General features: G+C 64.2%; 53 protein-coding genes and 2 tRNA genes (2 of these 55 only partly in view). 14 read left to right on the top strand and 41 right to left on the bottom strand.

Translation table 11 applies throughout. From position 1 onward, the window contains the following. The 5 genes from trmD to AC1D75_RS18615 all read right to left on the bottom strand — a co-directional run. Positions 1 to 555: the 5' portion of a tRNA (guanosine(37)-N1)-methyltransferase TrmD gene (gene trmD, locus AC1D75_RS18595; protein WP_495516776.1), read on the bottom strand. The gene continues 207 nt to the left of window position 1, outside the view; 555 of the gene's 762 nt are visible here — the first part of the coding sequence; it begins with the start codon at positions 553 to 555; the stop codon falls past the left edge of the window. Beyond that, entirely contained in the window at positions 552 to 1,076 is a 525-nt protein-coding gene (gene rimM, locus AC1D75_RS18600) for a ribosome maturation factor RimM (protein WP_495516777.1), read from the bottom strand. Before rimM ends, trmD begins: the two co-directional genes overlap by 4 nt. A gap of 14 nt (positions 1,077 to 1,090) precedes the next feature. Next, the gene (locus tag AC1D75_RS18605) at positions 1,091 to 1,333 is read right to left on the bottom strand and encodes an RNA-binding protein (RefSeq protein WP_482139001.1); all 243 of its coding nucleotides are present in this window, start codon (positions 1,331 to 1,333) and stop codon (positions 1,091 to 1,093) included. After that, positions 1,330 to 1,785 carry a 30S ribosomal protein S16 gene (rpsP, locus tag AC1D75_RS18610; RefSeq protein ID WP_495516778.1) on the bottom strand — a complete coding sequence of 152 codons (456 nt, stop codon included), beginning with the start codon at positions 1,783 to 1,785 and terminating at the stop codon, positions 1,330 to 1,332. The genes AC1D75_RS18605 and rpsP overlap by 4 nt, the downstream gene beginning before the upstream one ends. A gap of 156 nt (positions 1,786 to 1,941) precedes the next feature. After that, the gene (locus AC1D75_RS18615) at positions 1,942 to 2,901 is read right to left on the bottom strand and encodes an NAD(P)/FAD-dependent oxidoreductase (RefSeq protein WP_495516929.1); all 960 of its coding nucleotides are present in this window, start codon (positions 2,899 to 2,901) and stop codon (positions 1,942 to 1,944) included. A gap of 91 nt (positions 2,902 to 2,992) precedes the next feature. On the opposite strand from AC1D75_RS18615, the gene AC1D75_RS18620 reads away from it, so the two are divergent. Beyond that, entirely contained in the window at positions 2,993 to 3,565 is a 573-nt protein-coding gene (locus AC1D75_RS18620) for a helix-turn-helix domain-containing protein (protein ID WP_495516779.1), read from the top strand. A 7-nt stretch (positions 3,566 to 3,572) separates the two neighbouring features. On the opposite strand, the gene AC1D75_RS18625 is transcribed toward AC1D75_RS18620, so the two are convergent. The 6 genes from AC1D75_RS18625 to ftsY form a co-directional block, all read right to left on the bottom strand. Further along, entirely contained in the window at positions 3,573 to 4,649 is a 1,077-nt protein-coding gene (locus AC1D75_RS18625; protein ID WP_495516780.1) for an amidohydrolase family protein, read from the bottom strand. A gap of 14 nt (positions 4,650 to 4,663) precedes the next feature. After that, the gene (ffh, locus tag AC1D75_RS18630) at positions 4,664 to 6,250 is read right to left on the bottom strand and encodes a signal recognition particle protein (RefSeq protein ID WP_495516781.1); all 1,587 of its coding nucleotides are present in this window, start codon (positions 6,248 to 6,250) and stop codon (positions 4,664 to 4,666) included. A gap of 4 nt (positions 6,251 to 6,254) precedes the next feature. Then, complete coding sequence (locus tag AC1D75_RS18635; RefSeq protein WP_495516782.1) at positions 6,255 to 8,837, bottom strand: [protein-PII] uridylyltransferase; 2,583 nt, start codon at positions 8,835 to 8,837, stop codon at positions 6,255 to 6,257. Between the two features lie 4 nt (positions 8,838 to 8,841). Continuing rightward, positions 8,842 to 9,180: a P-II family nitrogen regulator gene (locus AC1D75_RS18640; RefSeq protein ID WP_495516783.1), complete on the bottom strand. Its 339-nt coding sequence runs from the start codon at positions 9,178 to 9,180 to the stop codon at positions 8,842 to 8,844. 50 nt (positions 9,181 to 9,230) lie between these two features. Beyond that, on the bottom strand, positions 9,231 to 10,577 hold the full coding sequence (locus AC1D75_RS18645) for an ammonium transporter (RefSeq protein ID WP_495516784.1): 1,347 nt from the start codon (positions 10,575 to 10,577) through the stop codon (positions 9,231 to 9,233). Positions 10,578 to 10,809: 232 nt separating this feature from the next. Then, a complete protein-coding gene (gene ftsY / locus AC1D75_RS18650; RefSeq protein ID WP_495516785.1) occupies positions 10,810 to 12,306 on the bottom strand; it encodes a signal recognition particle-docking protein FtsY in 1,497 nt (498 codons plus the stop codon). A gap of 153 nt (positions 12,307 to 12,459) precedes the next feature. Between ftsY and egtB the strand changes: the two genes are divergently transcribed. Together egtB and egtD are read left to right on the top strand one after the other, a co-directional pair. After that, on the top strand, positions 12,460 to 13,692 hold the full coding sequence (gene egtB, locus AC1D75_RS18655; RefSeq protein ID WP_495516786.1) for an ergothioneine biosynthesis protein EgtB: 1,233 nt from the start codon (positions 12,460 to 12,462) through the stop codon (positions 13,690 to 13,692). Next, the gene (egtD, locus tag AC1D75_RS18660) at positions 13,689 to 14,648 is read left to right on the top strand and encodes an L-histidine N(alpha)-methyltransferase (protein ID WP_495516787.1); all 960 of its coding nucleotides are present in this window, start codon (positions 13,689 to 13,691) and stop codon (positions 14,646 to 14,648) included. The genes egtB and egtD overlap by 4 nt, the downstream gene beginning before the upstream one ends. Here egtD and smc read toward each other — a convergent pair. The 10 genes from smc to rsmD all read right to left on the bottom strand — a co-directional run bounded on the left by smc (position 14,633) and on the right by rsmD (position 24,201). Then, positions 14,633 to 18,274 (bottom strand): chromosome segregation protein SMC, encoded by a 3,642-nt coding sequence (smc, locus tag AC1D75_RS18665; protein WP_495516788.1) that lies wholly within the window; start codon positions 18,272 to 18,274, stop codon positions 14,633 to 14,635. The two genes, egtD and smc, sit on opposite strands and share 16 nt — an antisense overlap. A gap of 17 nt (positions 18,275 to 18,291) precedes the next feature. Continuing rightward, entirely contained in the window at positions 18,292 to 18,582 is a 291-nt protein-coding gene (locus AC1D75_RS18670; protein ID WP_495516789.1) for an acylphosphatase, read from the bottom strand. Positions 18,583 to 18,613: 31 nt separating this feature from the next. Continuing rightward, positions 18,614 to 19,060, bottom strand: a complete 447-nt coding sequence (locus AC1D75_RS18675; protein ID WP_495516790.1) for an OsmC family protein — start codon at positions 19,058 to 19,060, stop codon at positions 18,614 to 18,616. Positions 19,061 to 19,173: 113 nt separating this feature from the next. Beyond that, entirely contained in the window at positions 19,174 to 19,818 is a 645-nt protein-coding gene (locus tag AC1D75_RS18680; RefSeq protein WP_495516791.1) for a nitroreductase family protein, read from the bottom strand. Between the two features lie 42 nt (positions 19,819 to 19,860). Next, positions 19,861 to 20,742: a bifunctional DNA-formamidopyrimidine glycosylase/DNA-(apurinic or apyrimidinic site) lyase gene (gene mutM / locus AC1D75_RS18685; protein WP_495516792.1), complete on the bottom strand. Its 882-nt coding sequence runs from the start codon at positions 20,740 to 20,742 to the stop codon at positions 19,861 to 19,863. Continuing rightward, entirely contained in the window at positions 20,735 to 21,469 is a 735-nt protein-coding gene (gene rnc, locus AC1D75_RS18690) for a ribonuclease III (RefSeq protein WP_495516793.1), read from the bottom strand. Before rnc ends, mutM begins: the two co-directional genes overlap by 8 nt. Beyond that, positions 21,466 to 21,957: a YceD family protein gene (locus AC1D75_RS18695; protein ID WP_495516794.1), complete on the bottom strand. Its 492-nt coding sequence runs from the start codon at positions 21,955 to 21,957 to the stop codon at positions 21,466 to 21,468. The genes rnc and AC1D75_RS18695 overlap by 4 nt, the downstream gene beginning before the upstream one ends. A 176-nt stretch (positions 21,958 to 22,133) precedes the next feature. Continuing rightward, on the bottom strand, positions 22,134 to 22,907 hold the full coding sequence (locus tag AC1D75_RS18700; RefSeq protein ID WP_495516795.1) for a DivIVA domain-containing protein: 774 nt from the start codon (positions 22,905 to 22,907) through the stop codon (positions 22,134 to 22,136). A 227-nt stretch (positions 22,908 to 23,134) separates the two neighbouring features. Further along, positions 23,135 to 23,617 carry a pantetheine-phosphate adenylyltransferase gene (gene coaD / locus AC1D75_RS18705; protein ID WP_495516796.1) on the bottom strand — a complete coding sequence of 161 codons (483 nt, stop codon included), beginning with the start codon at positions 23,615 to 23,617 and terminating at the stop codon, positions 23,135 to 23,137. Positions 23,618 to 23,652: 35 nt separating this feature from the next. Further along, positions 23,653 to 24,201, bottom strand: coding sequence for a 16S rRNA (guanine(966)-N(2))-methyltransferase RsmD (rsmD, locus tag AC1D75_RS18710; protein ID WP_495516797.1), 549 nt, complete (start codon positions 24,199 to 24,201; stop codon positions 23,653 to 23,655). A gap of 188 nt (positions 24,202 to 24,389) precedes the next feature. Between rsmD and ectA the strand changes: the two genes are divergently transcribed. From ectA to AC1D75_RS18730, 4 genes are all read left to right on the top strand, one after another. Beyond that, a complete protein-coding gene (gene ectA / locus AC1D75_RS18715) occupies positions 24,390 to 24,911 on the top strand; it encodes a diaminobutyrate acetyltransferase (RefSeq protein WP_495516798.1) in 522 nt (173 codons plus the stop codon). A gap of 192 nt (positions 24,912 to 25,103) precedes the next feature. Beyond that, a complete protein-coding gene (gene ectB, locus AC1D75_RS18720; protein ID WP_495516799.1) occupies positions 25,104 to 26,381 on the top strand; it encodes a diaminobutyrate--2-oxoglutarate transaminase in 1,278 nt (425 codons plus the stop codon). A 52-nt stretch (positions 26,382 to 26,433) separates the two neighbouring features. Continuing rightward, a complete protein-coding gene (locus AC1D75_RS18725) occupies positions 26,434 to 26,832 on the top strand; it encodes an ectoine synthase (RefSeq protein WP_495516800.1) in 399 nt (132 codons plus the stop codon). 227 nt (positions 26,833 to 27,059) lie between these two features. After that, on the top strand, positions 27,060 to 27,971 hold the full coding sequence (locus AC1D75_RS18730) for a Sir2 family NAD-dependent protein deacetylase (RefSeq protein WP_495516801.1): 912 nt from the start codon (positions 27,060 to 27,062) through the stop codon (positions 27,969 to 27,971). Here the strand turns inward: AC1D75_RS18730 and proB are convergent. From proB to mobA, 11 genes are all read right to left on the bottom strand, one after another. Next, positions 27,944 to 29,050, bottom strand: coding sequence for a glutamate 5-kinase (proB, locus tag AC1D75_RS18735; protein ID WP_495516930.1), 1,107 nt, complete (start codon positions 29,048 to 29,050; stop codon positions 27,944 to 27,946). The genes AC1D75_RS18730 and proB overlap by 28 nt on opposite strands. After that, complete coding sequence (gene obgE / locus AC1D75_RS18740) at positions 29,044 to 30,510, bottom strand: GTPase ObgE (RefSeq protein WP_495516802.1); 1,467 nt, start codon at positions 30,508 to 30,510, stop codon at positions 29,044 to 29,046. Before obgE ends, proB begins: the two co-directional genes overlap by 7 nt. A 103-nt stretch (positions 30,511 to 30,613) precedes the next feature. Next, positions 30,614 to 30,877, bottom strand: a complete 264-nt coding sequence (rpmA, locus tag AC1D75_RS18745) for a 50S ribosomal protein L27 (RefSeq protein WP_028463135.1) — start codon at positions 30,875 to 30,877, stop codon at positions 30,614 to 30,616. A gap of 33 nt (positions 30,878 to 30,910) precedes the next feature. Next, positions 30,911 to 31,222 carry a 50S ribosomal protein L21 gene (gene rplU, locus AC1D75_RS18750; RefSeq protein WP_482138947.1) on the bottom strand — a complete coding sequence of 104 codons (312 nt, stop codon included), beginning with the start codon at positions 31,220 to 31,222 and terminating at the stop codon, positions 30,911 to 30,913. A gap of 170 nt (positions 31,223 to 31,392) precedes the next feature. Beyond that, positions 31,393 to 34,836, bottom strand: coding sequence for a translation initiation factor IF-2 N-terminal domain-containing protein (locus tag AC1D75_RS18755; RefSeq protein ID WP_495516803.1), 3,444 nt, complete (start codon positions 34,834 to 34,836; stop codon positions 31,393 to 31,395). 343 nt (positions 34,837 to 35,179) lie between these two features. After that, positions 35,180 to 35,593 (bottom strand): nucleoside-diphosphate kinase, encoded by a 414-nt coding sequence (ndk, locus tag AC1D75_RS18760; RefSeq protein ID WP_495516804.1) that lies wholly within the window; start codon positions 35,591 to 35,593, stop codon positions 35,180 to 35,182. A 31-nt stretch (positions 35,594 to 35,624) separates the two neighbouring features. Further along, positions 35,625 to 36,020 carry a hypothetical protein gene (locus AC1D75_RS18765; protein WP_495516805.1) on the bottom strand — a complete coding sequence of 132 codons (396 nt, stop codon included), beginning with the start codon at positions 36,018 to 36,020 and terminating at the stop codon, positions 35,625 to 35,627. Positions 36,021 to 36,167: 147 nt separating this feature from the next. Further along, positions 36,168 to 36,599: a DUF4233 domain-containing protein gene (locus tag AC1D75_RS18770; protein ID WP_495516806.1), complete on the bottom strand. Its 432-nt coding sequence runs from the start codon at positions 36,597 to 36,599 to the stop codon at positions 36,168 to 36,170. Further along, positions 36,596 to 38,023: a bifunctional tetrahydrofolate synthase/dihydrofolate synthase gene (gene folC, locus AC1D75_RS18775; RefSeq protein ID WP_495516807.1), complete on the bottom strand. Its 1,428-nt coding sequence runs from the start codon at positions 38,021 to 38,023 to the stop codon at positions 36,596 to 36,598. The genes AC1D75_RS18770 and folC overlap by 4 nt, the downstream gene beginning before the upstream one ends. Then, positions 38,020 to 40,695, bottom strand: a complete 2,676-nt coding sequence (locus AC1D75_RS18780) for a valine--tRNA ligase (RefSeq protein ID WP_495516808.1) — start codon at positions 40,693 to 40,695, stop codon at positions 38,020 to 38,022. Before AC1D75_RS18780 ends, folC begins: the two co-directional genes overlap by 4 nt. 76 nt (positions 40,696 to 40,771) lie before the next feature. Next, positions 40,772 to 41,377 carry a molybdenum cofactor guanylyltransferase gene (gene mobA, locus AC1D75_RS18785; RefSeq protein ID WP_495516809.1) on the bottom strand — a complete coding sequence of 202 codons (606 nt, stop codon included), beginning with the start codon at positions 41,375 to 41,377 and terminating at the stop codon, positions 40,772 to 40,774. A gap of 67 nt (positions 41,378 to 41,444) precedes the next feature. Between mobA and AC1D75_RS18790 the strand changes: the two genes are divergently transcribed. Both AC1D75_RS18790 and fdhD read left to right on the top strand, forming a co-directional pair. Next, positions 41,445 to 43,742, top strand: a complete 2,298-nt coding sequence (locus AC1D75_RS18790; protein WP_495516810.1) for an FdhF/YdeP family oxidoreductase — start codon at positions 41,445 to 41,447, stop codon at positions 43,740 to 43,742. Then, the gene (fdhD, locus tag AC1D75_RS18795; protein WP_495516811.1) at positions 43,742 to 44,563 is read left to right on the top strand and encodes a formate dehydrogenase accessory sulfurtransferase FdhD; all 822 of its coding nucleotides are present in this window, start codon (positions 43,742 to 43,744) and stop codon (positions 44,561 to 44,563) included. Before AC1D75_RS18790 ends, fdhD begins: the two co-directional genes overlap by 1 nt. Before the next feature lie 13 nt (positions 44,564 to 44,576). Here fdhD and clpX read toward each other — a convergent pair whose 3' ends face one another. The 5 genes from clpX to AC1D75_RS18820 form a co-directional block, all read right to left on the bottom strand. Continuing rightward, on the bottom strand, positions 44,577 to 45,854 hold the full coding sequence (clpX, locus tag AC1D75_RS18800) for an ATP-dependent Clp protease ATP-binding subunit ClpX (protein WP_495516812.1): 1,278 nt from the start codon (positions 45,852 to 45,854) through the stop codon (positions 44,577 to 44,579). A gap of 189 nt (positions 45,855 to 46,043) precedes the next feature. Beyond that, positions 46,044 to 46,673, bottom strand: coding sequence for an ATP-dependent Clp protease proteolytic subunit (locus tag AC1D75_RS18805; RefSeq protein ID WP_482144759.1), 630 nt, complete (start codon positions 46,671 to 46,673; stop codon positions 46,044 to 46,046). Between the two features lie 73 nt (positions 46,674 to 46,746). Beyond that, complete coding sequence (locus tag AC1D75_RS18810) at positions 46,747 to 47,355, bottom strand: ATP-dependent Clp protease proteolytic subunit (protein WP_495516813.1); 609 nt, start codon at positions 47,353 to 47,355, stop codon at positions 46,747 to 46,749. A 162-nt stretch (positions 47,356 to 47,517) separates the two neighbouring features. Further along, positions 47,518 to 48,879, bottom strand: a complete 1,362-nt coding sequence (gene tig / locus AC1D75_RS18815; protein ID WP_495516814.1) for a trigger factor — start codon at positions 48,877 to 48,879, stop codon at positions 47,518 to 47,520. 32 nt (positions 48,880 to 48,911) lie between these two features. Beyond that, positions 48,912 to 48,985, bottom strand: a tRNA-Pro gene (locus AC1D75_RS18820). A 203-nt stretch (positions 48,986 to 49,188) separates the two neighbouring features. On the opposite strand from AC1D75_RS18820, the gene AC1D75_RS18825 reads away from it, so the two are divergent. The 4 genes from AC1D75_RS18825 to AC1D75_RS18840 all read left to right on the top strand — a co-directional run bounded on the left by AC1D75_RS18825 (position 49,189) and on the right by AC1D75_RS18840 (position 53,188). Then, positions 49,189 to 49,262, top strand: a tRNA-Gly gene (locus AC1D75_RS18825). 595 nt (positions 49,263 to 49,857) lie between these two features. Further along, entirely contained in the window at positions 49,858 to 51,018 is a 1,161-nt protein-coding gene (locus AC1D75_RS18830; RefSeq protein ID WP_495516815.1) for a lipase family protein, read from the top strand. Positions 51,019 to 51,070: 52 nt separating this feature from the next. Continuing rightward, positions 51,071 to 52,315: a lipase family protein gene (locus AC1D75_RS18835; RefSeq protein WP_495516816.1), complete on the top strand. Its 1,245-nt coding sequence runs from the start codon at positions 51,071 to 51,073 to the stop codon at positions 52,313 to 52,315. Between the two features lie 195 nt (positions 52,316 to 52,510). Next, the gene (locus AC1D75_RS18840; RefSeq protein ID WP_495516817.1) at positions 52,511 to 53,188 is read left to right on the top strand and encodes a L,D-transpeptidase; all 678 of its coding nucleotides are present in this window, start codon (positions 52,511 to 52,513) and stop codon (positions 53,186 to 53,188) included. 69 nt (positions 53,189 to 53,257) lie between these two features. On the opposite strand, the gene sthA is transcribed toward AC1D75_RS18840, so the two are convergent. The 4 genes from sthA to AC1D75_RS18860 form a co-directional block, all read right to left on the bottom strand. Then, positions 53,258 to 54,694, bottom strand: coding sequence for a Si-specific NAD(P)(+) transhydrogenase (gene sthA, locus AC1D75_RS18845; RefSeq protein ID WP_495516931.1), 1,437 nt, complete (start codon positions 54,692 to 54,694; stop codon positions 53,258 to 53,260). Positions 54,695 to 54,800: 106 nt separating this feature from the next. After that, positions 54,801 to 55,658 carry a PE-PPE domain-containing protein gene (locus AC1D75_RS18850; RefSeq protein WP_495516818.1) on the bottom strand — a complete coding sequence of 286 codons (858 nt, stop codon included), beginning with the start codon at positions 55,656 to 55,658 and terminating at the stop codon, positions 54,801 to 54,803. Between the two features lie 70 nt (positions 55,659 to 55,728). Next, positions 55,729 to 56,526 carry an Fpg/Nei family DNA glycosylase gene (locus AC1D75_RS18855; RefSeq protein ID WP_495516819.1) on the bottom strand — a complete coding sequence of 266 codons (798 nt, stop codon included), beginning with the start codon at positions 56,524 to 56,526 and terminating at the stop codon, positions 55,729 to 55,731. Positions 56,527 to 56,542: 16 nt separating this feature from the next. Then, positions 56,543 to 57,016, bottom strand: a complete 474-nt coding sequence (locus AC1D75_RS18860; RefSeq protein ID WP_495516820.1) for a ribose-5-phosphate isomerase — start codon at positions 57,014 to 57,016, stop codon at positions 56,543 to 56,545. A 92-nt stretch (positions 57,017 to 57,108) separates the two neighbouring features. Between AC1D75_RS18860 and AC1D75_RS18865 the strand changes: the two genes are divergently transcribed. Next, on the top strand, positions 57,109 to 57,671 hold the 5' portion of the coding sequence (locus tag AC1D75_RS18865; protein ID WP_495516821.1) for a M48 family metallopeptidase. 469 nt of this gene lie beyond the right edge of the window; only the first 563 of its 1,032 coding nucleotides appear in the window; its start codon is at positions 57,109 to 57,111; its stop codon lies beyond the right edge, outside the window.

Consider the following 57,671-nt stretch of genomic DNA (forward strand, 5'->3'; position numbering starts at 1 on the left):
GAATGAATCCTGCTGATGCGAGTTCGCATTGCCCAGAACCCCGTCGATGAGACGGACGGTGGCCTCCACCATGGCCATCACGGCCACCTCGCCACCGATGAGTACGAAGTCTCCGATCGAAACTTCTTGGACCCGAACACGTTTGGCTGCATCATCGATGACCCGTTGGTCGATGCCCTCGTAGCGGCCGCAGGCAAAGACGATATGCCGTTCTTTGCTCCAGGCGTGGGCCGTCGCCTGGGTGAACGGGACACCGGCCGGTGTCGGCACCACCAACAGGGCGTCATCCGGACAAACCTCGTCGAGGCAGGGACCCCACACCGTGGGTTTCATGACCATCCCGGGACCGCCACCATAGGGCGAATCATCGACGGCCCGATGCACGTCGTGGGTCCAGTCGCGGAGGTTGTATGTGTCGAGCGCGAGGATACCCCGGTCAATTGCCTTGCCGAGCAATGCCATTCGCATCGGCTCGAGGTACTCGGGGAAAATCGAGACGACGCCGATCCGAAGGGCCGGCTGTGACGTCTCCGCCGGTGAAGCCCCCTCGGTCACTCTGGATCCAGCAGGCCGTCAGGGGGGTCGATCTCGATGAGATCGGGACTCACCGTTGGGACGATCGCCGTCACGAACGGAATGAGGATTTCACGGCCGTCGGTCGTTGTGACCGACAGCAGATCGCCACCGGGCATGTGAAGAACGTCGGTGACAACACCGACATCGTCGCCGGACACGGTCCGGACCGGGGCTCCTTGGAGCTCATGATCATAGAACTCGTCGGGGTCGTCACCAGAGGAGACATCGTCGGTGTCGATGAGGAAGAGCGTCCCGCGCATGTCGGAGGCCGTGTCGCGGTCGGTGACCTCCGCCAGGGTCAGCAACAGCCGCCCGGAATGATTCCGGGCGGCCGTCACCGTGTAGTTGTTCTCGACAAACGTGTTCTTGCCGGTCGACTTGCGTCCACGAAGGACGCTGCCGACGGCAAAGCGTTCGCCGGGTTCATCGGTCCGGACGTCGACCACCAATTCACCGCGCACGCCGTGCGTTTTGGCTACGCGGCCGACAACCAGATCCATGTGTCTACTACCGATCAGCGATCGGTGTCGACGATGTCGACCCGCACACCCCGGCCACCGATACCGGTGACAAGCGTGCGCAACGCGGTGGCCGTACGACCGTTACGGCCGATGACCTTACCCAGATCCTCCGGGTTCACGTGAACCTCGACAAAACGTCCGCGCCGACCGGTGACGAGCTCAACGCGCACGTCATCCGGGAAGGCAACGATGCCGCGAACGAGATGTTCGACTGCGTCAGCGACAACGACACTCACTTGTCGGTTGCCTCAGAAGCGGGGGCCTCGGCTGCAGCCTCGTCGGCGCTGCTGTCGGCCTTCTTGGCGGCCTTCTTCTTCGGGGTGGTGGCCTCTGCAGCGGGTGCGTTGTCGGCAGCGGCGAGCGCGGCGTTGAACAGATCCACCTTCGACGGCTTCGGCTCGGCAACGCGCAGGGTGCCCTCGGCGCCCGGCAGGCCCTTGTGCTTCTGCCAGTCACCGGTGATCTTCAGGAGTGCGGCGACGGGCTCGGTCGGCTGTGCGCCGACTCCCAGCCAGTACTGCGCGCGCTCGGTGTCGATCTCGATGAGCGAAGGCTCTTCCTTAGGGTGGTACCGACCGATGGTCTCGATGGCCCGGCCGTTGCGGCGGGTACGCGAGTCGGCGACGACGATGCGGTACTGGGGATTGCGGATCTTGCCGAGGCGGGTGAGCTTGATCTTGACAGCCACGAGTTACTTCCTTCTATGGTCACATTGCAATTCAGCGACGTTTCGGAATTGAAACGCCCGGTTTTGCTGTTCGTGTGGTGTGACCGCCGGTCGGTGTTGAGCCGGGTCCGGCGAACCAGCTAGCCATTCTGCCAGAGTCGGGCCCCTGAACTGAAATCAAGCCGTCACCGACCGGCCCTCCCCGTCGCCGACAGCCAACCGGACTTCCTCCGCGATGAGGTCGGCGTTGATCTGGGCGCCGGCCATCGCTCCGGCGGCGGCCGCGGCGGACACCTGCGCCATCAGATTGGTGATGTTGCCTGCGGCCCAGACGCCCGGCACGGACGTCACACCGTTCTCGTCTGCCGGGATGTGCTCGCCGACACCCATCGGATGCTCCTGCGATTCGAGACCGAGGTCGTCGAGGAATCCTGCGCGGGCGACAAATCTCGGCGTCACCGTCAGTGCTTCCCGCTCGACGAACGTCCCGCCCGCGAGCCGGACGCCGGTGAGTTTGTCATCGCGTGACTCCACCGCGACCACCGCGCCTTCCACGACCTTGATCCCACGGGCCGACAGCGCGGCTGCATCCTCTCCGGACAAGCTCAGCGCGTCGTTGAGGAAAAGCGTCACGTCCCGACTCAACTGACGGAACATCTGCGCCTGATGGATCGCCCACGCGTTGACCGCGAGGACGCCGATCGCCTGGTCGCGCACCTCCCAGCCGTGGCAATACGGGCAGTGCAGCAGATCTTTGCCCCACCGCTCCCGCAACCCGGGGATGTCGGGCAATTCGTCGATCAATCCGGTGGTCAACAGCAGCCGGCGCGCGCGGACGGTCTGGCCGTCGGCAACGGTGACCGCAAATCCGGCATCGACGGTGCCGTCGACCTTGACGACCTCGCCGTCGGCCAGGTGGACGCCGTACCGGAGGACTTCCTCGCGGCCGATCCCGAGGAGCTCGGCCGGTGCAATTCCTTCCCTGGTGAGAAAGCCGTGCACCCCCGCGGCCGGCGCGTTGCGCGGAGCGCCGGAATCGATGACCAGGACCGATCGCCGGGACCTTCCCAGCATCAAAGCCCCGCTCAAGCCCGCGGCACCACCACCGACGACCACTACGTCGTATTCACTCTGCATCTGTTCAGTCATGTCCCCCACCCTGCGCTCCCCTCACGAATTCCGGCAAGTTTGTTTGCCATATCAGCAATTTTTGGCAGACTCTCCAGACATGGACGACGACTTGAACCAGGCCCTGACCGCGGTCGGCCCACGACTGCGTGCATTACGCCGCGACCGTGACATCACACTTGCCGACCTCTCCGCGACGACCGGCATCTCCGAGAGCACGCTGTCGCGGCTCGAATCCGGCGGCCGTAAACCCACACTCGAACTACTGCTGCCGTTGGCCAAGGCGTACTCGATCCCCCTCGATGAGCTCGTCGGCGCACCCCCGACCGGAGACCCGCGGATACATCTGCGGCCGATCAACCGCCACGGCCGGACATTCATCCCGCTCTCGCGACGTGCCGGGGGTGTCCAAGCGTTCAAACAGATCATTCCGCCACAGAACGTCCAGAACCCCGACCTCAAGACCCACGAGGGTTATGAGTGGTTGTACGTCCTGTCGGGACGAGTTCGCCTGATCCTCGGAGAACAGGATCTCGAGTTGGTGCCGGGCGAGGTGGTCGAGTTCGACACCCACGTACCCCACTGGATCGGCGCGATCGGGCCGGAACCCGCCGAAGTCCTCAACCTCTTCGGCGCACAGGGCGAGCGCGTCCACGTTCGGGCGCGCAGCTGAGCGCAGCTCAGATGACGTTGCCGCCACAGACGATGGTCTGTGGCGAACGCAGCACCGTCAGATCTGAGATCGGATCACCCGACAGCACAAGGACATCCGCGCGATCGCCCGCATCGAGGACACCGACTCCGAGCCAGCGGCGCGCCGAGCCGCAGGCAGCGTCGAGCGCCGCTCGCGCGCCCAGACCGATGTCGGCCAGCGCCACCACCTCGTCGACGATGCGACCGTGTTCGACGAATCCGCCCGCGTCGGTCCCGGCGTAGATGTCGACGCCGGCGGCGACCGCACTCGCAAATGTGGCCGGCGCATCGGCGTAGAGCTTGCGCATGTGTTTCTGGTACGCCGGGAAGCGATCGGCGCCGTCTGCGATCGACGGGAAGTTCTCCACCTGGATCATGGTGGGCACCAATCCGATCCGCTGCTCCGCCATCACCGCGATGAGTTCGTCGTTGAGGCCGGTGCCGTGTTCGATGCAGTCGATGCCGGCGCCGATCAGCCCGTACAACGCCTCGGTGCCGAAGACGTGTGCGGTCACCTTGGCACCACGATCGTGTGCAACAGAGATGGCGTCACGAAGCACGTCCTCCGGCCACAGCGGCGCCAGATCCCCGGTGTCGCGGTCGATCCAGTCCCCGACGAGCTTGACCCAGCCGTCCCCGGCCTCCACCTGCCTGGCCACCTCGGCGGGCAGATCGGTGACGTCGTCGAGGTCGACGCCGTAGTCACGCAGGTAACGCTTGGGACGGGCGATGTGCTTGCCCGCCCGGATGAACTGCGGGCATCTGGAATCGGCGTCGAGCGGATGCGTGTCCAGCGGCGATCCGACCTCACGGATGAGCGTCGCGCCGGCCCGGACATCCGCGTAGGCGAAAGCGCGGGCCTGCTCGATGGTCACGCCCAGCCCCGGTGCGATACCCACGTGATTGTGGGCATCCACCAGACCCGGCATGATCCAGCCACCATCGGTCACGGTGACCGCGCCCGGCAACGACTCGTACGAGATCACGCCGTCGGAAACCCAGAACTCGATCGGTTCCCCGGTCCCGACGGCGCGACCACGAAAGTGCAACCGCGACTGCACCATAGGTGTGATCCCGACTACTTCTTCTTGGGCCGCTGGAACTGGCTGACGTCGATACCATCGAGTCCCGGCGGCATCTGATCAAGGCCGGCCGGCATGTTCGACAGGTCAGGGAAGCCGGCAGGCATTCCACCGGGCATGCCGCCAGGGAATCCGCCCCGGACCTTCGGCGGGGTCGGTCCGCGACCGCCCTTCTTGCCCTTCTTGCCACCCTTTTTGCGATTCACCTTGCGGTTGGCGCCGGGCATACCCATGCGGCCTGCCATCTGCGACATCATCTTCCGCGCGTCGAAGAAGCGATCGACCAACTGGTTGACGTCACTGACCGTGACACCCGAACCGTTGGCGATGCGGGCCCGGCGAGATCCGTTGATGATCTTGGGGTTGTCGCGTTCGGCAGGCGTCATGCCACGAATGATGGCCTGCACCTTGTCGAGTTGTTTGTCGTCGACCTGAGAGAGCGCATCCTTCATCTGACCCGCACCGGGCAGCATGCCGAGCAGGTTCCCGATCGGGCCCATCTTGCGGATCATCAGCATCTGCTCGAGGAAGTCCTCGAGCGTCAGCTCACCCTGACTGATCTTGTTGGCCGCGTCCTCGGCCTGCTGCACGTCCCAGTGCTGCTCCGCCGACTCGATGAGGCTGAGCACGTCGCCCATACCGAGGATGCGGCTCGACATCCGGTCGGGATGGAAGACGTCGAAGTCTTCGAGCTTCTCGCCCGTCGACGCGAACATGATGGGACGTCCGGTCATCTCCCGGACCGACAGGGCGGCGCCACCGCGGGCGTCACCGTCGAGTTTGGTGAGCACCACACCGGTGAAGTCGACACCCTCGGCAAACGCCTCGGCGGTGGCGACGGCGTCTTGACCGATCATGGCGTCGAGGACGAACAGCACCTCATCGGGATTCACCGCATCGCGGATCCCCCTGGCCTGCCGCATCAATTCCTCGTCGATACCGAGGCGACCCGCGGTATCGATGATCACCACGTCGTGCAGCTTGGAAGTGGCTTCGGCGACACCGCCTTTGGCGACCTCGATCGGCTCGGCAAGACTCTCGGCGCCATCGTGACCCGAGACACCGAGCTCCCCGGTACCACCGATGTTCTGCCCCGGATGGGGTGCGTACACCGGCACACCGGCACGTTCACCGACGATCTGCAGCTGACTGACGGCGCCGGGGCGCTGGAGGTCGCAGGCCACGAGCATGGGCGTGTGCCCCTGCTTCTTGAGCCACGCGGCCAACTTCCCGGCGAGCGTCGTCTTACCGGCGCCCTGCAGACCCGCGAGCATGATCACGGTCGGCGGGGTCTTGGCGAACCGGATCCGTCGGGTCTCGCCACCGAGGATGCCGACAAGCTCCTCATTGACGATCTTGACGACCTGCTGCGCCGGATTGAGCGCCCCGGACACCTCGGCGCCCTTGGCCCGTTCCTTGATCCGGCTGATGAAGCCGCGGACAACGGGCAGCGCCACGTCTGCCTCGAGAAGCGCGAGACGGATCTCGCGACAGGTGCGATCGATATCGGCATCGGACAGCTTGCCCTTGCCGCGCAGATCGGTAAGGACACCGGCCAACCGGCCTGAGAGGGAGTCGAACATGCCCCTAGCCTATCGGGACACCGGATTTACCGGGTTTGTCGTCGTGCTCTCGGGGTGGCGCGGGTGGTGGTACCACTGCCAGGATCGCCTGTTCGAGCTGGTCACGGGCCTGTGAGCCGTCTCCGGGCAACCGGATACAGAACGAGTCGACCACCGATCCGCCCATCGTGGCGACCTTGGCCCAGGTGATGTTGGCGCCGTGACGCTCGAGAACATCGCTGACCCGGGCCAGCAGTCCGACCCGATCGCCGGCACGGAGTTCGAGGATGACACTGCTGTCGTCGTAGCCGTCGAACCAGATCACCTTCGGGGGTGCCTGTGCGAACAGCGCGGGCACCGCAGGCGACACGCTTCCGTCCGGAGGCGCCAGAGGCGCGCTGTCGCGTTCCTTGGCATCCAGTCGTGCGATCACATCGATCGCGCCTTCGACCGCCTGGATCAGTTGCTGGCGGAGCAATCCCACCTCGCCGGGATCGCCGAAGATCGGCGACACGAGGAACGTGTTGACCGCACTCCCGGCGTGCGTCTGCACGACCGCACTGAGCAACCGCAGACCCCGCAGCGACAGCACGCCTGCCATCCGGGACAACAAGCCCGGCTGCTCCGGCGCGATCATGGTCACGGAGAAGGTGTGCTGGTTGTCGGTGGACACCATCTCGACGCTGACCCCACCGGCCTCGGCGAGAGCGATCAGCTCTGGTGTCAGCGGATCAGGGGTGGACAGGTCGCCACCCTCCATCAGCCGCAGGCACCGCCTGACCAGTTCACCGATCAGCGATGCCTTCCAGTCACCCCAGACGCCCGGTCCGGTGGCCAGCGAGTCGGCCTCGGCCAGCGCCGCGAGCAGCTCCAGCAGGACCCGCGAGCCACCGAGCGTGTCGACAACGCTCTGCACCGTCGCCGGATCGTCGAGGTCGCGGCGGGTTGCCATCTCCGGCAGGAGCAGGTGGTAGCGCACCATCTTCGACAAGATCGCCACGTCCTCGGGCCACAACCCGAAGCGATTGCCCACCTGGTTGGCGAGTTCGGCACCGACAACGCTGTGATCGGCACCGCGCCCTTTGCCCAGATCGTGTATCAGGGCGCCCAGCACCAACAGGTCCGGTCGTGACACCCGCGTGGTCAAAGCGCTTGCGTTGGCCGCGGTCTCGACAAGATGCCGGTCGACGGTCCAGGTGTGGATGGGGTCTCGGGGCGGAAGGTCGCGCACCGCACCCCATTCCGGAATGAGCCGGCCCCACAGGCCGGTTCGGTCCAATGCCTCGATCGGCGCGATCATGTGTTCGCCGGATCCGAGCAGGACCAACAGATCGCTCAGAGCGTCCGCGGGCCAGGGTTCGCGCAGTTCCGGTGCAAAATCCGCCAGCCGGGCAAGTGTCGCTGCGGCCATCGGCAGTCCGGTCCGCGCCGACGCCGCCGCGACCCGGAGGATGAGTCCGGGGTCCTTGCTCGGGAACGCGTTTCGCGCCAGCGCCACTTCACCCTGGTGCTCGACAACGCCCTCGTCCAGCGGTCGCCGGATCGGAGATCTCCGCAGCTTCGACAATCCCTTGCGGGGCAAGGAGTTCGATGAGGTGCGCAAACCCACGTCGACGGCGTAGCTGATGGTGCGCGCACTGTCACTGATGGTGCGCGCCAACTCGAACCGATCGCCGATCCGTAGTGCGGCACCGATCTCGTCGGCGTCCTGCGCCCGTAGCTGTTCCCGTGGCCGACCGGTGATCCGGTGCAGTTCGGTACGAACGTCCAGCAAGCGCGTGTATGCCTGGCGCAGTCCACCACCGGGCGAATCCGGCCGCAGCGCGGCCATGCCGTCGGTCAGCTGCGCGATGGCCAACGCGTCGAGCATGTGCACATCACGCAGACCGCCGCGACCGTATTTCAGGTCGGGTTCGGCGCGGTGCGCGATGTCGCCACTGCGACGCCAACGGTCACGGGCCTGATCCACCAGACCGCCGAAGCGCGAACGGATGTCGGTACGCCACTGCTGGCGGACACCGCCGATCAGCAGCCGGGACAGGTCCTCGTCGCCTGCGATGTGCCGCGCCTCGAGAAGTCCCAGCGCCGCAGTCATGTCGGAGGCGGCAACCTGCAAGGCCTGCGACACCGTCCGGACACTGTGGTCGAGTTTGATGTGTGCGTCCCACAGCGGATACCAGATCTGATCGGCGACCTCGGCGACGACGGCGGGATCCATCTCGTCGTGCAGCAGGATCAGATCGAGATCGGAGTGGGGCAACAACTCTTGGCGCCCGAGTCCGCCGACCGCGACGATCGCAAACCCACTACCCGGTTTGATTCCGATCTCGGCGGCCTTGGTGGTGAGCCAGAAGTCGTGTAGGTCAACGAGCACCCGCCGCAGGGCGGGCGCATCGATGCGCTTGTTGCCGTCGGCGCGGGTGAGTAATTGTTTGCGTGCCGTGACAAGGTCTGTTGCCGCGGCAGGGGTCGCGTGAGACGGCTGCGGTCCTGCTTCCGAGGGTTCCTCGGAAGCAGGACCGCNNNNGGGGGGGGGGGGGGGGGGGTGTTTTTTTGTTGTTGGTTTTTCTGCGGAGACAGCCCCGCGACCGCCATTGAGAAATGGCACTGTCTTACAGGGCTTCGCTGCCGCGTTCTCCGGTACGCACCCTGATGACGGCTTCCACCGGGGACACCCAGACCTTGCCATCACCGATCTTGCCGGTGCGTGCAGCTTCGACGATCACATCGACAACCTTGTCCACTGCGGCGTCGTCGACAACGACCTCGACACGAACCTTGGGAACGAAGTCGACCGAGTACTCCGCACCGCGGTAGACCTCGGTGTGGCCCTTCTGGCGACCGTAACCCTGGACCTCGCTGACGGTCATACCGACAACGCCTGCTTGTTCCAGACCGGCCTTGACATCTTCGAGCGTGAACGGCTTCACGATCGCGGTAACTAGCTTCATTTGTTGTATCCCTCCATGAGGATCACTTAGCGAGATTGAGTTTGCAGGACTTAAGCGAAGTCATACGCGCTTTCGCGGTGATCCGTCTCATCGATACCAGTGTCCTCATCTTCGGTGGTGATCCGCCAGCCGAGTGGCTTGAGTGCGAACGCGATGATGGTGGTCATGACAGCGGTGAATGCGACTGCGACCAGTGCGATGACGATCTGGATGACCAGTTGCTTTCCGCCGCCACCGTAGAAGAGGCCGGTCTCGGAGGCCAGCAGGCCGATGCCGATGGTGCCCCACAGGCCGGCAACGAGGTGCACGCCGACGACGTCGAGCGAATCGTCGAAGCCGAGCTTGGTCTTGAGACCGACGGCAACAGCTGCGAGTGCACCGGCGATCACACCGAGGATCAGCGAACCGATCGGGGTCAGCGCGCCACAAGCCGGGGTGATGGCGACCAGACCGGCAACGATGCCCGATGCTGCGCCGACGCCGGTCGCGGACTTGTCGCGGATCTTCTCCACGACGAGCCAACCGATCAGACCGGCTGCGGTCGCGGCGGTGGTGTTGATCCAGACCAGGCCTGCCAGAGCGTCTGCGGTGCCTTCGGAACCGACGTTGAAGCCGAACCAACCGAACCACAGGATTGCCGCACCGAGCATGACGAACGGCACGTTGTGCGGGCGGTAGGCGGTGCGACCGAAGCCGACGCGCTTGCCGATGATCAGAGCAAGGACCAGACCCGCCATACCGGCATTGATATGGACAACCGTGCCGCCTGCGAAGTCGATCGGGGCAACCTTGGCAACGATGTCACCGTCGACGTCCTCCGTTCCGAAGATCCATGACGCGAAGCTGTCCTCGGCGTTCGAGAGCAGACCGCCGCCCCAGACCATGTGCGAGAGCGGGAAATACACGAGGGTGGCCCAGACGCCCGTGAAGACCAGCCATGTCGAGTACTTCACGCGCTCGGCGAGCGAACCCGAGATCAGCGCAACGGTGATCACCGCGAAGGTCAGCTGGAAGCCGGCCCAGACGATGGCTGGAACGTCTCCGAAGCCGCCGATGACATTCAACGTCTCGCCGTCGATGTCTTTGGTCTCCATCAGTTGATTGAGGCCGAAGAGCGAGAACGGGTTGTCGAAGATGCCCAGGATGTCATTGTCGCCGGTTGTCGACGACGAGAACGACATCGAGTAACCCCAGAGCACGTAGATCACGCTCACGACGCCGAGGGAGCCGAAGGACATCATCATCATGTTGATGATGGATTTCTGACGCGACAGGCCACCGTAGAAGAAGGCCAGCCCCGGTGTCATGAAGAGCACGAGTGCGGCGCTCGTCAGGACCCAGGCGGTCGCCCCGACGTCGTAGGGCGCAAACGCATCGTCTGGCAGTGCCAAAACCACTGTAAGAAACCTCCTAGAGTGCGCCGACGGCTCGGCGCCTTCAAAGAGATTGGCGGTCGAGGATTTCGTTTAGGGTCCTCTTAGGTTTCAGGCGTGTGAACCGCCACCCGATTCATGTTTCATCTATGTATACCGGCAGGAACTATGTTGATCAGAGTGCCGAACCGACGTTGATTTGTTGTGTGAGGCCGTCTCGAGTCGCGCGAACTCACACGATCTGAGCAGCGGCAGATCAGCCCAACAGAGCGTCGACGAACGCCTCCGGTTCGAACGGTGCAAGGTCATCGGCACCTTCTCCCAGACCCACCAGCTTCACCGGCACTCCGAGCTCGCGCTGCACATGGAAGACGATCCCGCCCTTGGCCGTGCCGTCCAATTTGGTCAGCACCACCCCGGTGATCGAGACGACTTCGGAGAATACCTTCGCCTGGGTCAGGCCGTTCTGTCCGGTGGTCGCATCAAGGACCAACAGCACCTCGTCGACGGCGGCCCGCTTCTCGACAACACGTTTGACCTTGCCAAGCTCGTCCATGAGTCCGGTTTTGGTGTGCAGCCGACCTGCGGTGTCGATCATCACCACGTCGACGCCTTCCTCGATGCCACGTGAGACGGCATCGAACGCGACCGCAGCGGGGTCTGCGCCTTCTTTACCGCGGACCACCTCGGCACCGACCCGCTCAGCCCAGGTTTGCAGCTGGTCCGCCGCGGCGGCTCGGAAGGTGTCGGCCGCTCCGAGCAACACCCGGCGGCCGTCGGCCACGAGAACGCGGGCCAGTTTGCCGGTGGTGGTTGTCTTGCCGGTGCCGTTGACACCGACCACGAGCAGGACGGACGGCTTGCCTGCATGCGGCAGTGCGCGGATCGAGCGGTCCAGGTTCGGTTCGATCTGTGCGATCAACACCTTGCGGAGCAGGGCCCGGACCTCTGCCGCCGAACGAACCGGCGCTTGGGCGAGTTCGGTACGCAACTGTTCGACGACTGCCATCGTCACCGATGTACCGAGGTCGGCCATCAGGAGCGTGTCCTCGATCTCTTCCCAGCTGTCCTCATCCAGGTCACCGGCACCGAGCAGGCCGAGCATGCTCTTGCCCAGTGCGTTCTGAGACCGCGACAGACGACCGCGGAGCAGGCCCAACCGGCCCGCGGTCGGGGCGATCTCGTCGAGCGCCGGCTCCACGACCTCTGGCTCGAGCTCAGGTTCCGGCGCCACGATCTCCGGTTCGAAGACCTCCGGTTCGACAACCTCCGGCTCGACAACCTCCGGCTCGACGATCTCAGGTTCGATGATCTTCGGCTCGACAACCTCAGGTGCCGGCGCGGCGGTCTCGGGCTGGGCGGTCTCAGGCTGCGCGGTCTCAGGCTCGGCGACCTCGGGTTCCGCTACCTCGGGTTCAGCTGTTTCCGGCTCGACGACCGGCGTCTGGGCAGCGGGCGGTTCGACGACCTCGGGCTCGGGCGCAACCTCTTTCGCAGGTGCACTCGGGACGTCCGGGGCCGGCGGTTCGGCAACCGACGTCCCGGACCCACCCTGGGTGAACGAGAAGCCCGAACCCGCCTGATAGCCGCCCGATTTGTCGACCTGCCTGGTGCCATCGGATCCGGTGATCTGATCTTCGCTGTCGCGCAGGGAGATTCGACGGCGACGAGAGACCACCAGGCCTCCGACCACCAGCGCCAACAGCAACACGGCAACTACAACAACGATCGCGATTACGGCACCTGAGTTCACCGGCCCAGTCTGCCAGAGGGGTTCAGAGCCGCACGTCCGGACACAGTTCAGGGAACGATGGCAACTGCACCGATGACCAGGATCTGGGCGTACGGTGATTGTCAGACCCTGCACCCATACTCGTTACGCCCTGACCACGACCAGGAGACGAACATGAGCATTTCGGTTGACCAGTCCGCTCTGACCACCAAGTTCCTCGACGTGCGCGGGCTCACCGACCGTCTCACCGCGGCACTCTCGCCCGAAGACCAGACACCTCAGTCGATGCCGGACGCCAGTCCGACCAAGTGGCACCGCGCGCACGTCAGCTGGTTCTTCGAGGAGTTCATACTCCGCGACCTCCCCGGATACACCGTCTACGACGAATCATTCCGCTATCTGTTCAACAGCTATTACGAGGCCGTCGGTGCCCGTCATCCCCGGCCGGAGCGAGGCCTGATCACCCGGCCCGGCGTCCTGGAGATCACCCGCTACCGCGAATACATCGACCGCGCCCTGACCGCTGCCCTCACCGAAGACCGACTCGATGACGCAGCGATCGCACTGGTGGAACTGGGCTGCAACCACGAGCAACAGCACCAAGAACTCGTGCTGATGGATATCAAGCATCTGCTCTCCACCCATCCGTTCGGCCCCGTGTACGTCGATCGGGCGTCTGAATCAACCGCATCGGCCCCTCCCCTGCGGTGGCAATCGATGGCCGGTGGGCTGGTCGAGATCGGCGCCGACGGTCGCGGGTTCAGCTACGACAACGAGGGTCCGCGCCATACCGTTTATCTGCACGATTACGAGATCGCCAACCGGCAGGTCACCAATGGTGAATGGCTCGAGTTCATGGCCGACGACGGCTACCGGCGCAGCGAGTTCTGGTTGTCCGACGGCTGGGCCCGTATCCAGGAGACCGGATGGACCGCACCGGGTTACTGGAGCAACGACGACGGGACCTGGACCACGTTCACGCTGTCCGGCCGTCGCCCGCTGGTGTTCGACGAACCGGTTGCGCACGTCTCCTTTTACGAGGCCGACGCGTACGCACGTTGGGCCGGTGCCCGCCTTGCGACGGAGTTCGAGTGGGAGAACGCCGCGGCCCTCACCGGCGGGCGCCGCGGCGGGCTGCTCGATCCGAGGCGATGTCACCCTTCGATCGCCACGGAGGCGATGGTCGGCGACGTGTGGGAATGGACGTCGAGTGCCTATCTCCCCTATCCGGGGTTTGTCCCGGCCAACGGCGCAGTCGGTGAATACAACGGCAAGTTCATGAGTGATCAGCACGTCCTACGCGGCGCAAGCGCTCTGACCCCGCGCGGCCATGAGCGGATCTCGTACCGCAATTTCTTCCCGGCACCCTCTCGATGGGTCCTCAGCGGCCTGCGGCTGGCCCGATGACCGGGTCGAACACGTCGGTGAATCCGGATCTGGTCGCCGACGCGGTGGTCGGCCTGTGGCAGGACCCGCCGGTCCTTCCGGCCAAGTGGTTGTACGACAAGCGCGGCAGCGAGCTGTTCGACGAGATCACGCGCCTGCCGGAGTACTACCCCACCCGACGGGAGACCGAGATCCTGCGAGCCCACAGCGTCGACATCACCCGGCAGTCGGGTGCCCGCACCATGATCGAACTCGGCTCCGGGACGTCGGAAAAGACCCGATTGTTGTTGCAGGCGTTCACCGATCGAGGCGGGGCGTTCACCTATGTGCCGCTCGATGTGAGCATCGAGATGCTCACCTCGGCTTCTGAGCAGTTGGCTGCGGAGTTCCCGGCCATTTCAGTCGAACCGCTCCATGCCGATTTCGGGGATCCGGCGCTGTCTCTGGCGCACCATGCCGGCCCGCGGATGGCGATCTTCCTGGGCGGCACCATCGGCAACCTCTACACCCGCGAGCGCGCCGACTTCTTTCGGCGGATCTCCGGGGCGTTGCGCCCCGGGGACTTTTTCCTGCTCGGCGCCGACCTGATCAAGGATCCCGGCCGACTCATCGCCGCATACGACGATCGCGCAGGCGTGACAGCCGATTTCAATCGCAACGTGATCGAGGTGTTGCGGACCGGACTGGCGGCCCGGGGCCTGTACGCGGACGACTTCGATCACATCGCGAGGTGGAACCCTGCCGAACACCGGATCGAGATGTGGCTGCGCGCCCGCCGCGACGTATCGGCCGAGTTCGGGACCATCGAACGTAGCTGGGAACTACCCAAGGGTGCCGAGATCCTCACCGAGATCAGCACCAAGTTCGATCTCGACACCCTGCACGGCGAGCTCGCGGCTGCAGGCCTCGACCGTCACCACACCTGGACCGATCAGGCCGGAGACTTCGCAGTGCTGCTCAGTCAGGTCGCTGCCTGACCCGCTTCGACGGTCGTCGGCGCGCCGAGATCTTGGCCCCGCATCCGCTGCGAGATCACCGTGGTGATGCCGTCGCCCTGCATGCTGACGCCATAGAGGGCGTCGGCCACCTCCATGGTCGGCTTCTGGTGGGTGATGACGATCAACTGCGACTTCTCGCGTAGCTGCTCGAACAGTGTGATGAGCCGGCGCAGGTTGGTGTCGTCGAGCGCCGCCTCGACCTCGTCCATCACATAGAAGGGCGACGGGCGGGCCCGGAAGATTGCCACCAGCATGGCAACTGCGGTCAGCGACTTCTCACCACCGGACAACAACGACAGGCGTTTGACCTTCTTGCCGGGTGGACGGGCTTCGACCTCGATGCCGGTGGTGAGCATGTCCGACGGATTGGTCAGGACCAGGCGTCCCTCACCGCCGGGGAACAAGGTCTTGAAGACCTCGACGAACTCGCGTTCGACGTCCGCGTAGGCCTCGGTGAACACCTGCAGGATCCGGTTGTCGACATCCTGCACCACGTCGAGCAGGTCTTGCCGCGCCTTTTTCACATCTTCGAGTTGCGTGGACAGGAAGTTGTAGCGCTCTTCGAGTGCGGCAAACTCTTCCAGCGCAAGCGGATTCACCTTGCCAAGGGTGTTCAGATCCTTTTGGGCCTTCTTGGCCCGCGCGGCCTGGGTGGCACGGTCGAACGGGATCGGCGTCGGTGCGACCACCGTCTCGCCGCGCTCCTTGGCCTGGTTGTACTCGGCGATCTCCAGCTCCGTCGGCGGCAACGCGACGTCGGGCCCGTACTCGGCGATGAGATCGTCGGGGCTGATCGCGAAGTCGTTCATGATCTGCTCTTCGAGCTGCTCGATCCGCAGCGACACCTGAGCCTTGGCCACCTCGTCGCGGTGTACCGCATCCTTCAACGAGGCGAGCTGCGCACCGACCTCGGCTGCAGACTTCTTGACCACGTCGAGATGTTCGGTTCGGGTCGCACGCTCACGCTCGAGTTCGTCGCGATACGACTGGGCCTGTGCCACAGCAATTTCCAGTCGCGCGGCGATCAGTTTTCCCAACTCCAGGGCAACCTCCGCGACCTCCGCGGCGTGGGCGCGGGCCTTGTTCTGCCGTTCTGCGCGTTCCCGTGCCTCCCGCTCGGCGCGTGCGGCCCGGCGCAGCGAATCGGCCTTGCCCCGAACCGAGGCCAGGCGCTCCTCGGCACTGCGTAGGACGAGACGGGACTCCATCTCAACGGCGCGGGCCTCGGCGACTGCGGCAGCTGCCGCATCCCGCTCGGTGTCCGGCAGCTCACCGTCGCCGTCTGGATCGCCGCTCTCGTTGCGCGCCATGTGCAACCGCTCTTCGGCGGCCGCGAGTGTGGCGATCGCCTCGGTGCGGCTGTCCTCGACGCGGGCGCGTTGTGATGCCAGACGTGCCGATTCCTCTTGCGCCGCACGGGCCGCCTGACCGAGCCGGGCGAGCTGTTCGTAGATCGCACCGAGCTGCGCATCCGATTCGTGGAGCGCAGCGAGTGCCTGTTCAGCGGTGTCCCGGCAATCCGACTGTTGGGCCAGAGCGCCGGACAGCGCGGCCATCAACTCTTCGCTGCGTCGACCGGCCTGCACCAGATCGCTGCGGGCGGCGTCGATCGCGGACTGCACCTCGATGGTCGACGGCCGTGCACCGGTGCCGCCGCTACGCCATCCGGCACCGATCAGATCGCCGTCGAGCGTGACGATCCGCAGCGAACCAATATGCGGTACAACCTGTTTCGCGTCCGCGACAACCAGTTCCGCAATCTCGACAGTGTCGGCGACAACGGTATACCCCAGCAAGAGCTCGACAGCACCGTGCAGCGTCTCGGGGACCGAGACCACCTCGAGCGCCCACCGCGCGCCGGCAGGCAGGGCCGCATTTCCGCGACCGGTCGGTTCCACACCTCCGATGAGCACCGAAGCCCGTCCACCCTCGTTCTCCCGCAGCGCCGACAACGATGCGCGGGCCTTGGGCAGGTCAGCGGTGGCAACCGCGTCGGCGGCCGGACCGAGTGCCGCGGCGATGGCGGGTTCGAAGCCCTCCTCGACGCGCAGTAGTGAGGACATCGGGCCGAGCAATTCGGACGAGCGGTGTTCCATCAGCCAGGCACCACCGTCTTTGCGCTCCAGACCGACTGCCAACGCATCGATCCGGGCCTTGAGAGAGGTGACCCGTTGTTCGGCGGCGCGCTCGGCAGCCTGTAGTTCGGCGACCCGTTCGTTGGCCTGGTTGAGCGCAGCGACACTGCGCTCGTGGTGTTCGTCCAACCCCAGCTCGGAGGCATCGAGATCGGCCACCGTCGCCGACGCGGCATCGAACTCCTCGCCGGCCGATTCGGCGCGGGCCGCCGCGTTCTCGATGGCGGCACCGAGGCGTGCCGTTTCCGCGTCGATCGTCTCGACCTTGGTGCGCAGGTTGTCGACCTGGCCTTCGAGTCGCGCCAATCCCTCACGCCGGTCGGCAACAGCCCGGACGGCCGCCATGTGTGCACGTTGCGCCGCAGCTGCCTCTTCCTCCAGCTCGGCGAGGGCTTCCTTCGCCCCGTCGAGCTGCATTCCGGCCTCTTCGACGGATTCGGTGAGCGCGGTCTCCTCGGCAGCGGCGGCCTCTGCCTGACGGTCGAGTTGTTCGGGATCACGACCCGAATCGGCCCGAATCGGTTCTGCCAGATAGCGGCTGCGCTCTGAAGCGATCCGGCAGGTCGCTCCGACCCGCTCGGTAAGCGCGGACAACGCAAACCAGGCCTGGCCGGCCTCATTGGCCGCCGGAACGATCTGCGCCAGGGACTTCTCGTTGTCGTCGACCTGGATCTGCAGTTCGTCGAGCTGTGCGGCCAGCTCGTCCTGTTGCCTGCGCAGTTCGCTTTCACTGGTCTGCTGCTCGGCCAGTTCGCTGCGCCGGATCACCAGGTCGTCTGCGGCGAGCCGAAGTCGGGCATCGCGGAGGTCTGCCTGGACCGTCTGCGCGCGGCGGGCGATCTCGGCCTGCCTGCCGAGTGGTTTGAGCTGACGGCGCAGCTCCGAGGTCAGGTCGCCCAGTCTCGACAGGTTCGCCTGCATCGCGTCGAGCTTGCGGACAGCCTTTTCCCGGCGTTTGCGGTGTTTGAGCACACCTGCGGCCTCCTCGATGAAGGCTCGGCGTTCCTCTGGCCGGGATTCGAGGATCGAGGCGAGTCGTCCCTGTCCGACGATGACGTGCATCTCACGGCCGATGCCGGAGTCACTGAGCAGTTCCTGGACATCCATCAACCGGCAGGAACTGCCGTTGATCTCGTACTCGCCGGCGCCGTCGCGGAACATCCGGCGTGTCACCGACACTTCGGAGTAGTCGATGGGCAGAGCACCATCGGAGTTGTCGATGGTCAGAGTCACCTCGGCACGACCAAGCGCGGCGCGGCCCGATGTTCCGGCGAAGATGACGTCTTCCATCTTGCCGCCGCGCAATGCCTTGGCGCCCTGCTCACCCATCACCCAGGTCAGGGCATCGACCACGTTTGATTTGCCGGACCCATTGGGCCCGACGACACAGGTGATCCCCGGTTCGAAACGCAGGGTGGTTGCCGACGCGAAGGACTTGAATCCCTTAAGCGTCAAGCTTTTGAGGTGCACAGCGCCTCAGCCTACCGTCAGCGCTCGACAAATCCGGTGAGGTCTCCCCGTGGGGGTTCCCAGTCGGTGACGACCGTGTCGACCGTTCCTGGGCTCTTCCCGGCGTCGATCAGGTCCAGGAGCGCCTGGCATGCTGCGCGCCGGCCCTCGGCGGTGATCAGGACCCGGCCATCGTTCTGATTCGACGCCGACCCCACCAGTCCCAATTCGAGCGCACGCGACCGGGTCCACCACCGGAATCCGACACCCTGCACGTATCCGTGCACCCAGGCCCGCATCCGCACCACGTCGGATCCCGACTCCGTCATGACCTACCCCAACTCCTTGTCTCCGTCTCGCCTAATCGGTTTCGACAGTCAGACCGACCTTGGTGCCGGCCTTCAGTGTCCGGCCGACGGTGCAGACCGCATCGACGGCCCGCTCGACCACCACGAGCAACCGCTGAGCTGCTTCGGGATCGAGTTCGGACAGGTCGACCTCGAGTACCTCGTTGAGCTGCGGATAGACCTCGTTCTCGCGGTCGGCGGCACCACTGACCCGGATCGTGGCGTCGTAGTCGTCACCGAGACGGCGGGACAGCGGCTTGTCCGAACTCATCCCGGTACAGGCCGCCAAGGCGATCTTGAGCAGCTCACCGGGGGTGAACACACCCTCGACACCGTCCGAGCCGATCAGGACTTCTGCGCCGCGACTGCTCTGGCCGGTGTACCGACGGGTTCCGGTGCGCTGCACCCACAACTCGGTGGTCGAGGGCGCAGCAGTGTTGATTGGTTCGGTTGCGGTCATGTCGATATTTAACACCTGCGGTGGGGCCGCAATTCCACGGGCGGGTCGCCCAGAATGGCACGGGCGGGTCGCCCACGACTGAACGGGCGGGTCGCCCAGAATAATCCGCGGTTTCACCAACGATCGATGTGCAGAACGTTCTCGAGTGGCTCTCGCGGCGCCGGTTTGAAGGTCTCACCGGTGAAGTAGGCAGTCGGGATCAGCGCAGCCTGGTGATATCCGGCCGGGATCCCCAACAACTCGGCGATCTCGGCTTCACGCTGCAAATGCAGTGTGGTCCAAGCGGTTCCGAGACCGCGGGCCCGCGCCGCCAGCGCGAAACTCCACACGCCCGGCAACAGGGACCCCCACAGTCCGGCCTGGTTGCCCGCAGGCAAGGTCTTTCCGGCTTTGATGCAGGGAATGACGAGTACCGGCACCTCCCCCATGTGTTCGCCGAGCCAGGCGACACTTCCGCCGATCCGGTGCTGCACGGTGGCCCGCTCGGGGTCGTCGGCGAAGAGTTTGGCCGCCGAATGCTCGGAGTCCAGGTACTCGTCCACGAGCTCGCCGTAGATCCGGCCCAGCGTGGCCCGGATCTCAGGATCGGTGATGACCAGCCACTGCCAGCCCTGCCGGTTCGACCCCGACGGGGCCTGCAGCGCGATCTCGATACATTCCTTGATCAGCTCCAGCGGTACCGGCCGGGTCAGGTCGAGCCGCTTGCGGACGGTCCTGGTGGTGGTGAGCAATTCATCCGGTGTCAGGTCGAGGGTCATGCCCTGATCATGCCCGCTGCGCTCATCCCCAACCGGAACGGGCTAGCCCCGGGGTCGGATCTGGCAGCGAGGACAACTGAACGAACTGCGGTTCATGAATTGCTCGCGGCGCATGATCGCGCCACACCGGCGACAGGGCTCGCCTTCCCGCCCATACGCGTTGAGGGACCGTTCGAAGTAGCCGGATTGCCCATTGACGTTCACGTAGAGGGCATCAAACGATGTCCCACCCTGTTCGAGTGCTTGCGCCATCACCTCTGCGGCATTGTCCAATACCGACCGCAACACCTTTGCGGTGAGTTTGTCCGTGAGCCGCAGGCCGTGAACCCGACTGCGCCACAGGGCTTCATCGGCATAGATGTTGCCAACGCCCGACACGACGGTCTGATCGAGTATCGCTCTCTTGATCTCGGTGTGCTTACGTTTGAGTACCCGGACCACGGCATCCGGATCATATTCTGCAGCAAAGGGATCCGGCGCGATGTGCGCGATTGACGAAGGCCCGAGGGTGGGCTCGCCGATCGTCGGGGCGGCGATCAGATCGTCGACCATCCAGCCACCGAATGTGCGCTGATCGACGAATCGCAGTTCGGTTCCGTTGTCGAGCGTCGCCCTGATCCGCAAGTGGATCTCATCGACGGCACCGGCAGGCTGAACCAGCATCTGCCCACTCATCCCGAGGTGGACGACAACCGCCAACGGATCTGCGCTGCCGAGGGGATCGGCTTCCAGCCACAGATATTTGCCGCGTCGGCGTGCGCCGGTCACGGTTGCACCGGCGAGCATTCCGCTCAGATCGAGTGCGCCGCCGAGGTGTCTGCGAACCGCACGCGGATGCAGGACCTCCACCGAGGTGATCCGGCGGCCGACAACGTGATCGGCGAGGCCGCGGCGTACCACCTCGACCTCGGGCAGTTCAGGCATCTTCTCCTGTCCCGGAAATCGCTTTCCAGGCAGTCGATGCGGCCAGCTGTTCGGCTTCTTTCTTGGTCTTCCCGACCCCGGAACCGAATGGTTCACCGCCGACGAGAACCGTCGCGGTGAACTCCTTGCAGTGGTCCGGACCGGTGGACGTGATCTGGTACACCGGCACCCCGAGAGCCTTTTCGGCCGTGAGTTCCTGCAACGAGGTCTTCCAGTCGAGACCCGCCCCCAGTGCTGCCGACCGGTTCAGCGCCGACGAGAAGAGCGCCAACACGGTGGTGCGGGCGGTTTCCAAACCCAATTCGAGGTGGATGGCACCGATCAGCGCCTCCATGCCGTCTGCCAGGATGCTCGCCTTGTCGCGGCCGCCGGTCATCTCCTCACCCTTGCCGAGGCGAAGGTGGGCGCCCAGACCGCCCGGACCCAGACCGCGCGCGACGTCGGCGAGTGCATGCATGTTGACCACGCTGGCACGGATTTTTGCGAGTTCACCTTCGGCACGATCGGGATGGGTGCGGTAAAGGTGTTCTGTGACAACAACACCGAGCACCGAGTCCCCGAGGAACTCGAGGCGCTCGTTGGTCGGGAGACGACCGTGTTCGTACGCATAGGACCGATGCGTCAGAGCCAGTTCCAACATCTCGTCGGACAACGAAACGTTCACGGCCGCCAGCAGATCCCCATGATCAGCCGAAGCACTCACACCTGACCCGACGGTTTCTGTCACGGTTTCGACTCTGGATCCTCGGCAAACTTTGATGCCAGGCCGGCCCAGCGTGGGTCGATCTTGTCGTGGCGATGACCGGCTTCGGTCACCGCGAGCCGCACGCCACATTCGGGACACAGACCCTGGCAGTCCTCGCTACACACCGGGGTCCCGGGCAGGTCGAGCGCAACCGCGTCGATGATCGCCTGTTCCAGATCGATCTTGTCGTCGACGATGCGATGCATCTCGTCGGCGTCCGTCGTCGCGTCAGTGGCACTGTCGGGATAGACGTACAGCTCTGTCAGGTAAACGCCCACCGTGCCGGAGATGGGCTCCAGACAACGGACACACTGACCTTCGGTCTCGCCGCTCACGCAGCCGGTGACCAGAACACCCTCGGAGACGGCCTCCAGGCGGAGGTCGAGATCCACATCACTGCCTGCCGGGATGGCGATCATATCCAGACCGATGCGCGGCCCATCGGTGATGGCCCGGTGAACCTCCCGCATCGAACCGGCCCGTCTACCCAAACTGCGGATGTCCAGGGAGAACGGGCCATCTACGGGATGGGCTTGACGTATTGAACTGCCTTCGCGCTGTGACACAAGGAACCACGATACGCCTCGGAGCGCCGCATTCGACAATCCCGACACAACCGGGATTCACATCCGGTACATGCGCTGGTTCAGACGGCCATTCCGGTACCGAAATCGCCGCGGCGGACATGCTCGGCGTAGTCGTGCACGCCGGCACCGGTGCGTAGTTGCTGGCGCCCACGATTCACCGAGCGGATCGTGCCGGTCAGCAATTCCTCGAACTCGGCCAGCTTGTTGTCGACGTAGACATCACACTCGCCGCGAAGACGATCGGACTCGGCATGCGCCGCGTCGATGATCCGCTCGGATTCGGAGCGGGCCGCCTGCACGACCTCGGTCTCGGAGACCAGTCGCTGCTGTTCGGCGATGCCCTCGGCGACGGAACGTTCGTAGTTGGCGTTGCCGGACTCGATCATCCGCTCGGCCTCGGCATGCGCCCGTCCGGTCACCGATTCGTACTCACGGCTCGCGGCAGCGGCCAGACGCTCGGACTCAGCGGTGGCATCGGCCAGCATCTGGCCGGAATGCGACTGCGCCTCGGCAACCATGCGGTCGGCATGAGACTTCGCCTCGGCCAGAATCCGGTCCGCTTCCGCACGCGCATGCGCCAGCGACGAATCCGCTTCGGCGGTGGCCTCCCCGACCATGGTGTCGGCGTGCAGACGCGCATCACCCAGCAGTTTGTCGCGCTGATCGAGCACGTCCTGCGCGTCGTCGAGATCGCCGGGAATGGCGTCCTTCACATCGTCGAGCAGTTCCAACACGTCGCCCCGAGGAACAACGCAACCCGCCGTCATCGGAACACTGCGTGCTTCTTCGACGATCGCACCCAACTCGTCCAGCGCTTCGAATACCCGGTACACAGCTACCTCACTCCTCGCCGCAAACCCTGACGGTCGTGCCCGGTTGGCACGTGCTCATCGTGTTGCGATCGGTGGTTTTGTGTTATTTCTGTGACTAGTGTGCCCAATGTTGCGGCTGTGACGACGCAACCCGGGCCGGTGTGTCGGGTCCAGAGTAGGCCGAATGCCTGCGGAAACCTCCGACCGGTCGACAATCACCACGACGACGAACGACGGTCGCAGAGATCTCAGCGACTGGAGGACAACTTTGCGAGTAGCTGTTCGTGCACCACCGGTGGCAGGAACTCGCGCACCGACCCACCCAGTTTCGCCACTTCCTTCACCAGCGAGCTCGACACATGTGCGAGGCGCGGGTCCGTGAGCATGAACACGGTCTCGACGCCGGTGAGGTCACGATTCATCTGTGCCATCGGCAGTTCGTATTCGAAGTCCGCGGCACCGCGTAGCCCCTTCACGATGGTGTCGAACCCCTGCTCGCGAACATGATCGACGAGCAATCCCTGCCAACTCTCGATGCGGACGTTCGGCAGATGAGAGGTCACCTTCCGCAGCAACTCGAGTCGTTCATCAACACTGAACAGGCCCTGCTTGTTCGGGTTGATCGTCACAGTGATGACCAATTCGTCGAATCGGGCCGCAGCACGCTCGAAGACATACAGATGCCCCGAGGTGACGGGGTCGAACGATCCTGGACAGACGGCTCCGGACATGACAGCAAAGTTAGCAGCCCCCGGGGCACGTCCATTCAACCGAGTTCGGCCATGTCGATCCGGGTCTCCCCGTACTTGCGGACCTCGGTATCCCCGAAAGGCTCTGGCCAGTCCGTGTCCGCACTGCGCACCGACCGTTCGAGCACCACCAGACCGCCCGCGGCCAGCGGGCCCGCTGCCAACAGGGTGAGCATCTCGGCGACCTGCTCGTCGGGCAGGTCATAGGGAGGGTCGGCGAACACCAGGTCTGCCACCGGCGCACCGGCACGCAGGTAGTCGGCCACGCGCCTGCGGACGAGGCGGGCACCGGACAGGCCCGAGGACGCGATGTTCGCACCGATCACCTTGGCCGCCTTGGCGTCGGATTCGACAAGAACCGCCGACTCGGCTCCGCGGGAGAGCGCTTCGAGGCCCAGTGCGCCGGATCCGGCAAAGAGGTCGAGGACCACGAGCCCGGAAAAGTCGATCCGATTGGTCAGAATATTGAAAACCGACTCACGTACCTGGTCGGTCGTCGGGCGGGTGCCTGCGGCCGGAACCGTCAGGCGTCGGCCCCGGGCAGAGCCGGCGATTATGCGGGTCATGGCGTCCATTGTCCTGTCCAAACAGCAGAACCAGACAATCGGGGATGCAGCGCAAACAGTTTACGAAGACAAGATTTTGTGAGGCACCTCACAAACAGGGGGTGATCAGGCGTTTGTAGGGTGCTTTTCGTACCAATTTCGCTAGGTGGGTGACATCGATGTGACGCCTTGTTAACTTCAAATTCGATATGAGCCCAACTCAGATCAGCGCTACCCTAACTGCCGCGCCGGACGCGGTGGCCTTTCGTTCACCAAAGATTTCTGACGGAGTCCGGCTCTGGGAAATCGCCCGTGACTCAAAAGTTCTCGATTTGAACTCGAGTTACGCCTACGTTTTATGGTGTCAGGATTTCGCCCAGACATCAGTGGTCGCCGAAGTCGACGGTGAAATCGTCGGTTTCGTGACAGGCTATCTCCGCCCTGAACTGCCCGACGTCGTGATGGTGTGGCAAGTTGCCGTCGACGCCGACCAGAGGGGACTCGGATTGGCCGGAAAGATGTTGGCCCAGTTGATGGATCGACTCGAACCGCGCGGAATCACGACACTGCACACCACCATCAGTCCAGACAACACAGCCTCGCAGGCATTGTTCCAAGGTCTGGCCGATCGACGTGAGATGAGCATCCGACGCGAAGATCTGTTCTCGGCCAACGATTTTCCGGACAATCACGAGCAAGAGGACCTGTACATCGTCGCACCGCGACGCTGATCGGCCACCGCTCCATCCACCCCGCCCGACAAGGGCGAACCACGGCGTAGCAATCGCCGCACACCAAGGCGGAAGCCGGGATCGACCCGCCCGCCAGTTCAGCCAGCACTCCCAGCTCAGTTCGAAACCGACCTGTACTCCCTGACACGTTCAGGTGAGAAACGGGCACTTTTCGCACCCATCGGAGGAAATATGACTGCCTCAATGCAAGAGACCTTTTCGGCCAACATCTTCGAGACCCGTGAGTCCGAGGTCCGCAGCTACAGCCGCGCATGGCCCGCGGTCTTCACAAGCGCCAAGGGCGTTTGGGTCACCGACCGTGACGGCAATCAGTACCTCGATTTCTTCGGCGGCGCAGGAGCTTTGAACTACGGTCACAACAATCCGCTGCTGAAGGCCGCCCTCCTCGAATACATCGAGAACGACGGCATCACCCACGGGCTGGACATGTCGACCACGGCCAAAGGTGAGTTCCTGCAGGCATTTCAAGACAAGATCCTGCTCCCCCGTGGACTCGACTACAAGGTTCAGTTCCCCGGTCCCACCGGAACGAACGCCGTCGAGAGTGCACTGAAGCTCGCCCGCAAGGTCACCGGCCGAACTTCAATCATCAACTTCACCAATGCTTTTCATGGCATGACCCTCGGGGCCCTCTCCGTTACGGGCAACTCCATGAAGCGCGCCGGAGCCGGCATCCCGCTGGTACACGCCACTCCGATGCCCTTCGACAACTACTTCGATGGCGTGGTCGAGGACTTCAGCTGGTTCGAGCGCGTCCTGGACGACTCGGGCAGCGGACTCAACCGTCCGGCCGCGGTCATCGTCGAAACCGTGCAGGGTGAGGGTGGCGTCAATGTCGCCCGCCCGGAATGGCTCCGGGCCTTGTCCGACCTCTGTAAGCGTCGCGAGATCCTGCTGATCGTCGACGACGTCCAGATGGGTTGCGGCCGCACCGGAGCGTTCTTCTCGTTCGAGGAGGCCGGAATCGTGCCCGACATCGTCACGCTGTCGAAGTCGATCGGCGGCTACGGGCTGCCGATGGCCCTGACACTGTTCAAGCCCCACCTCGACGTGTGGGCGCCCGGTGAGCACAACGGCACCTTCCGCGGCAACAACCCCGCGTTTGTCACCGCCACGAAGGCCATCGAGCACTACTGGTCCGACGACACCTTCGAGAAGGAGACCCTCGCCAAGGGCGAACGGATCCGTGATGCGTTCATCTCGCTGTGCAGCACGCACAAGGGCATCAGCACCCGTGGCCGCGGCATGGTCCAGGGTCTGGTGTTCGACGATGCCGACAAGGCCGCCAAGGTGTGCGCTCTCGCCTACGACCGTGGCCTGCTCGTCGAAACCGCGGGCCCGTCCGATCAGGTTGTCAAACTGCTGCCGCCGCTGACGATCACCAACGCCGAGCTCGATCAGGGTCTGGCAATCCTCGCCCAGGCGACCGCAGACATCCTCTATTCCTGAGTTCTCTATTCCTGAGCTCTGACGAATAACCCTGCAACAGAAAGGTTTTCGAATGATCGTGCGCACGACGCAGGAGATCACCGACACCGACCGTGACATCACCGCCGACAACGGCAACTGGCGCTCCAAGCGCATCGTCCTCGGCGGCGACCTGGTCGGGTTCTCGTTCCACGAGACCACCATCAAAGCCGGAACGGTCAACGAGTTCCACTACGCCAACCATGTCGAGGCCGTCTGGCTGGTGGAGGGCGAGGGAACACTTCTCGACCGCGAGACCGGCGAGAAGTACCCGCTGGGTCCCGGCTCGATGTATCTGCTCAACGGCAACGAGCGCCATACCGTGACCGCCGACACGCAGATGCGCATGTTGTGCGTCTTCAACCCGCCCGTCGTTGGCAACGAGACCCACGACGAGAACGGCGTCTACCCGCTGGTCGCCGTCGGCGCCTGACGCGGTTCGGCCACGCGCAGACCCGCGGCCTCCGGGCCCTCGCCGGGTAGCGCTGTCTGGTGCATGTGCGATGCACCAGTTTGCCCGGAGGCTTCGGTGTCCGCGTCGGCCGACCGACGCAAGAAGAGCTCGGCACCCCAGTGCGTTGGGGTGCCGAGTTTGCGTTTTGGGGCCTCTGGTTCTGCACCGCGGAGGGAACCGCTCCACTCACCGGTACCCTGGACGTCGTGCGAACCCGCCCGGTGCAGTGGGCACCTGCAGAGCCCACCGATCCCGACCCTGACCTCCCTGCGCGGATGCAACAACTCTGCCATCAGCTCGCAGGCAAGCGCGCACTCGTGCTGACCGGCGCGGGCATGTCGACCGATTCCGGTATCCCCGACTACCGCAGTCCGGACGCTCCGGCTCGGACACCGATGACCATCGAGATGTTCCTGAGTTCGCCACAATTCCGCCGCCACTACTGGGCCCGCAATCACATCGGCTGGCGGCATATGGATGCCGCACTTCCCAACGCAGGCCATCGCGCACTCGCCGCCCTGGAGCGGGACGGCCGGATCAGCGGGATCATCACCCAGAACGTGGACATGCTGCACCTCAAGGCCGGGAACCGGGCGGTACTCGACCTCCACGGGAGTTACGGTCGGGTCCGTTGCCTGAGTTGCGCGCACGTGATGAGTCGCCATCGGCTCGCAGATCTGCTCGAACCGCACAACGCCGGGTTCGTCACCCGCATCCGTGGCCGGGGCGCCATCGAGGTGGCTCCGGATGCCGATGTCGTGGTCGCCGACACCGCCGACTTCATCATGGTCGACTGTCCGTCCTGTGGCGGGATCCTGAAACCCGACATCGTCTACTTCGGTGAAAGCGTGCCGAAAAGCATTGTCGAGCAAGGCTTTGCGATGGTCGATGATTCAGACGCGCTGCTGGTACTCGGATCGTCGCTGACGGTGATGAGTGGTCTGCGATTTGTCCGGCGGGCCTGGCGCAGCGGCACGCCCATCTACATCGTCAACCGCGGCCATACCCGCGGCGACGAGATTGCCACACTCAAGATCGACGGCTCCTGCTCGCAGGTACTCGAGGTGCTGAGCAACGACCGGGACAACCTCTACAGCGCCACCAGATCGTCGGCGTGAACCACCGGCCTGCGAAAGTCCGCCGGTAGGTCAGACGATGATTTCCCGATCATCTTGGCCACTTCCCCGGCATCGTAGGCAACGACGCCCCTGGCTCGGGTCTGTCCGTTCTGATCCGCGAGATCAACCACGTCACCGTTGTAGAAGCGCCCCTTGATGGCGACGATGCCCGCCGCGAGCAACGAATGCCGCGACCGGGCGACAGCGCGAATCGCCCCGTCGTCGAGGATCAGGCGACCGGTGGCCTCGGCGGCATGCCGAACCCAGAACTTGCGAGCCGAAAGGCGTTGGGGGCGTGGCGCGAATGCCGTGCCCACCGAGGCGTCGGTCAGTGCGGCCGAGGCATCGGCCGCCGCTGCCAACAAGACCGGAAGCCCGGCATCGGCGGCCAGTCGGGCCGCCGAGAGCTTTGACGCCATCCCACCGGTACCGAGTGCACCACCGCTACCGGCGATGACACCGTCGAGATCTTCGGGACCACCGACCTCGGGGATGAACATGGCGTCCCCCTTGCGTGGATCACCGTCGTAGAGGCCGTCGACATCTGACAGCAGGACCAGTGCATCAGCCCCGGCCAGGTGCGCCACCAGTGCAGCAAGCCGATCGTTGTCGCCGAACCGGATCTCGTTGGTTGCGACGGTGTCGTTCTCGTTGACGATCGCCACCGCACCCAGCGAGCGCAACCGATCAAGTGTCCGTTGCGCATTGGCGTGGTGAGCGCGCAGCGAAACGTCATGGGCGGTCAGCAACACCTGTCCGACAGTCCGCCCGTAACGGGCGAAGGAGGTGTTCCAGGCGTGCGCCAGCGCGAGCTGGCCAACGCTGGCCGCCGCCTGTTTGGTCGCGAGATCTTTCGGCCGAACCTTCAGACCCAGCGGCGCTATACCCGCACCGATGGCACCGGACGACACCACGATGACGTCCGATCCCGCGCGCATCCGCGCTTCGAGTGCGTCGGCGAGCGCATCGAGCCGACCGACGTCCAGGCCCGTGGTCAACTCGGTGAGCGCAGACGAACCGATCTTCACGACAATGCTGCGGGCACCGGTGATCTGTTGCCGGGTAACGCTGGTCACGATTCGTCCGGATCCTCGAGTTCCACTTCGAGGCCGCGGCGCAGGCGCCGGGCGATCTTACGATCGGCGGCTCCGATCCGGTCGGGGCGGTCGAGTCGGATATCCGACCCACGACCACTCATCGGGAAGTCCTCGGCCACGGCAACCTGCGGCTCCCATTCGAACGAGACGTCGCCGATGGTGACGATGCAGCCGGCCTCGGCACCCTGTTTGACCAGTTCCGCCTCCACACCGAGTCGACTGAGTCGGTCGGCGAGGTAGCCGACCGCCTCGTCGTTCCCGAACTGCGTCTGCTTGATCCAGCGCTCCGGCCGCGTACCGCGGACGATGAAACCGCCGGGCTCGTCCGGATCGGCGAACACCGAGAATCCGTTGTCGTCGGTGGCGATCGGGCGGATCACCGGTCGTCGGGCAACCGGCTTCGGGTGATCGATCCGGTACTGCCGCACCTGGTCGGCAAGTGCGTACGTGAGTTCTTTGAGGCCCTTGTGGGTCACGGCCGAGATCATGAAGACCGGCCAGCCACGCTGTTCCAGTTCAGGTTTGATCAACTCGGCGAGTTCAAGGGCGTCGGGCACATCGATCTTGTTGAGGATCACCACGCGCGGCCTGCTCGCGAGATCGCCGAGACCGGTGTCGGACTGCAGAACCGGCTGATAGGCGGCGAGTTCGGCTTCGAGCACATCGATGTCGGTGATCGGGTCACGACCGGGTTCGAGAGTTGCGCAGTCGACCACGTGCGCCAGTACCGCGCAACGCTCGATGTGGCGCAGGAAATCGAGTCCGAGTCCGCGACCTTCCGAGGCGCCGGGGATCAGCCCCGGGACGTCGGCGATCGTGAAGATGTCTGAACCGCTGTTGACCACACCAAGATTGGGTCGCAGCGTCGTGAACGGATAGTCGGCGATCTTCGGTTTTGCCGCCGAGAGCACCGAGACCAGCGACGATTTACCTGCCGACGGGAAGCCGACCAGTCCGACGTCGGCGACGGACTTGAGTTCGAGTACCAGCTCGCGGATCTCACCCTCTTCACCGAGGAGGGCGAAGCCGGGGGCCTTGCGCGCCTTGGAGGCGAGCGAGGCGTTTCCGAGACCGCCACGTCCACCGGAGGCCGCCGCAAAAGTGGTGCCCTCCCCCACGAGGTCGGCCAAGAGCTTGCCGTCGGGGTCGAGGACCATCGTGCCGTCCGGGACCGGCAGGATCAGCGGTTCGCCTTTTGCGCCATCGCGATTGGCACCGGCACCGGGCCGACCGTTGCCGGCCTTGGCATGCGGGTGGAAGTGGAAGTCGAGCAACGTGTGGACCTGCGAATCGACCACCAGGGTCACGTCTCCGCCGTTGCCACCGTTACCACCGTCAGGACCACCGAGGGGCTTGAACTTCTCGCGATGAACAGAGGAGCAGCCGTGGCCGCCGTTGCCCGCGGTCGCGTGAATCGTCACGCGGTCAACAAATCTAGACATTTTTCACCTTGCGAGAGTTAGGAAATTTCTAAGGGGCGGACCGGATCGAGTGACCCTGCCCGCCCCTTAGGAGCTATAGCTTTGTGAAGCTGGCTGCGCCGGATCAGGCCTGCACAGGCTCCGGAACGATATTGACGGTCTTGCGGCCGCGCTTGGCACCGAACTCGACCGCACCTGCAGAGAGAGCGAACAGAGTGTCGTCGCCGCCACGTCCGACGTTGATGCCGGGGTGGAAGTGCGTGCCGCGCTGACGAACGATGATCTCGCCGGCGCTGACCTGCTGGCCACCGAAGCGCTTCACACCGAGTCGCTGGGCATTCGAATCGCGCCCGTTGCGCGAACTGGATGCACCCTTCTTATGTGCCATGACTGTTCTCCTGAGAAGTGTGTGGGCTTGGGTTTACTTGATACCGGTGACCTTGAGAACCGTCAGCTTCTGACGGTGCCCCTGGCGCTTGTGGTAGCCGGTCTTGTTCTTGAACTTGTGGATCTTGATCTTCGGACCCTTGACATGCTCGACGACCTCGGTTGTCACCGAGATCTTCGCCAGCTTGTCAGCGTCAGTGGTCAGATCAGCGCCGTTGACGACAAGCGTCACGGGCAGCGAGACGGTTTCACCGAGCTTGCTGTCAATCTTCTCGACCTTCACCAGATCGCCTTCAGCGACCTTGTACTGCTTACCGCCGGTCTTGACGATCGCGTACGTTGCCATCGGAGAGCTACCTCTAACTGTCTGTCGTGGTTCATTCGGGCTCTTGCCCGTTGCCGATCCGGCCGGGCGCTGCATCGGGCACAGCGCTATCCGTCCGCCGAATGGCGACTTTGCAAGGTTACGGGAGTGTGGCCGACCAGGTCAAACCAGCTCCCCTATCGGAGCGTGTTTCAATCTTCGACCGGCGGTCCTGCCGGTCGTCCGGCCGCCCTGCGCCGCGGTTTGCGACGCACGGCAACAGCCGGTTCTGTGGTTGCTCCCACCGGACCCGACGTGGTGACGGGTGCGGCCGGAGCTGCCTCGACAACCACTGCAGGCTGCGGTGGAGCCGAAGAAGCTACAGGCTTGCGCCGGACCGCGCGTCGACGCTTGGGTGGCGTCGTATGCCCGGTCGGGGCTTGTGCGGTAGGCGACGAGGACTCGTCGTCTTCCGCGGCCGTGGTGTCGACCGTCGGAGCGGGCACCGAGGTTTCGGCAACCGTGACATCCGTCACCGAGGGCTCATCGACCGTTTCTGCGGTGACAACAATCGATTTCGGCGCGCGCCTCGGCCCCCTCTTCGCGGCCTCGGGGGCAACGATTTCCGGAGCCTTCGGTTCGGTCTGTGGTTCCGGAACCACCGCGGTGTCCTCGACCGCCTGCGAGTCGACCGCAGCCGACGCCGTCACCTTGTCGTCTGCACCCGAATCGGCTTGCGCGTCATGGGTTTCGGTATCGGTGTCCGAGGTGTGGGTCGCCATCGCCCGGAACATCGGATGTTCGGCCGGACTGTGGGCAGTCGGCTTCGACTCGACGACCTGCGCGGCGGCCGGCTGATCTGGCTTGCCGCCACGGCGATTTCGGCGCGGGCGCTTCGAATCGTTGCCACCACGGTTCGAGTCGTCACCGCCTGCGGAGATCTCAACCGGGTTCGCGTGCACGATGATCCCGCGACCATTGCAACAGGTGCACGTGGTCGAGAACGCCTCGAGCAGTCCGGTGCCCAGACGCTTACGCGTCATCTGCACCAAACCGAGCGACGTCACCTCAGACACCTGGTGCCGGGTGCGATCCCGCCCCAGCGCCTCGGTGAGCCTGCGCAGCACCAGATCGCGATTCGATTCGAGGACCATGTCGATGAAGTCGACGACGATCATGCCGCCGATGTCACGAAGGCGCATCTGCCGGACGATCTCCTCGGCAGCTTCCAGGTTGTTGCGGGTGACGGTCTCTTCGAGGTTTCCGCCGGAACCGGTGAACTTGCCGGTGTTGACGTCCACCACCGTCATGGCCTCGGTGTGCTCGATGATCAGCGTGCCGCCGGACGGCAGCCAGACCTTGCGGTCCAATGCCTTTGCCAGCTGCTCGTCGATTCGGTACACGTCGAAGACGTCGGGCGAGTCCGCATGCGCCTTGTCGAAGCGCTCGACACGATCGAGGAGATCCGGTGCGACGCCGCGGACGTAGCCCTCGACCTCATTCCAGGCGCTGTTGCCCTCGACGATCAACTTCTTGAAGTCTTCGTTGAACAGGTCGCGGACGACCTTGACGAGCAGGTCGGGCTCTTCGTACAGGGCCTGGGGTGCAGTCGACTTCGACTTGTTCGCTGCGGGCGTCGCGGCGTTGATGGTCTCCCACTGCTGCTGCAAACGCTCGATGTCGCGCGTCAGTTCGTCGGCCGAGACACCCTCGGACGCGGTGCGGATGATCACGCCGGCGTCGTCGGGGACGATCTTGCCGAGGATCTGCTTCAGTCGCTTGCGCTCGGTGTCGGGTAGCTTGCGGCTGATGCCGGTCGAACCGCCACCGGGCACGTACACCAGGTAGCGACCGGCCAGAGAAATCTGAGTGGTCAGGCGTGCACCCTTGTGCCCCACCGGATCCTTGCTGACCTGCACCAGGACCGGGTCACCGGGCCGAAGCGCCTGTTCGATCTTTCGCGAACCACCATCGAGACCGGCGGCATCCCAGTTGACCTCGCCGGCATAGAGAACACCGTTGCGGCCGCGACCGATGTCGACGAAGGCTGCTTCCATGCCGGGCAGGACGTTCTGTACGCGTCCGAGGTAGATGTTGCCGACCATCGACGACGAGTTCGAGGTGGTCACGAAGTGCTCCACCAGAACGCCGTCTTCCAGGACCGCGACCTGCGTGTAGTCACGGGTCGCCTGCGATGCGTCCGACGACGAGTTGTCGCCGTGTGCCTCGTGGGTCACGGTCGCTGCGACACCGGAACGTTCCCGCACGACCATCACGCGATCAACCGATTCGCGGCGTGCCAGGAACTCGGACTCGCTCAGGATCGGTGGACGGCGGCGACCGGCGTCACGACCGTCGCGGCGACGCTGACGCTTGGCCTCGAGCCGCGTCGAACCGGAAATGCCCTGCACCTCATCGCGGTTACGTGACTTGTTGCGGGGTTCACGCTCGTGCACAACCGTATTCGGCGGATCGTCGGTGGTGGTGTCCTCGGCCTCGCCACCTTCGCCACCCTTACGACGGCGACGGCGGCGACGACGACGGTTGGCAGATCCCGCTTCGCCGGACTCGTCCGAGTCGTCGGAGTCCGACTCCTTCGACTCCCCGGTCGCCCGGTCATCAGAGCCATCCAGATCGTCTGCAGAGGATTCCGGCGCGGAATCGGCCTTGTCGTCGGCAGTGGCACTGTCGGTGCCCGAACTCTCGGTACCGGAGGTGGTGGGCGTCTGATCCGTCTCGGCGTCGACTCTCGGCTTCTTCGACCGGCTGCGCTTACGGCGGTTACCGCTCTTGACCTCCGGCTTGTCCGCGTCGGTCTTCTCATCCTCGGAGTCGGCGGCGTCAGAGGTCTCGGTATCCGATTCCGGTGTGTCCGTCTCGGCCGCGCTGTGCGCGTCAGCCGTGTCCTCGTCTGTTCCATCCGCCGATGCGATTTCGCCGCGCCCGCGGCCACGTCCTCGACGTCCACGACGACGCCGGCGTGAGCCACCATCACCATCGTCGTCATCGGAATCGACATCGGAGTCCGACTCGTCCCGATCCTGCTCTGATTGAGCAGCTGCGACCGGTTCTGCGGACAGGAACAGCGGGGATCCGGCATGCCCGGCTGCGGACGTGGGTCGTTCCGCTGCGGGTGCAGTGTCCTCATCGACTGCCGAGAACAGATTGAGCGGCTCGGCCGCTTTCTTGCGGGATGCCCGGGGAGCACGGACGCGCGCCTCGGGAGGCGCAGGTTCTGCAGCGGTCTCGGCTTCTACAGCCGCGACCTCGGGTTCGACGACCGGGATCTGTGGCTCAACAACCGGGGCGTCCGGTTCGGTGACCGGGGCCTCGGGTTCGGCCACCGGGACCTCAGCTGCCGGCGCCTGGGGTTCAGGTGCCGGGGTGGATGCGTCCACGGCTTCGACCGCTGCATCGGAATCCGCCGGTTCGGCGCCTTCATCAGCAGCGATCTTGTCGCGAACAGCTATGGCTGTACTTCGCACGATGCTCGACTGGGGGCTGCGGGCTGCAATCCCCATGTCGGCCAGGTGCACCAGCACTTCGCGGCTGCTCAGCCCCAGAAGTCTTGCCAGTGCATGCACTCGCATCTTGTGCGGAAACTCTTGCGCCGAACTGCTGTTGTTCAGTTCGTCCGGCGACTGCGTGTCGGCCACGTATTCTCCTCAAGCCCCCGGGCGCGGATAAACGCGGCCACGCGAGGGCTGTGCTATTTACCCGGCCTCAGCCGGGATTGTTAGGTCTCGCTTCGCCCGGTGGATGTGAGACGTTCCCCGCACCCGCCGGCGATGCCTGGCGTGATGATTGACTTTCTCGAGCGCCACAATGTCCACGCCACGTCGTATGAGAATCCATGCGACCTGGGGACCGAGCATTCGATCTGATCATCTGGTGGTCGGCGCCCGACGGGCTCGACAACCTCTGCCAGTATCCCACACAACCCGGAGGCCGCGGCCAAGTCCTCCGAGTTCGTCGCAAACTCGGAGGACAGCCGCACGATCAGCCGAGGTCAGGGAACCAGAGCGCGATTTCGCGCTCCGCAGAATCCGGCGAGTCCGAACCGTGGACGAGGTTGAACTGGGTGCTCAGTGCGAAGTCACCGCGGATCGTGCCGGGGACGGCCTTCTCCACCGGGTCGGTACCGCCGGCGATCTGCCGAAAAGCGGCAATCGCACGGGGGCCCTCGAGGACCGCGGCCACCAGCGGCCCCGAGGTGATGAATTCGAGCAACGAGGGATAGAAGGGCTTGCCCTCGTGCTCGGCGTAATGGCCCGCAGCGATGTCATCGCTTGCGGTCTTGAGCTCCATCGCCACCAGCGACAGGCCTTTTCGCTCGATTCGGCCGATGATGTCGCCAACAAGTTGGCGGTTCACACCGTCGGGCTTGATCAGTACCAGAGTGCGTTCAGTCACCGAACAAGCCTAACCTGAGGCCCGCGTCGCCTTACGGCTGGCAGTACTCGCCGGTGACAGCGAAGAATCCGTAGCTGAAGACGCCGCCGCCGGTCGGAGCCGGATCGACCACAACCTGCACACAACCACCCGGTGAGGCCAGCGCCTCGTTCACGGCGATGTCGAATCGCGCCGCCATGGCCAGGTTCGCGAGCTTGTATTCCTCGGGCACCGGGATCGATGAGACGAACTCCGGCAGGTTCATGTCGGCCGCGCGTTCGGTGAGTGCGTGCGTGGCGATGTACCCCCACTGACCACCACCGACCGGCATCGGTGAACCGGCCTCGGCCGAGGCGGCCCCGGTTCCCGCGACCAAACCGGTGGCGATGCAGGCAACAGCACCGAGCGTGGCGCATGCGGCAGGGACGAACTTCGGGGTACGCGACATAGAGAGCACAGACCTTTCGATCACAGGGAGCGGATTAGACAGCTGACGATGTGTAGGCGATCTTGTCAGCGCCGACCGCTCGGCAACACCCCATATGCCCGTTTTCAAGGTCACGGTCCGGCAACGACGGCCCCGGAACCCGGACATTCAGCCGTCTATCGGTTCCTGGCCGTTCAGCTGTCCGCGCTCCATCCGCAGCCGTACATCACGTTTGATGTACGCGATGTACAACCACACGATCCCGAATATCACACCCACAACACCGATGGACCAGTGAATCGCCCAGCCGGCAATCGTGATGGCTTGCAACGCAAGGTTGTACGGCAATGCCCAACTTCGGCCCTGCAGTCCGGAACCGAGGATCATGGCGAGCGCGAGCACTCCGAGGTAGATACCCGACCACAGTGTCAGTCCCCCACCGACCCGCCACACGATGGGAAAAGCCAGTGCGACGACGATGGCCTCGAGGATCAGGGTCCCGGCCATCACGCCACGAAAGCCGCGCCACGGATCGACGCTCGGCGCGGTGAACCGCTGCGGAGCCGACCCCTGGGAGTCGGTGGAGTCGTTCTCGCTCATGCCGGATCCTTACCGAAAAGTGTGCGCGCGGCACCCGCGGTCACCACCGAACCGGTGATCACCACGCCTGTTCCTGACATCGTGCCGTTGTCGTCGAGGCTCTCCTCGGCGAGTTCGATGGCGGCCTCGACCGCGTCGGGCAGGAAGCCATGGACCTGGACCCGCTCTTCGCCGAAGATCGAGATCGCCACCTCGGCAAGCAGCTCTGGATCCATCGCGCGCGGAGAACCGTTGTGCGTCAACACGATGACGTCGAAAATCGGTTCAAAGGCGCGCAGCAACCCGGCAACGTCCTTGTCTGCCATCGCGCTGACGACACCGATGAGGCGCCGGAAATCGAACTCCTCCTCCAGTGCCGTCGCCAGCGCTGCCGCCCCGTGTGGATTGTGCGCCGCGTCGAGGAAAACCGTCGGCGCCGAGCGCACGCGTTCGAGGCGGCCCGGGTTCGTGACGGCGGCGAATCCGGCGCGGACGGCCTCGATATCGAGTTGCCGGTCTGCTCCGGCGCCGAAGAACGCCTCCACCGCGGCCAGTGCCAGCGCCGCGTTCGACGCCTGATGGGCGCCATGGAGCGGCAGGAACACCTCGGGATATTCACCACCGAGACCCTGCAACGTCAACAACTGCCCGCCGACGGCGGTGCGCCGTTCGAGCACCGCGAACTCCGAGCCCTCACGCGCGACAAACGAATCGGCCTCGACCGCCGCCCGCAACAGCACATCGGCGACCTCGGGTGTCTGCACCGCCAGGATCGTCACCGGGTCGGTGGGCACCAGCGAATCCGGCGCCTTTTTGATGATGCCGGCCTTCTCCTGAGCGATCGCGGTGAGCGTGTCACCGAGAAAGTCGCTGTGGTCCATTGCAATCGGCGTGATGACCGACACCGTGGCGTCGATGACGTTGGTCGCGTCCCATCGCCCGCCCATCCCGGTCTCCACCACTGCAACCTCGACCGGCGCTTCGGCGAATGCGGTGTAAGCCATCGCTGTGAGCACCTCGAACTTGCTCATCCGGGGGCCGTCCGAGGCGAGTGACCGGTCGTCGATCATGTCGATGTACGGCTCGAGTTCGCGGTAGGTGTCGACGTAGGTCCGCGGCGAGATCGGCACACCGTCGATAGAGATCCGCTCGGTGGCCAGTTGCAGGTGCGGGCTCGTGATCCGGCCGGTACGCCGATGCAGTGCGGTGAGCAGCGCATCGATGATCCGTGAAACCGACGTCTTGCCGTTGGTGCCTGCGATGTGGATCGACGGGTAGCCCTTCTGGGGCGAACCCAACAGATCCATCAACGCCGAGATCCGGTCCAGGGATGGTTCGATCCGGGTCTCCGGCCAGCGGGTGTCGAGCAATGCCTCGACCTCGGACAGCTCGGCGAGATCATCGGCGGTCGGGGCCTGATGGTCGGGGTTCTGTGGTTCGGTCACGATCCCGAACCCAGCGCCTCGATCTTCGCGGTGACCCTGACGACCTCATCCCGGGCGAATTGCTGCCGCTCACGAATCTTGGCAACCACGGCGTCCGGCGCCTTCGCCAGGAACTGCTCGTTGCCCAGCTTCTTGGTGGTCGTCTCGAGTTCTTTCTCGGCGACGGCAAGGTCCTTCGCCAGTCGCCGCTTTTCCGCCTCGACGTCGATGGAACCCGAGGTGTCGATCTTCACGGTGACGGTGGTCGCACGCAGGCGCACCTCGATGGTCGCGGTCGCCGAGAAGTCGTCGTCGGCAGGTGTCAGCTTGGCGAGCGCGTCGATGTAGTCGCGCTGGCCGGCAAGATCGGCCTGGTCGAGGCCGATCAGTTCGGCAGCCACCTTCTGCGACGGTTTGAGACCCTGGTCGCTGCGGAAGCGACGAATATCGGTGATCAGCTTCTGGGTATCGGTGACCCGGTTTGCCGCAACGGTGTCGGTCGCAACACCCGAATCGGTCGGCCACTGCGCGATCACCACGGACTCACCGCCGGTGAGCGTCTTCCACAGCACCTCGGTGACAAACGGCATCACCGGATGCAACATCCGCAGTAGTGCGTCGAGGACGGTACCGAGCACGACTTTGGTTGCGGCCGAACGTGCTTCGTCGTCACGCGCGAACTGCACCTTGGCCAACTCGAGATACCAGTCACAGAACTCGTCCCACGCGAAGTGATACAGCGCCTCGCAGGCCTTGGAGAACTCGTAGGCTTCGAATCCGGCGTCGACGTCGCGGCGCACCTGTTCGAGCCGGTCCAGGATCCAGCGATCGGTGTCGGTGAGATCTTCGCGCGCCGGGAGTTCACCGACCACAGCGCCGTTCATCAGCGCGAACTTGGTGGCGTTGAACAGTTTGGTGGCGAAGTTCCGGGACGACTGCGCGTGATCGTCGCCGACGGACAGGTCACCGCCGGGGTTGGCGCCGCGGGCCAGCGTGAACCGGAGTGCGTCGGCGCCGTACTGCTTGACCCAGTCGAGCGGGTCGATGCCGTTGCCCTTCGACTTCGACATCTTGCTGCCGTGTTCGTCGCGCACCAGCCCGTGCAGGAAGACGTTCCGGAACGGGACCGGCGCATCGGCACCGATCTGCTTGCCCAGGTCGTCGGCCACATACGTGCCGAACATCATCATCCGGGCGACCCAGAAGAAGATGATGTCGTATCCGGTCACCAAAACCGAAGTGGGATAGAACTTCTTGAGTTCGTCGCCGACCTCGGGCCAGCCCATGGTCGAGAAGGGCCACAAACCCGACGAGAACCAGGTGTCGAGTACGTCGTTGTCCTGGACGTACCCGGCAGGCGGCTGTTCATCGGGTCCGACGCAAACCATGTCGCCGTCGGGTCCGTACCAGACCGGAATCCGGTGTCCCCACCACAATTGACGCGAAATACACCAGTCGTGCATGTCGTCAACCCAGGCGAACCAGCGCGGTTCGAGCGATTTCGGGTGGATCACCGTCTCGCCACTGCGGACCGCATCACCGGCGGCCTTGGCCAGCGTCTCGACGCGAACCCACCACTGCATGCTCAGGCGCGGCTCGATCGGCTCACCACTGCGCTCGGAGTGACCGACGCTGTGCAGGTACGGGCGCACCTCTTTGACGATGCGCCCCTGCTCCGCCAGCACTTCACGAATCTTGGCGCGGGCTTCGTAGCGGTCCAGACCGTCGAACGCGGTGCCGGTCCCGGCCACGCGCGCCGATTCGTCCATCATCGTCGGCATCGGAAGGTTGTGGCGAGACCCGATCGCGAAGTCATTGGGGTCGTGGGCGGGGGTGATCTTCACCGCGCCGGTGCCGAACTCGGGATCGACGTAGTCGTCGGCGACCACCGGGAGCTTGCGGTCGACGAACGGATGGTCGATTTCGGTGCCGACCAGGTGCCGGTACCGGTCGTCGTCGGGGTGCACCGCGATCGCGGTGTCACCGAGCATCGTCTCGAGACGGGTGGTGGCCACCACGATGTGGGGTTCGTTGTCGTCGAGGGAGCCGTAGCGGAAACTGACCAGCTCACCCTCGACATCGGAGTACTTGACCTCGATGTCGCTGATGGCCGTCTTCATGACGGGCGACCAGTTCACCAGCCGTTCGGCGCGGTAGATCAGTCCGTCGTCGTACATCTGCTTGAAGACGGTCTGCACGGCCTTCGACAGTCCCTCGTCCATCGTGAAGCGTTCGCGCGACCAGTCCACACCGTCGCCGAGGCTGCGCATCTGCGTACCGATGGTGCCGCCGGACTCGGCCTTCCATGTCCAGACCCGGTCGATGAACTCCTCACGACCGAGGTCGTCCTTGTTCTCGCCCTTGGCGGTGAGCTGCCGCTCCACCAGGCTCTGGGTGGCGATACCGGCGTGGTCCATGCCCGGCAGCCACAGCACCTCGTAGCCCTGCATGCGGCGTCGCCGGCACAGGGCGTCCATCAACACGTGATCGAGGGCGTGTCCCATGTGCAGCGACCCCGTGACGTTCGGCGGTGGCAACACGATCGAGAACGGCGGCTTCTCACTGGTCGGGTCGGCGGTGAAGTATCCGGCGTCGACCCATCCCTGATAGAGCTCGCCCTCGTACGCACCTGGATCCCAGGCCTTGGGCAGGGCGGTGGGGCTGCTGTCGGGATGCGCGGTCGATTCGGTCACCGGCCAATTCTAGGCAGTCGCCCGGCGAGCGAGAAAAGCGCACGTCGGGTATAGCGGTCCCGACGCTGATCGGGGCTCAGTGGACGCGGAGCCGATGCAGGTCTTCGGGCGCGTTCACGTTGGTCAACCAGGCCGGATCACTCAAGGTCACCCGATGGGTACGCAGCGCGTCGACGGCGGCCAGCATCCGGCGTTCCCCGGTCTGGACCAGCTCGGCGAGGGTACCGGCCACCCGCGTGCGGTAGACCCCGGCCAGGGGGTGGGCCCGCTGTGAGTCCACCGCGATCACGGCGTCGTCGGCATCTGAGAGCCCCCGCAGCAACTCGTCGATCATCTCCACCGAGATCAACGGCATATCGGTGGCACACACGAACACCACGTCGCGTCCGGCTTCGGCTGCTGCGGCCAGCCCGCGCGCAAGACCGGCCAGCGGCCCGGCTCCCGGCTTCTCATCGGTCACCCAGCGGATCTGCTCGGTGCCGGGATGTTCTTCGGCCAGGCCCAGATACGCCGGCGACTTGGCCGAGGCCACCACCAGGACCGGATCACACCGCTCCGCCACCACACGAGTGACCCGGCCCAGCATGGATTCGCCGTTCCAGGCCAATGCCGCCTTGTCGCTACCCATCCGCTTCGATGCGCCGCCTGCCAAGACCACTGCGCCCACTCGTGATGTCTCCATGCAGACAGTTAACGCGAGCGGGGCCTTGCTGTGGGTGGATTCGGGCCGACAGAGGAAGATGGTTTACATGGACACTGAATCGATTCCGGAGCCCGGGCCCGCCGAGCTCGATCAGCATCCGCCCAAGCAGTGGGCGGCCGGAGTCACAGCAGTTGCAGTTGCGCTCAATCGTGCGGTCAAGCAGATGGGTCCCGCCCGTACCGCGCGCACCCTGGTCGGCCTCAATCAACGCAACGGTTTCGATTGTCCCGGTTGCGCGTGGCCGGAAACGCCGGACCACCGCAAGCATGCGGAGTTCTGCGAGAACGGCGCCAAAGCTGTTGCCGAAGAAGCGACAAAACGAACCGTCGGTCCGGACTTCTTTGCAGCGCACAGCGTTTCCGACCTTCGCGAGCGCTCGGAATACTGGATGTCGCAGCAGGGCCGGATCACTCATCCCATGGTGCTGACCGCCGGCGACGATCACTACCGTCCCATCGACTGGGAGCGGGCCTTCGCACTGATCGCCGATGAACTCAAGGCGTTGGAGCATCCCGATCAGGCAGCGTTCTACACCTCCGGCCGCACGAGCAACGAGGCCGCGTTTCTCTACCAACTGTTCGCCAGGTCACTCGGTACCAACAACCTGCCGGACTGTTCCAACATGTGCCACGAATCCTCGGGCAGTGCACTGGTCTCGTCGATCGGCATCGGCAAGGGGTCGGTCTCCGTCCCGGACCTCGAGGCCGCTGATCTGATCATCATCGCCGGACAAAACCCGGGCACCAATCATCCACGCATGCTCTCGGTTCTGGAGAAGGCAAAGAAGCGCGGTGCCACCATCATCGCGGTGAATCCCCTTCCCGAAGCGGGTCTGTTGCGGTTCAAGGATCCTCAGCAGATCAACGGGGTGCTCGGAAAGGGCACCGCGTTGGCCGATGAGTTCCTGCAGATCCGGATCGGCGGCGACATGGCGCTGTTCCGGGGTCTGGGCAAACTGTTGCTCGACGCCGAGAAAGACGCCCCCGGAACAGTTTTCGATCACGCGTTTCTGGACGAACACTGCCTCGGCGTGCAGGACTACCTCGACGAACTCGAGAAGACCGATCTCGACGAGATCGTCACCGCAACAGGATTGACCCTGGACACGATTCGCGCGACCGCCGAACGGTTGATCACCTCAGATCGCACCATCATCTGCTGGGCGATGGGCCTGACCCAACAGATTCACGGCGTCGCGACCATCGAGGAACTCACCAATGTCCTGTTGCTGCGCGGCATGATCGGTAAACCCGGCGCCGGGGTGTGCCCCGTGCGTGGACATTCCAACGTCCAAGGCGACCGCACCATGGGTGTCTGGGAGAAGATGCCCGACGAGTTCCTCGACGCCCTCGACCGCGAGTTCACGATCACCTCGCCCCGCGCACACGGTTTCGACACTGTCGACACCATTCGTGCGATGGCCGCAGGCGACGTCAAGTTCTTCATGGCCATGGGCGGCAATTTCGTCTCTGCCTCCCCCGACACCAACGCCACCGCGGCTGCGATGCGGAATTGCCGGCTCACCGTGCAGGTGAGCACCAAACTCAACGCCTCGCACCTACAGACGGGAACCACCGCACTGCTCCTGCCCACGCTCGGCCGTACCGACAAGGACGTCCGGGATGGTCGCAAACAGGCTGTCACCGTGGAGGATTCCATGTCGGTGGTCCATCTGTCCCGCGGTTCGCTGCCGCCCGCGAGTGATCAGCTCCGCAGCGAGGTCTCGATCATCTGCGACGTGGCCGGCGCCACCCTCGGTGCCGATCACCCGGTCCCCTGGGCCGCGATGGCAGATGACTACGACACGGTCCGCGACCACATCTCGCGGGTGGTGCCCGGTTTCGCGGACTTCAACAATCGGGTTCGCCAACCGGACGGTTTTGTCCTACCCCATCCGCCCCGCGACACCCGGACGTTCCCGACCCGAACCGGTAAGGCCAATCTGGCCACCAACCCACTGACGTGGCTGCGCGTACCCGAAGGCCGCGTCATCCTGCAGACCATGCGAAGCCACGATCAGTACAACACCACGATCTACGGGCATGACGATCGTTACCGCGGCATCAAGGGCGATCGCCGGGTGGTACTGCTCAACCCCACCGACATCACCGCACTCGGGTTCACCGAAGGCGACAGTGTTGATCTGGTCTCCGAGTTCGCGGGTTCGGGCGGTGTCGAAGAACGGCGCGTCGAAGCATTCCGGATCGTCGCCTACCCCACCCCGCGCGGCAACGCGGCGGCCTACTATCCGGAGACCAATCCGCTCGTGCCCCTCGAACATGTTGCGGCCAAATCGAATACACCGGTGTCGAAGGCCCTCACTGTCCGGTTGGAGCATCGCTGATGGGTCGGATGAGCACCCGCGCCAGAGTCCGTCGGATCAGGCCCGGCGGTACCGACTCCCGCGCGGACACACTGGCCGTCGAAGAACCGCTGGAACTGCGGGTGGCCGGCGAGTCCCTGTCGGTCACGATGCGAACGCCGGGAGCAGACATCGATTTCACCCACGGGTTCCTGTTGACCGAGGGCATCATCGAGGGCGCCGACGACATCGCCACCATCCGATACTGCGACGGGGTCGACGAGGAGGGCCGCAACACCTACAACGTGCTCGATGTGACGTTGCGCGGGAATCGCAGTCTTCCGTCGACAGCCACCCGCAACTTCTTCACCACGTCATCCTGTGGGGTGTGCGGCAAGGCCTCACTGGACGCGGTCCGACTGGCTTCGAATCATCGCCCGGCCGACGACGACGCCACCGTGGACGTCGAGACCCTTTCGCAGTTACCGGACCGTCTCCGCGAGTCGCAGAAGATATTCAGCTCCACCGGAGGGGTCCACGGGGCCGCACTCTTCACAACCGACGGTGCCCTGCTGGTGGCCAGAGAAGACGTCGGCAGGCACAACGCGGTCGACAAGGTGATCGGGTGGGCGCTGCAGCAAGACATGGTGCCACTGCGGGCCACCATCCTGATGCTGTCCGGCCGGGTGTCGTTCGAGCTCGTTCAGAAGGCCGTGATGGCCGGTATACCGATCATCGCCGCCGTGTCGGCCCCGTCGTCGCTTGCGGTGGACCTGGGAACCGAACAGGGCGTCGCCATCATCGGCTTCTTACGCGGCGAATCGATGAACATCTACTCCGCCGGTCACCGCGTGATCGAGTGACCGGCGCACGCCGCTAGGCGCTCTTCTCACGCCGTTCGTCGCGGCGCGGCTTGCGCGGGACAATCGTCGGAAGAACGTTGTCGCGCACGGTTTCTCCCGTGACGACAACCTTGGCGACGTCGTCGCGGCTGGGGATGTCGTACATCACCGGCTGCAGAACTTCTTCCATGATCGCGCGAAGTCCACGAGCACCGGTTCCGCGATGGATGGCCTGATCGGCGATCGCCTCGAGTGCCTCGTCGTCGAACTCGAGTTCGACGCCGTCCATGTCGAAGAGACGCGCGTACTGCTTGACCAGAGCGTTCTTGGGCTCCGAGAGAATGTTGATCAGCGACGGCTTGTCCAGCTTGGTCACCGATGCGATCACCGGAAGACGGCCGATGAACTCGGGGATCAATCCGAACTTGATCAGGTCTTCGGGCAGGACCTCGGCGAAGTAGTCACTGCTGTCGTTGTCGTTCTTCGCAACCTCGGTGCCGAAACCGATGCCCCGCTTGCCGATTCGGTCGGAAACGATCTTGTCCAACCCGGCGAAGGCACCCGCAACGATGAACAGCACGTTGGTGGTGTCGATCTGGATGAACTCCTGATGCGGATGCTTGCGACCACCTTGCGGCGGCACCGACGCCTGCGTGCCTTCGAGGATCTTGAGCAACGCCTGCTGGACGCCTTCACCTGAGACGTCGCGGGTGATCGACGGGTTTTCGCTCTTGCGGGCGATCTTGTCGACCTCATCGATGTAGATGATGCCGGTCTCGGCACGCTTGACGTCGTAGTCGGCCGCCTGGATCAGCTTCAGCAGGATGTTCTCGACATCCTCACCGACGTAACCCGCCTCGGTGAGCGCTGTGGCATCGGCGATGGCGAACGGGACGTTGAGCATCTTGGCCAGGGTCTGGGCCAGGTAGGTCTTGCCACAACCGGTGGGACCGAGCATCAGGATGTTCGACTTCGCCAACTCGACCGGTTCCGCCCCACGCGAGTCCTTGCGGTCGCCCGCCTGGATGCGCTTGTAGTGGTTGTAGACCGCCACGGCCAACGTCTTCTTCGCAGTGTCCTGCCCGATGACGTAGTTCTCCAGGAAGTCCCGGATCTCAGCCGGTTTGGGGAGCTCATCGAGTTTGACGTCGCTGGTCTCCGCCAGCTCCTCTTCGATGATCTCGTTGCACAGGTCGATGCACTCATCACAGATGTACACACCGGGTCCAGCGATCAGTTTCTTGACCTGCTTCTGACTCTTTCCGCAGAAAGAACACTTCAGAAGATCGCCACCATCTCCGATACGTGCCATCTGTTGCTGTCCCTACTTCCGTTACCTGATGCCCCAAAGACCCTGATATCCGTAAGACGTAGCCGTCTTACGGCCCGCCCCAGCTCACGGGGAGCACAGTACTCACGACCGTACCCGTAGGTGGGCGGAACTTCGACCGATAAAGCCAAATGTCGCGGGCCCAATTGGCGGCCCGCGACAGGTGACCGACTACTTACGGCCGGACTTCTTCCGGTACGCGAAGACCTCGTCGATGATGCCGTACTCCTTGGCCATCTCGGCTGTCAGGATGTTGTCGCGATCAGTGTCCTTGCGGATCTTGTCGGCAGGCTGCCCGGTGTGTCCGGCCAGGATGTCGTCGAGTTTCCGGCGGATGCGCTCGATCTCGGCGGCCTGGATCTCCAGGTCGGAGACCTGGCCCTGGTATGCCCCACCGGTGCGCGGCTGGTGGATCAGGATCGTTGCGTTCGGCAGGGCCGCCCGCTTGCCGGGGGTTCCACCGGCCAGCACGATCGCGGCAGCCGAAGCGGCCTCGCCGAGGCAGACGGTCGCGATGTCGCAATGGACGTACTGCATCGTGTCGTAGATGGCGAGCATCGCCGGCACGCTGCCACCGGGCGAGTTCACGTACATGATGATGTCGCGGTCGGGATCCTGCGACTCGAGCACCAGCAACTGCGCCATGATGTCGTTCGCGACGGTCTCATCAATCGGGGTGCCCAAGAAGACAATTCGCTCTTCGAACAGCTTTGCGTAGGGGTTGTACTCGCGTGCACCGTTGGGTGTGTGCTCGATGAACGAGGGAAGGATGTACCGCGACTGGGGTGAAAGATTGTTCATGGTCCTCATTACTTTCCGATGAGTGTGCGAGGGGCCGGAGACGAAGCGGAGCGGAGCTCGGCCACGGATGCGGTCAGGCGCGCGTGATCACGTGATCGACGAGGCCGTATTCCTTGGCCTGCTCGGCGGTGAACCACTTGTCGCGGTCAGCGTCCAGCTCGATCTGCTCGAGCGTCTGCCCCGAGAACTCGGCGTTGAGCTTGTTCATCTCTTTTTTGGTCAGTGCGAACTGCTCGGCCTGGATCGCGATGTCGGCCGCGGTTCCACCGATACCGGCGGACGGCTGATGCATCATGATCCGGGCGTGTGGCAGCGCGTGCCGCTTACCCTTGGTTCCCGCGGCGAGCAGGAACTGCCCCATCGATGCCGCCATGCCCATCGCGTACGTGGAGATGTCGCAGGGAGCGAGCTGCATGGTGTCGAAAATCGCCATACCTGCGGTGACCGAACCGCCGGGCGAGTTGATGTAGAGGTTGATGTCCTTGGTCGGATCCTCTGCAGAGAGCAGCAGGATCTGCGCGCACAGCCGGTTGGCGATCTCATCGTCGACCTGGGTGCCCAGGAAGATGATTCGCTCACGCAGCAGACGCTCGAAGACCGAGTCGGTCAGATTAAGTCCGGCCACACCCGAACTCGCGGTTACTCCGGAGAGTGCTGGCGTGTGGATCTTCGGCTCAGTCACGGTACCTACCTTCGCGTCCCGGGATCAGCTCCCGGGATTTTTCGTTCAACGGACTCACAATGAATTGACTGCTGACTTCGACAGTAACGAATAGGGACGACGCCGAACCCTCGGCGTCGCCCCTATTCGCTGACAGCAGAATGCTTGCTGGCGTTTTGTCTCTTATGTCTGGTCGGTCGACTCGTCGCCCTCGGCGTCGGCAACCTGCTTCGGGAAGAACTCTTCGGTGTCGACAACGTTGCCGTCGGTGTCCTTGACGGTGATCTCGTTGACGATCGACGACAGTGCCTTGCTACGACGGACCTCGGCGTAGACCGCGCCGACCTGTCCGGCCTGCTGCAGCTGCTGAGCGAACTCGGCGGGCTGCATGCCGTAGCGCTGCGCCTGGAACATGATCTGCTGCATCAGCTCGTCCTGCGCGACGTCGGTTTCCTGCTGGTCCGCGATCGCGTCGAGCAGCAACTGGGTCTTGACCGACTTCTCGGCAGCCTCACGCGCTTCGGCCTCGAACTTCTCGCGGGTGGTCCCCTGGGCCTCGAGCAGACGCTCGAATGCTTCTTCGTCGTGGCCGAGGCTGTGGACGACCTGATGGATCTGGCCGTCGACCTCGGCGGTCACGATCGCCTCGGGCAGCGGGACATCGATGGTGTCGACCAGCTTGGCGACCAGCGCCTCGCTGATGGCGTTTGCCTGAGCCATCTTCTTCGACCGGGCGACACGCTCGCGCAGGTCGGCCTTCAGCTCGTCGACGGTGTCGAACTCGCTGGCCAGCTGGGCGAACTCGTCGTCGACCTCGGGAAGCTCGCGCTCCTTGACCGAGACAACCTTGACGGTCACGTCTGCTTCGTCGCCACTGTGATCTCCGGCGACCAGCGTGCTCTTGAAGACCTTCTCTTCGCCGGCCGACAGGCCGATGAGGGCCTCGTCGAGTCCGTCGATCAGCTCACCGGAGCCGACCTCGTGGGACAGACCGCTCGTCGCGGCTTCTTCGACCTCTTTGCCGTCGATGGTGGCCGACAGGTCGATCGAGACGAAGTCGCCATCGGCGACCGGACGATCGACACCGGTCAGGGTGCCGAAGCGGGCGCGCAGAGCTTCGAGCTGCTCTTCGACGGCCTCGTCGTCAACCGCCACCGGTTCGACCTCGACCTCGAGAGTCGAGTAATCCGGCAGGTCGATCTCGGGGCGCACGTCGACCTCAGCGGTGAACGTGACACTCTTGCCGTATTCCAGCTCGGACAGATCGATCTCGGGCTGGCCGATCGCCTTGATCTCGGTGGCATCGACAGCTTCGCTGTACTTGGCCGGGATCGCGTCGTTCACGACCTGAGCAAGGACCGCGTCGCGGCCGACACGGGCCTCGATCAGCTTGGCGGGCGCCTTACCGGGACGGAAGCCGGGGATCCGGATGTCCCGTGCCATCGTCTTGTAGGTGCGGGCGAAATCCGGCTCGAGTTCCTCGAAAGAAACCTCGACGTTGAGTTTGACCCGCGTCGGGCTGATCTGCTCGACGGTGCTCTTCACTTGACTCCCTTGTAGTGCGTTTCTTTCTAGAGTCGGGATGACAGGATTCGAACCTGCGACCCTCCGCTCCCAAAGCGGATGCGCTACCAAGCTGCGCCACATCCCGTGAGGTCTTCTCGTGAAAGCAGGCGACGAGCGCCGCTTTCACCGAACGCAAATACTACGTGTCAATGCGCCACGAACCTAAACCGGTCGCCCACGGGGCACAGCCACGCCACGGCGACCAGGCGATTTCTCGTCCGCAGGATCGAGACGGTACAGTTCCTTTCGCAGCGGCAGCAGTGGCGATCCCAGTGATGTCGTATGCACGCGGGTGTAGCTCAATGGTAGAGCCCTAGTCTTCCAAACTAGCTACGCGGGTTCGATTCCCGTCACCCGCTCCACACGAAAAAGCCCCGGTCAGCACTGCTGGCCGGGGCTTTTTTCGATTGCGCTCCATCACACCGCGAGCTGGATTGTCAGGTTCATTCGCACCTCCCGACGCCGACGGATTCCGTATCGGTCGGTGCCCAATACGATCACCGTCGTCGCGGTCCAGGACGACGACAACGCGTTCACCATCGCGGCGAGGTTGCTGCAGCACATCAACAAACTCTCCGGCCGACGCTCCTCCCCCAAATGAGGTGGGAGCCACTGCCTGACGCGTCGTACCTCCGACCCGGCAACGCAGCCAGCACTCGGCATGGTTCGCGGTGAAAATTGTTGCGGTCCAGTCCCGAATGGATCATCCCGTGCGGGGTGACACCCGCCAATGATCGTGTGATGCATACCTCGCAAAACGAACAATGTGATGCACTTGACAACACGAGTCACGGAACGGTTACATTCCAAAAATCGTCGCCAAGGGGGCCGACGCTTTACCCGTTCGCGACCCGGAGGCTCAAAATTCTTCGCACGCCAAGCACTGCCGTGTCCCGATCCCGACTACGGCGCCGAGTCACCACCTTCGGCGCACTGTGTGCCGCCACGCTGGCGCTGATGACGACCGCTCCGGGTATCGCCGCTGCTGACGAAGTTGCCCTGCCCACCCCCTTGTCGGACCGTTTCTACGACGCACCCGCCGATATCGGGGACTACGCGAACGGTGACATCGTCGCCAAACGCAAGATGCCCAACCCGCCCGGGTTCCTCAACATCGAGACCTGGCAGCTCAAGTTCCGCAGTACCGACATGTACGAACGACCGATCGCCGCGGTCACCACCCTGCTGCTGCCGGTGAACCGACGCGCGAACGCACCGGTGCTGAGCTTCCAGGACATCGTGAACGCCCTCGGGCTCGAGTGCGCACCCTCTCGCACGCTGTACACGCAGACCAACAGCTTGACCGCTCGTCAAGGACCGGCACTGAACGGCCTGCTGGCGCAGGGGTGGGTCATCGCGGTCCCCGACCATCTGGGTCCGCGCAGTGCCTACGGCGCAGCCCAACTCGGCGGCCGGATCACTCTGGACGGCATCAAGGCAGGCAAGAACCTCGCCGCAGCGAACATCTCCCGGAGTCCGGTCGGTTTGATCGGGTATTCCGGAGGCGGAATGGCTACGGCATGGGCCGCCGCGTTGGCCCCCACCTACGCGCCGGGACTCCGACTGGCCGGCAGCGCTTATGGCGGGGCCCCGATGAACTTGATCAAGATGGCCGAAGGACTCGGCTACAACAACCCCCATCCCGCATTCGGATTGGCATACGCCGCGGCGGTCGGGCTGTCCCGCGAGTATCCGGACGAGATTCCGATGTGGGACAACCTGACACAACTGGGTAAGTCCATGTTCCTCCAGATGCAGAATGCCTGCACCACCGAGATCCTGCGGATCGGAGAAGATCACAGCGCCGACGAGATGACCCCGGACGTCAAGATCTTCGATGACCCAGCCGTGCGGAAAGTCGTCCAGGCCAACGGGCTCGATTCCTATCCGGGGGTACCTAATTCTCCCGTGTTCGAATGGCACAGTCCCACAGACGAACTGATCCCGGTCGACGCCATCGTGGCCACCAACAACCGCTTCTGCCGCGCCGGAGTCAAGGTCACGAGCCTGCTCACCCCCGCGCCGAATCATGTGGCCGCCTACCCGCTGGGTATCCCCGGCGCACTGCAGTGGCTGAGCGAGCGATTTGCCGCTCAACCTGCACCGAGCACCTGTTAGAGGCATGCTTGGCGCAATTCCCGTGCCCCCCTGACACAAAGGTGAGCGGACCTTGCACCGACGAGTATCGAGATCTATCCGTCTGTCACTGATCGCCGCAGCAGCGGTTGTCGCGGTCGCGGTGACGTCAGCTCCGGCCGCGGCCGATGACGTCGCTCTTCCCACGCCCCTGCCGGACACCTTTTACGATGCCCCAGCCGACATCGACCGCTACGCGAACGGCGACGTCATCGCAAGCCGTGAGATGCCCGATCCCCCACTGTTGTTCGACCTGCGTACCTATCAGATCAAATACCGCAGTACCGACATGTACTCCCGGCCCATCGCAGCAGTCACCACACTCCTGGTGCCGGACAGCCATGTCGCGGGTGGTCCGCTGCTCAGCGTGCAGGACATCGTGAACGCGATGGGGCTCGAGTGCGCGCCGTCACGACAGCTCTACACGACGACCACCAATGTCGATCCGCGATCGGGCAGCCTCACCGCCAGTCAGCGGCCACTCCTGAACGGACTCCTGCAACAAGGGTGGGTTCTCGCCATCCCCGACCATCTGGGTCCCCGTAGTTCGTACGGCGCAGCGCAACTCGGCGGGCGGATCGCCCTCGACGGGATCAAGGCAGCGCAACGCTTCGAGCCCGCCCGTGTCGAGAAGAGCAGGATCGGGCTGATGGGCTACTCCGGCGGCGGGATGGCAACGGCGTGGGCGGCCGCGCTGGCACCCTCCTACGCCCCCGAACTCAAGATCGCCGGGAGCGCATACGGCGGCGCTCCGATGAATCTGATCAAGATGGCCGAGGGGCTCGGTTACAACAATCCCCATCCCGCGTTCGGTCTCGCGTTTGCCGCGGCCATCGGCCTGTCCCGCGAATATCCGAACGAGATGCCGGTGTGGCAGAACCTGACCCCACTCGGCAAGTCCATGTACCGCGAGATGCAAAATGCCTGCACCAACGAGATCTTGCTGACCGGCCTCGGTCACAGCGCGAAAGAGATGACACCCGACGTCAAGATCTTCGACGACCCGGCGGCCCGAAAAGTGGTCAACGAGAACAGCCTGGAGTTCTTCGCAGGGGTACCGAATGCCCCGGTGTTCGAGTGGCACAGTCCTATCGACAGTCTGATCCCGATCGACTCGATCCTTCATACCAATTCGCGGTACTGCCGCGCCGGGACGGACGTGGTCTCGATTCTCACCCCATCACCCGACCATCTCACGGCTGCCGTGATCGGATTGCCACCAGCGCTGTCCTGGATGACCGACCGGTTCAACGGTGTGCCCGCCCCCAGTAATTGTTGACCGATGCCGGGAAGGCCTCTGAAATAGAGTGAGACAGATCACTTTTAGGCCAACGGTCGGATAAATGTAGTCACTTCAGCAACTCTGACCCCAACCTCGTTCGTAACGTTTGGCGGTGTGGTACCGACATGCAAGTATTGAATCTGCGCTTTCGGGGAGCGCATAAACCTGCACCCAACGTTAGGGTTATACATAGTGTCGACCAGCAAGTTCACCCGCGGACGCACCGCCAAACGCCTCTTGGCCGCCGGACTCGGCGTTGTCGTGATGGCCCTGGCAGTTCCGACGGCAGCCTCGGCGCAACCGTCGCCCACCATTCCCGGGTTGCCCGGCGTGCCACTACCGCAGATCCCCGGCTTGACCATCCCGGCACCACCGGCACCTCAGACCACTCCGGAACCGGCACCAGAGCCCCCGAAGCCGGCCGAGCCCGCTCCCCCGGTGAAGACCGACACGGGCTGGGTTGCCCTCGCCGACGATGCCACCCATGAATTGACCGTGTGGCACGAGGGCAAGATCGTGCGCAAAATGCCGATCTCGATGGGTTCGAACGAGAACCCGACCCCCAACGGCACGTACAACACCAAAGAGAAGTACCGCGACATGTACATGGATTCGTCCACGTACGGAGTCCCGATCGATGCCCCGGGTGGTTACCGCACCTATGTCGAGCACGCGATCCGGATGTCCTGGGACGGAATCTTCATCCACGCCGCACCGTGGTCGGTGGAGCAGCAGGGCAACACCAACGTGAGTCATGGCTGCATCAACCTGAGCGCCGAAAACGGCCAGTGGGTCTACGAGAACTTCCCTGAAGGAACCCCGATCGTGGTGCAGGGCACCGTCGGCGGGCAGTACATCCCGGGCAGCTAGACGAGCAAAGAACATCTGAAAACCCGGCGCCGAGAGCAACTCTCGGCGCCGGGCTTTTCTATGTCTGCGTTATTCAGCACCCAGGTCATGTCCGTTGCCGGCACCGGTGACCCGGGCGATGGCCCGCATCTTGTTCACCGCGTCCAGTGCCGCCACCTTGTAGCCCTCGGCCAGGGTCGGATAGTTGAAGACGGCGTCGACCAGGTAGTCGACGGTTCCCCCGCAACCCATCACCGTCTGCCCGATGTGGACCAATTCCGCGGCGTTGGAACCGAATACATGCACTCCCAGGATGCTGCGGTCGTGCGCATCCACGAGCAGTTTGAGCATGCCGTAGGCGTCGCCCATGATCGCGCCCCTGGCCAGTTCCCGATAACGGGCAACGCCCACTTCGAAGGGCACGTTCTCCGCGGTCAGTTCCTCCTCGGTCTTGCCGACGAAGCTGATCTCCGGGATCGAATAGATGCCGATCGGATATTTGGACGCGTCTGATTCGCCGACCGGTTCGCCGAAGGCGTCGTACGCGGCCCGTCGGCCCTGTTCCATCGCGGTCGCCGCCAATGCCGGGAAGCCGATGACATCACCGACGGCATAAATGTGAGGCACCACCGTGCGGAAACAGTCATCAACCTTGAGCCGACCCCGGTTGTCACCCTCCAAACCAGCTGCGGCAACGCCCAATTCCTCGGTGACACCTTGCCTGCCCGCCGAATACAGCACGGTGTCGGCAGGAATCTTCTTACCCGATTCCAACACGGTGACGGTTCCCGATGGGTGCTTCTCGACCATTTTCACCGATTCCCCGAACCGGAAGGTGACGCCTCGGTCACGCAACTGGTATTGCAATGCCTCGACGATTTCACGGTCGACGAAGTCGAGCATGCTCACACGCTGCTCGACCACGGTCACCTTGGTACCCAGCGCGGCGAACATCGAGGCGTACTCGATTCCGATGACGCCTGCACCGACCACCACCATCGACTGCGGCAACCGGTCGATCCCGAGGATCTGATCGGAATCGACGATGGTCGCGCCATCGAACTCAACAGTGGAGGGCCGTGCCGGACGGGTGCCGACGGCGATGACCGCGTGGTCGAACGTGATGTTCTTTCGATCACCACCCTCGGATTCGACGATGAGTTCATTGGGTCCGACAAACCTGCCGTTACCGATCAGGAGCGCAACCCGGTTGCGGGACAACTGGTTCTGGATGATGTCGATCTCTTTCCCCACCACATGCGATGTACGCGAGGACAAATCGGCGACGGTGATGTCGGTCTTCAGCCGGTACGACTGCCCGTACAGGTCTCGCTGATTCAGGCCGGTCAGATACAGGACCGCCTCGCGCAGTGTTTTCGACGGAATGGTGCCGGTGTTGATACACACACCACCGACCATGTTCCGGCGTTCGACGACCGCGGCCTTCTTGCCGAGCTTGGCAGCAGCGATCGCCGCCTTCTGCCCCGCGGGGCCGGAGCCGATGACAACCAGGTCGTAGTGATCCACGTTCATTTCTCCCAGCGTTGACAGGTCTGGGATTCAGTGTCACCCAAATACGGGTGTCTCACATTTCAGGCGCGTGAATTGTTTCCACCGGACAAGTGGATAGCGGCTACGCAGCGTGCCGATCGACACCGCCGAAGGGCAGGAATGTCACCTGCACCTGCAACCACTGGGCCAGCACCTCGCAACCGGACGCCTCGCCCCCGGCGAGTGGTTCGGCGTCATAGGCGGTGTGCCGGCCGCCGCGACGATTCACGATCTGCAGACCCCGCCACATCAACTTGCCTGGCAGGTATCCCGCGATCTCCACCATCGCGATCCGCAGTCGCCGTACATCCTTACGCCACTGCCGGGGATGGATTGATGTCCGCGCCGCGTTCTGGAAGTCATTGCCCCTCAACACCTGCCAGAGATGACGGCACCAGCCACGCACGTCATGAATCGACATTGCCGCAGTCAGGTCGGCGAAGTCTCGCAGCAACGAGTCACCGCTGGCGTTGCAGATGACATCGGCGGGGTCGGCGATCCAGATCACCGGGATGTCCCCCGGTATCGCGGGGCCCTCGCCGGCAAGTCCGAATCCGTCGCAGCCCGCAGCCACTCCCGGTGGCTGGTGCGGATCGGCCACGAATCCGACCGCAACCACACTCCTGCGGCTTTCGCGGCCTGCCAACATGTTTCGGATCACGACCGAACCCTGCGAATAGCCGACGAGCATCACCGGTCCGGCGACCGCATCCACCCGGGCCTGCAGATTCGCCACACCCTCGCGCACGCTGTCGAGGTAACTCATACCGGCCAGGTCCGGCACCGGTCCATAGCTTGCCGGGTATCCGACCCACCGGCAGTCGAATCGTTCGTCAAGCTGCTCGGCCACCTCCGAGAGAAGCCCTCCGACCCGGTGTCGGCTGTCACCTGGGTATGACTCGCCGGTTCCTCCCACGAAGAGCACCGTCACAACTGCCATGGATCCATCATGCCCATGGAACCTGAGGGCTTGCTTAGGCGATCCCACTGCGATTGCCCAGAAAATCGATTCAGTCGGCCTGACAGGTCGGGCACCAATAGACCTTGCGTGCCACCATCTCCCCGATCAGGATCGGTGTCCCACAGATTCGGCAGGGTTCACCGGCGCGGCGGTAGACATAGGTCCGCGGCCGACCCGGACCGTACGCCGGTGCGCCGTGATCATCGTCGGGTCGGACGACGTGCATCTTGCCGCGTCGGACACCGATTGCCATCAGCGACACCAGATCCGACCACAATCCGTCCCATTCGGAACGGTTGATCCCGGTTCCGGGGCGATGCGGATTGATCGACGCCCGGAACAGGACCTCCGCGCGGTAGACGTTGCCCACCCCACACAGCACCTTCTGGTCCATCAGGAGTGCACCGATCGCCTTGCGGGACCGGGTTATCGCGGCCCAGGCCGGCTCGGGATCGGCGTCCTTGCGTAGCGGATCGGGACCGAGCCTCGCGGTCAGGGCCGTCAGATCCGCGGGGGTGTACAACTCGCAGGCGGTCGGACCGCGAAGGTCAGTGCCGTAGTCGTCGGATTCCATCCGCATCCGGACCTGGCCAACCGGTTCGGGCAGTGGTGCGGGGCCTTCGCTGAACGCTCCGTAGAGGCCAAGGTGCACGTGGACCATCTCTCCATTGCCGTAGCGATGGATCAGATGCTTTCCCCAGGCCTCCGCGCGAACGAAGGTCTGCCCGTCGATCCGGCCGGCCCCGGAAGCAAAGCGTCCTTGCGGACTACTGACCGCCACCTGTCGGCCGGCAAACTTGCGATGATGGATCCGGGCCAGCCGATGAAGCGTATGCCCTTCAGGCACAGTGCGTTTCGAAGTCTCAGCGCTCAGGCAGCAGCGGCGGCACGCCGGTGCGCTCGTACTCCGCGAGGATGTCGATGCGGCGTTGGTGGCGCTCTTCACCCGACCACTCGGTGTTGATGAACGCGTCAACGATGGCCAACGCCTCGGCCTGGCTGTGCATGCGGCCACCGATGCCGATCAGCTGGGCCTTGTTGTGCTGCCGCGCCAATTGTGCGGTCTCGACACTCCACGCCAACGCGCACCGCGCTCCGGGGACCTTGTTCGCGGCGATCTGCTCGCCGTTACCGCTGCCGCCGAGCACGATGCCCAGGCTGCCTTCGTCGGCGACGGTCCGCAGCGCGGCGTCGACGCAGAAGGCGGGGTAGTCGTCGAGCGCGTCGTATTCGTGCGCTCCACAATCGATCACCTCGTGACCCGCAGAGGTCAGATGTTCGGCAATCTGGGCTTTGAGTTCGAATCCGGCATGGTCGCCACCTAGGTACACGCGCATGCCGACCAGTCTGACAGAGTGCGGTGGCGCGCCGGGCACCGACCGGAAAGCCCGGCCAAGGGCGGCCCATTTCGCGGCACGGCAGCACTAGATTGGGCAGGGTGAATCCCGACTCCCCACCGCCGATTGCGGCGTCACATCGGCTTGCCCCGGCACCGTTCGCCGGACGCCCGCGACGGCATCCGTGGGAGATCCCGATCCTCGTCCTGGTTCTTGTCGTCGGGCTCGGCGCTTACGTCGTGGTTGTGACGCTGGTGGCAACGGGTTCCCTGAACACCTGGTTCTTGCTGATCCTGCTCGCACCGCTGCTGCTGTATCTGATCCGTGGCCTGACCTACGCGATGCCCCGCGTCAACGGGGTCAAGATGAGCCCGACGCAGTTCCCCGAGGGTCATCAGATGGTGGTCGAATCGGCCCGCAGATTCGGGCTCGAATACGTCCCGGACGCCTACGTGGTTCTCGGCAACGGCACCATCAACGCCTTTGCGTCCGGCCACGGCTTCCGCCGTTTTGTCGTCGTCTATTCGGACCTTTTCGAGATCGGCGGGCACGCCCGCAGTCCGGAGGCGTTGCGGTTCATCATCGGACACGAGGTTGGGCACATCGCTGCCGGGCACGTCTCGTATTGGCGTCAGCTCGGTTCGATCATCGGGCT

The sequence above is a fragment of the Williamsia sp. Y712 genome, from assembly GCF_059445525.1.

Bases quoted from the DNA above. Each gene is read 5' to 3' on its own strand.
- rimM (WP_495516777.1), bottom strand. From the start codon at position 1,076: ATGGATCTGGTTGTCGGCCGCGTAGCCAAAACGCACGGCGTGCGCGGT.
- AC1D75_RS18615 (WP_495516929.1), bottom strand. From the start codon at position 2,901: ATGCAGAGTGAATACGACGTAGTGGTCGTCGGTGGTGGTGCCGCGGGC.
- AC1D75_RS18620 (WP_495516779.1), top strand. From the start codon at position 2,993: ATGGACGACGACTTGAACCAGGCCCTGACCGCGGTCGGCCCACGACTG.
- AC1D75_RS18625 (WP_495516780.1), bottom strand. From the start codon at position 4,649: ATGGTGCAGTCGCGGTTGCACTTTCGTGGTCGCGCCGTCGGGACCGGG.
- ffh (WP_495516781.1), bottom strand. From the start codon at position 6,250: ATGTTCGACTCCCTCTCAGGCCGGTTGGCCGGTGTCCTTACCGATCTG.
- AC1D75_RS18640 (WP_495516783.1), bottom strand. From the start codon at position 9,180: ATGAAGCTAGTTACCGCGATCGTGAAGCCGTTCACGCTCGAAGATGTC.
- egtB (WP_495516786.1), top strand. From the start codon at position 12,460: ATGAGCATTTCGGTTGACCAGTCCGCTCTGACCACCAAGTTCCTCGAC.
- egtD (WP_495516787.1), top strand. From the start codon at position 13,689: ATGACCGGGTCGAACACGTCGGTGAATCCGGATCTGGTCGCCGACGCG.
- AC1D75_RS18670 (WP_495516789.1), bottom strand. From the start codon at position 18,582: ATGACGGAGTCGGGATCCGACGTGGTGCGGATGCGGGCCTGGGTGCAC.
- AC1D75_RS18675 (WP_495516790.1), bottom strand. From the start codon at position 19,060: ATGACCGCAACCGAACCAATCAACACTGCTGCGCCCTCGACCACCGAG.
- AC1D75_RS18680 (WP_495516791.1), bottom strand. From the start codon at position 19,818: ATGACCCTCGACCTGACACCGGATGAATTGCTCACCACCACCAGGACC.
- mutM (WP_495516792.1), bottom strand. From the start codon at position 20,742: ATGCCTGAACTGCCCGAGGTCGAGGTGGTACGCCGCGGCCTCGCCGAT.
- AC1D75_RS18695 (WP_495516794.1), bottom strand. From the start codon at position 21,957: ATGCGGGAGGTTCACCGGGCCATCACCGATGGGCCGCGCATCGGTCTG.
- coaD (WP_495516796.1), bottom strand. From the start codon at position 23,617: ATGTCCGGAGCCGTCTGTCCAGGATCGTTCGACCCCGTCACCTCGGGG.
- rsmD (WP_495516797.1), bottom strand. From the start codon at position 24,201: ATGACCCGCATAATCGCCGGCTCTGCCCGGGGCCGACGCCTGACGGTT.
- ectA (WP_495516798.1), top strand. From the start codon at position 24,390: ATGAGCCCAACTCAGATCAGCGCTACCCTAACTGCCGCGCCGGACGCG.
- ectB (WP_495516799.1), top strand. From the start codon at position 25,104: ATGACTGCCTCAATGCAAGAGACCTTTTCGGCCAACATCTTCGAGACC.
- AC1D75_RS18725 (WP_495516800.1), top strand. From the start codon at position 26,434: ATGATCGTGCGCACGACGCAGGAGATCACCGACACCGACCGTGACATC.
- obgE (WP_495516802.1), bottom strand. From the start codon at position 30,510: ATGTCTAGATTTGTTGACCGCGTGACGATTCACGCGACCGCGGGCAAC.
- rpmA (WP_028463135.1), bottom strand. From the start codon at position 30,877: ATGGCACATAAGAAGGGTGCATCCAGTTCGCGCAACGGGCGCGATTCG.
- rplU (WP_482138947.1), bottom strand. From the start codon at position 31,222: ATGGCAACGTACGCGATCGTCAAGACCGGCGGTAAGCAGTACAAGGTC.
- AC1D75_RS18765 (WP_495516805.1), bottom strand. From the start codon at position 36,020: ATGTCGCGTACCCCGAAGTTCGTCCCTGCCGCATGCGCCACGCTCGGT.
- AC1D75_RS18770 (WP_495516806.1), bottom strand. From the start codon at position 36,599: ATGAGCGAGAACGACTCCACCGACTCCCAGGGGTCGGCTCCGCAGCGG.
- mobA (WP_495516809.1), bottom strand. From the start codon at position 41,377: ATGGAGACATCACGAGTGGGCGCAGTGGTCTTGGCAGGCGGCGCATCG.
- AC1D75_RS18790 (WP_495516810.1), top strand. From the start codon at position 41,445: ATGGACACTGAATCGATTCCGGAGCCCGGGCCCGCCGAGCTCGATCAG.
- fdhD (WP_495516811.1), top strand. From the start codon at position 43,742: ATGGGTCGGATGAGCACCCGCGCCAGAGTCCGTCGGATCAGGCCCGGC.
- clpX (WP_495516812.1), bottom strand. From the start codon at position 45,854: ATGGCACGTATCGGAGATGGTGGCGATCTTCTGAAGTGTTCTTTCTGC.
- AC1D75_RS18805 (WP_482144759.1), bottom strand. From the start codon at position 46,673: ATGAACAATCTTTCACCCCAGTCGCGGTACATCCTTCCCTCGTTCATC.
- AC1D75_RS18830 (WP_495516815.1), top strand. From the start codon at position 49,858: ATGACGACCGCTCCGGGTATCGCCGCTGCTGACGAAGTTGCCCTGCCC.
- AC1D75_RS18850 (WP_495516818.1), bottom strand. From the start codon at position 55,658: ATGGCAGTTGTGACGGTGCTCTTCGTGGGAGGAACCGGCGAGTCATAC.
- AC1D75_RS18860 (WP_495516820.1), bottom strand. From the start codon at position 57,016: ATGCGCGTGTACCTAGGTGGCGACCATGCCGGATTCGAACTCAAAGCC.